The organism is Burkholderia sp. Ax-1719, from assembly GCF_011753055.1.
In the GTDB taxonomy this organism is placed as follows: domain Bacteria; phylum Pseudomonadota; class Gammaproteobacteria; order Burkholderiales; family Burkholderiaceae; genus Paraburkholderia.
In genome coordinates this window covers 1,091,750-1,149,420 of record NZ_VWWJ01000001.1, presented here as the reverse complement: position 1 = coordinate 1,149,420, position 57,671 = coordinate 1,091,750, and the positions used below count along the sequence as shown (strand labels likewise).

At 55.1% G+C, this 57,671-nt stretch carries 43 protein-coding genes and 2 pseudogenes; 24 read left to right on the top strand and 21 right to left on the bottom strand.

The window, feature by feature from the left end; all coding sequences use genetic code 11:
* Positions 1–31 precede the first annotated feature (31 nt).
* Positions 32–1,234, top strand: a complete 1,203-nt coding sequence (locus F3J17_RS04890; protein WP_167054269.1) for an MFS transporter — start codon at positions 32–34, stop codon at positions 1,232–1,234.
* 240 nt (positions 1,235–1,474) lie between these two features.
* Here the strand turns inward: F3J17_RS04890 and F3J17_RS04885 are convergent, their stop codons facing one another.
* Genes F3J17_RS04885 through F3J17_RS04875 form a run of 3 tightly spaced genes read right to left on the bottom strand, consistent with a single transcriptional unit; the run spans position 1,475 to position 5,151 of the window.
* Entirely contained in the window at positions 1,475–2,869 is a 1,395-nt protein-coding gene (locus F3J17_RS04885; RefSeq protein WP_167054267.1) for a hypothetical protein, read from the bottom strand.
* A 51-nt stretch (positions 2,870–2,920) separates the two neighbouring features.
* Positions 2,921–4,054: a hypothetical protein gene (locus F3J17_RS04880; RefSeq protein ID WP_167054265.1), complete on the bottom strand. Its 1,134-nt coding sequence runs from the start codon at positions 4,052–4,054 to the stop codon at positions 2,921–2,923.
* A complete protein-coding gene (locus tag F3J17_RS04875; RefSeq protein ID WP_205194610.1) occupies positions 4,051–5,151 on the bottom strand; it encodes a hypothetical protein in 1,101 nt (366 codons plus the stop codon). The genes F3J17_RS04880 and F3J17_RS04875 overlap by 4 nt, the downstream gene beginning before the upstream one ends.
* A gap of 707 nt (positions 5,152–5,858) precedes the next feature.
* Between F3J17_RS04875 and F3J17_RS04870 the strand changes: the two genes are divergently transcribed.
* Positions 5,859–6,449 carry a GNAT family N-acetyltransferase gene (locus F3J17_RS04870; protein WP_167054261.1) on the top strand — a complete coding sequence of 197 codons (591 nt, stop codon included), beginning with the start codon at positions 5,859–5,861 and terminating at the stop codon, positions 6,447–6,449.
* Between the two features lie 83 nt (positions 6,450–6,532).
* On the opposite strand, the gene F3J17_RS04865 is transcribed toward F3J17_RS04870, so the two are convergent.
* The 5 genes from F3J17_RS04865 to F3J17_RS04845 all read right to left on the bottom strand — a co-directional run bounded on the left by F3J17_RS04865 (position 6,533) and on the right by F3J17_RS04845 (position 14,352).
* Positions 6,533–7,087, bottom strand: a complete 555-nt coding sequence (locus F3J17_RS04865) for an NADPH-dependent FMN reductase (RefSeq protein WP_167054259.1) — start codon at positions 7,085–7,087, stop codon at positions 6,533–6,535.
* Positions 7,088–7,338: 251 nt separating this feature from the next.
* The gene (locus F3J17_RS04860) at positions 7,339–7,755 is read right to left on the bottom strand and encodes a hypothetical protein (protein WP_167054257.1); all 417 of its coding nucleotides are present in this window, start codon (positions 7,753–7,755) and stop codon (positions 7,339–7,341) included.
* Between the two features lie 718 nt (positions 7,756–8,473).
* The gene (locus tag F3J17_RS04855; RefSeq protein ID WP_167054255.1) at positions 8,474–8,815 is read right to left on the bottom strand and encodes a DUF2489 domain-containing protein; all 342 of its coding nucleotides are present in this window, start codon (positions 8,813–8,815) and stop codon (positions 8,474–8,476) included.
* Positions 8,816–9,741: 926 nt separating this feature from the next.
* Complete coding sequence (locus F3J17_RS04850) at positions 9,742–12,360, bottom strand: RNA-binding domain-containing protein (RefSeq protein WP_167054253.1); 2,619 nt, start codon at positions 12,358–12,360, stop codon at positions 9,742–9,744.
* 576 nt (positions 12,361–12,936) lie between these two features.
* Positions 12,937–14,352, bottom strand: coding sequence for an HNH endonuclease (locus F3J17_RS04845; protein WP_167054251.1), 1,416 nt, complete (start codon positions 14,350–14,352; stop codon positions 12,937–12,939).
* 1,605 nt (positions 14,353–15,957) lie between these two features.
* On the opposite strand from F3J17_RS04845, the pseudogene F3J17_RS04840 reads away from it, so the two are divergent.
* A pseudogene (locus F3J17_RS04840) lies at positions 15,958–16,398 on the top strand (DUF6650 family protein); the annotation flags it as partial.
* A gap of 18 nt (positions 16,399–16,416) precedes the next feature.
* On the opposite strand, the gene F3J17_RS04835 reads toward F3J17_RS04840, so the two are convergent.
* Both F3J17_RS04835 and F3J17_RS04830 read right to left on the bottom strand, forming a co-directional pair.
* Complete coding sequence (locus tag F3J17_RS04835) at positions 16,417–16,734, bottom strand: VF_A0006 family four-cysteine protein (protein ID WP_240160763.1); 318 nt, start codon at positions 16,732–16,734, stop codon at positions 16,417–16,419.
* 365 nt (positions 16,735–17,099) lie between these two features.
* Positions 17,100–18,002 carry a hypothetical protein gene (locus tag F3J17_RS04830; protein ID WP_167054249.1) on the bottom strand — a complete coding sequence of 301 codons (903 nt, stop codon included), beginning with the start codon at positions 18,000–18,002 and terminating at the stop codon, positions 17,100–17,102.
* Positions 18,003–19,131: 1,129 nt separating this feature from the next.
* Here F3J17_RS04830 and F3J17_RS04825 point away from each other — a divergent pair.
* Positions 19,132–20,097 (top strand): SIR2 family protein, encoded by a 966-nt coding sequence (locus F3J17_RS04825; RefSeq protein WP_167054247.1) that lies wholly within the window; start codon positions 19,132–19,134, stop codon positions 20,095–20,097.
* A 249-nt stretch (positions 20,098–20,346) separates the two neighbouring features.
* On the opposite strand, the gene F3J17_RS04820 is transcribed toward F3J17_RS04825, so the two are convergent.
* Positions 20,347–21,240, bottom strand: a complete 894-nt coding sequence (locus tag F3J17_RS04820) for a LysR family transcriptional regulator (RefSeq protein WP_167054245.1) — start codon at positions 21,238–21,240, stop codon at positions 20,347–20,349.
* A gap of 173 nt (positions 21,241–21,413) precedes the next feature.
* On the opposite strand from F3J17_RS04820, the gene F3J17_RS04815 reads away from it, so the two are divergent.
* Genes F3J17_RS04815 through F3J17_RS04800 form a run of 4 tightly spaced genes read left to right on the top strand, consistent with a single transcriptional unit; the run spans position 21,414 to position 25,717 of the window.
* A complete protein-coding gene (locus tag F3J17_RS04815; RefSeq protein ID WP_167054243.1) occupies positions 21,414–22,586 on the top strand; it encodes a CaiB/BaiF CoA-transferase family protein in 1,173 nt (390 codons plus the stop codon).
* Entirely contained in the window at positions 22,583–23,422 is an 840-nt protein-coding gene (locus F3J17_RS04810; RefSeq protein WP_167054241.1) for a MaoC family dehydratase N-terminal domain-containing protein, read from the top strand. Before F3J17_RS04815 ends, F3J17_RS04810 begins: the two co-directional genes overlap by 4 nt.
* Positions 23,423–23,474: 52 nt before the next feature.
* Positions 23,475–24,821 carry an MFS transporter gene (locus F3J17_RS04805; protein ID WP_345891131.1) on the top strand — a complete coding sequence of 449 codons (1,347 nt, stop codon included), beginning with the start codon at positions 23,475–23,477 and terminating at the stop codon, positions 24,819–24,821.
* Positions 24,822–24,835: 14 nt separating this feature from the next.
* Positions 24,836–25,717, top strand: coding sequence for a CoA ester lyase (locus tag F3J17_RS04800; protein ID WP_167054239.1), 882 nt, complete (start codon positions 24,836–24,838; stop codon positions 25,715–25,717).
* 499 nt (positions 25,718–26,216) lie between these two features.
* Here F3J17_RS04800 and F3J17_RS04795 read toward each other — a convergent pair whose 3' ends face one another.
* Complete coding sequence (locus tag F3J17_RS04795; protein WP_167054237.1) at positions 26,217–27,467, bottom strand: MFS transporter; 1,251 nt, start codon at positions 27,465–27,467, stop codon at positions 26,217–26,219.
* 143 nt (positions 27,468–27,610) lie between these two features.
* On the opposite strand from F3J17_RS04795, the gene F3J17_RS04790 reads away from it, so the two are divergent.
* The gene (locus F3J17_RS04790) at positions 27,611–28,483 is read left to right on the top strand and encodes a LysR family transcriptional regulator (RefSeq protein ID WP_167054235.1); all 873 of its coding nucleotides are present in this window, start codon (positions 27,611–27,613) and stop codon (positions 28,481–28,483) included.
* 387 nt (positions 28,484–28,870) lie between these two features.
* Here F3J17_RS04790 and F3J17_RS04785 read toward each other — a convergent pair whose 3' ends face one another.
* Together F3J17_RS04785 and F3J17_RS04780 are read right to left on the bottom strand one after the other, a co-directional pair.
* Entirely contained in the window at positions 28,871–29,860 is a 990-nt protein-coding gene (locus F3J17_RS04785) for a zinc-dependent alcohol dehydrogenase family protein (RefSeq protein WP_167054233.1), read from the bottom strand.
* A gap of 413 nt (positions 29,861–30,273) precedes the next feature.
* The gene (locus F3J17_RS04780; protein WP_167054231.1) at positions 30,274–31,821 is read right to left on the bottom strand and encodes an FAD-binding oxidoreductase; all 1,548 of its coding nucleotides are present in this window, start codon (positions 31,819–31,821) and stop codon (positions 30,274–30,276) included.
* A gap of 746 nt (positions 31,822–32,567) precedes the next feature.
* Here F3J17_RS04780 and F3J17_RS04775 point away from each other — a divergent pair.
* The gene (locus F3J17_RS04775) at positions 32,568–33,029 is read left to right on the top strand and encodes a lipocalin-like domain-containing protein (RefSeq protein WP_240160811.1); all 462 of its coding nucleotides are present in this window, start codon (positions 32,568–32,570) and stop codon (positions 33,027–33,029) included.
* An 88-nt stretch (positions 33,030–33,117) separates the two neighbouring features.
* Here the strand turns inward: F3J17_RS04775 and F3J17_RS36550 are convergent, their stop codons facing one another.
* Positions 33,118–34,215, bottom strand: coding sequence for a restriction endonuclease (locus F3J17_RS36550; RefSeq protein WP_345891130.1), 1,098 nt, complete (start codon positions 34,213–34,215; stop codon positions 33,118–33,120).
* Positions 34,216–34,640: 425 nt separating this feature from the next.
* Between F3J17_RS36550 and F3J17_RS04765 the strand changes: the two genes are divergently transcribed.
* On the top strand, positions 34,641–34,958 hold the full coding sequence (locus F3J17_RS04765; RefSeq protein ID WP_167054225.1) for an H-NS histone family protein: 318 nt from the start codon (positions 34,641–34,643) through the stop codon (positions 34,956–34,958).
* Positions 34,959–36,307: 1,349 nt separating this feature from the next.
* Here the strand turns inward: F3J17_RS04765 and F3J17_RS04760 are convergent.
* From F3J17_RS04760 to F3J17_RS04750, 3 genes are read right to left on the bottom strand one after another with little or no spacing between them, the layout of a single operon-like run.
* A complete protein-coding gene (locus F3J17_RS04760; RefSeq protein ID WP_167054223.1) occupies positions 36,308–38,257 on the bottom strand; it encodes a hypothetical protein in 1,950 nt (649 codons plus the stop codon).
* The gene (locus F3J17_RS04755; protein WP_345891136.1) at positions 38,241–38,996 is read right to left on the bottom strand and encodes a PP2C family serine/threonine-protein phosphatase; all 756 of its coding nucleotides are present in this window, start codon (positions 38,994–38,996) and stop codon (positions 38,241–38,243) included. Before F3J17_RS04755 ends, F3J17_RS04760 begins: the two co-directional genes overlap by 17 nt.
* 26 nt (positions 38,997–39,022) lie before the next feature.
* Positions 39,023–39,700 (bottom strand): VWA domain-containing protein, encoded by a 678-nt coding sequence (locus tag F3J17_RS04750; RefSeq protein WP_167054221.1) that lies wholly within the window; start codon positions 39,698–39,700, stop codon positions 39,023–39,025.
* An 82-nt stretch (positions 39,701–39,782) separates the two neighbouring features.
* On the opposite strand from F3J17_RS04750, the gene F3J17_RS04745 reads away from it, so the two are divergent.
* Together F3J17_RS04745 and F3J17_RS04740 are read left to right on the top strand one after the other, a co-directional pair.
* Entirely contained in the window at positions 39,783–40,703 is a 921-nt protein-coding gene (locus F3J17_RS04745) for a hypothetical protein (protein WP_167054219.1), read from the top strand.
* A 132-nt stretch (positions 40,704–40,835) separates the two neighbouring features.
* Positions 40,836–41,633 (top strand): hypothetical protein, encoded by a 798-nt coding sequence (locus tag F3J17_RS04740; RefSeq protein WP_167054217.1) that lies wholly within the window; start codon positions 40,836–40,838, stop codon positions 41,631–41,633.
* Positions 41,634–41,790: 157 nt separating this feature from the next.
* On the opposite strand, the gene F3J17_RS04735 is transcribed toward F3J17_RS04740, so the two are convergent.
* The gene (locus F3J17_RS04735) at positions 41,791–42,981 is read right to left on the bottom strand and encodes a hypothetical protein (protein ID WP_167054216.1); all 1,191 of its coding nucleotides are present in this window, start codon (positions 42,979–42,981) and stop codon (positions 41,791–41,793) included.
* A gap of 507 nt (positions 42,982–43,488) precedes the next feature.
* On the opposite strand from F3J17_RS04735, the gene F3J17_RS04730 reads away from it, so the two are divergent.
* The 4 genes from F3J17_RS04730 to F3J17_RS04715 all read left to right on the top strand — a co-directional run bounded on the left by F3J17_RS04730 (position 43,489) and on the right by F3J17_RS04715 (position 49,047).
* The gene (locus F3J17_RS04730) at positions 43,489–44,343 is read left to right on the top strand and encodes an H-NS family nucleoid-associated regulatory protein (RefSeq protein ID WP_167054214.1); all 855 of its coding nucleotides are present in this window, start codon (positions 43,489–43,491) and stop codon (positions 44,341–44,343) included.
* A 775-nt stretch (positions 44,344–45,118) separates the two neighbouring features.
* The gene (locus F3J17_RS04725) at positions 45,119–45,805 is read left to right on the top strand and encodes a hypothetical protein (protein ID WP_167054212.1); all 687 of its coding nucleotides are present in this window, start codon (positions 45,119–45,121) and stop codon (positions 45,803–45,805) included.
* A gap of 1,024 nt (positions 45,806–46,829) precedes the next feature.
* Positions 46,830–47,969, top strand: coding sequence for a branched-chain amino acid ABC transporter substrate-binding protein (locus F3J17_RS04720; RefSeq protein WP_167054210.1), 1,140 nt, complete (start codon positions 46,830–46,832; stop codon positions 47,967–47,969).
* Positions 47,970–48,639: 670 nt separating this feature from the next.
* Positions 48,640–49,047: a Wadjet anti-phage system protein JetD domain-containing protein gene (locus F3J17_RS04715; protein WP_167054208.1), complete on the top strand. Its 408-nt coding sequence runs from the start codon at positions 48,640–48,642 to the stop codon at positions 49,045–49,047.
* Positions 49,048–49,253: 206 nt separating this feature from the next.
* On the opposite strand, the gene F3J17_RS04710 is transcribed toward F3J17_RS04715, so the two are convergent.
* Positions 49,254–50,249, bottom strand: coding sequence for an asparaginase (locus F3J17_RS04710; protein ID WP_167054207.1), 996 nt, complete (start codon positions 50,247–50,249; stop codon positions 49,254–49,256).
* 94 nt (positions 50,250–50,343) lie between these two features.
* Here F3J17_RS04710 and F3J17_RS04705 point away from each other — a divergent pair, with 94 nt between their 5' ends.
* Positions 50,344–51,258 carry a LysR substrate-binding domain-containing protein gene (locus tag F3J17_RS04705; protein WP_167054205.1) on the top strand — a complete coding sequence of 305 codons (915 nt, stop codon included), beginning with the start codon at positions 50,344–50,346 and terminating at the stop codon, positions 51,256–51,258.
* A gap of 125 nt (positions 51,259–51,383) precedes the next feature.
* Positions 51,384–52,514, top strand: coding sequence for a DSD1 family PLP-dependent enzyme (locus tag F3J17_RS04700; RefSeq protein WP_167054203.1), 1,131 nt, complete (start codon positions 51,384–51,386; stop codon positions 52,512–52,514).
* A 49-nt stretch (positions 52,515–52,563) separates the two neighbouring features.
* On the opposite strand, the gene F3J17_RS04695 is transcribed toward F3J17_RS04700, so the two are convergent.
* A complete protein-coding gene (locus F3J17_RS04695) occupies positions 52,564–53,196 on the bottom strand; it encodes a PAS domain-containing protein (RefSeq protein ID WP_167054201.1) in 633 nt (210 codons plus the stop codon).
* 159 nt (positions 53,197–53,355) lie between these two features.
* Here F3J17_RS04695 and F3J17_RS04690 point away from each other — a divergent pair, with 159 nt between their 5' ends.
* The 5 genes and pseudogenes from F3J17_RS04690 to F3J17_RS04670 form a co-directional block, all read left to right on the top strand.
* Positions 53,356–54,483 carry an asparaginase gene (locus tag F3J17_RS04690; protein WP_240160761.1) on the top strand — a complete coding sequence of 376 codons (1,128 nt, stop codon included), beginning with the start codon at positions 53,356–53,358 and terminating at the stop codon, positions 54,481–54,483.
* Between the two features lie 82 nt (positions 54,484–54,565).
* Positions 54,566–55,000, top strand: coding sequence for a RidA family protein (locus F3J17_RS04685; RefSeq protein ID WP_167054200.1), 435 nt, complete (start codon positions 54,566–54,568; stop codon positions 54,998–55,000).
* Between the two features lie 23 nt (positions 55,001–55,023).
* Positions 55,024–56,343, top strand: a complete 1,320-nt coding sequence (locus F3J17_RS04680; RefSeq protein ID WP_167054198.1) for a dicarboxylate/amino acid:cation symporter — start codon at positions 55,024–55,026, stop codon at positions 56,341–56,343.
* 102 nt (positions 56,344–56,445) lie between these two features.
* Complete coding sequence (locus F3J17_RS04675; protein ID WP_167054196.1) at positions 56,446–57,417, top strand: ornithine cyclodeaminase family protein; 972 nt, start codon at positions 56,446–56,448, stop codon at positions 57,415–57,417.
* A 145-nt stretch (positions 57,418–57,562) separates the two neighbouring features.
* Positions 57,563–57,664 (top strand): annotated as a pseudogene (locus F3J17_RS04670) (histidine/lysine/arginine/ornithine ABC transporter ATP-binding protein); the annotation flags it as partial.
* Positions 57,665–57,671 lie beyond the last annotated feature (7 nt).

Genomic DNA, 57,671 nt, shown 5'->3' with positions numbered 1-57,671 from the left:
TACGGGCTTCCGGTCAAAAGGGAAATCGTGCGTGCGTGTTGATCGAACTGCCTTCCTTGCCTCAATTTTCCTGTCGCGCCTTGCGGACCAGTTGCTTTTCTTCCTGGTCCCGTTGGTCGTCTTCGCTATCACGAAAGAGGCTACATGGTCTGGGATAGCCTTCTTTGTCGAGGCGTTGCCACGCTTCCTTGCATTCCCTTTGTGCGGAGCACTCAGTGATCGCATGTCGCCCGTTCGTCTCTTGCGCATCAGTCAGGCGAGTCGTGCGATTGCCTGTCTTGTTGGTGTGGCTGGTTATCTCGTTTGGGGAGGGCTCCCATGGCTCATCGGCCTCTCCGCTGTCTGCGGTGCGCTTACTAGCCAAGGATTTGTCGCTCGTGAAGTGCTGCTGCCGCAGGTATTCGCCGGACAACGTTTCGAGAAGGTACTTTCTTACACGCAACTCGCAGACCAGTTGGGGATGGTTCTAGGGCCTGTGGCTGCTGCCGCGCTCTTGGGATGGAAGAGTTGGGAATGGGCCGTGGCGGGCGCCGCGCTCGTCTTTGTCGCTTCAGATGTATTCACCGTAGTGTGGCAACGCACGTCCTCTGCGCGGATAGCTCCGCCTGTGCACACCACTGGCCCGATTTACAGGCCTCTACTAACTGCGCTTATGCACGTTGTATCGCTGCCGGGCCTTGCACGCCTCGTGTTGCTAGCGGCTGCAGAGAACCTCGTAATAGGGATCACGCTGGCGACCGCTGCGGCGATGGTGACTGGCAAGTTCAAGCAAACGAGTGAATTTTATGCCGCGTTGCAAGTGGCAGGCGCCATTGCAACGATTCTGATTCTCGCGGTGGTCGCACATGTTGAGGTTTCCCGCGTCAAACTTGGCTGTATTGCATTCGTCGCCATTGCTGCGGGCGGTGTTGCCATGGGGATGTGTACTTCGATAGCTACGTATGTGATTGCGTTTCTGGTCGTGATCGGTTTTGACAAGATGTTCAACGTGTACATTCGCAGTGCACGACAGGCCATCATTCCTCCGCGAGACTATGGGAAAACGACGGGAGTCATTGTTCTGTTGAACAATGCGACACAACCGCTTGCCGGACTGTGCGTGGGAATATTTGGCGCTCGAAATCAGCTCCCCCTCGTCATTACGCTGGCAGCCGCAGGGATGGTAACGCTAGGTGGGATTGCTGCCGGGATCAGTTTCGCGCGGAACCATCTAGCAGTTCGCGCGATCAAGTAGCTATTGTGGGATAGGTCGTGCAATGCCACATCTACATGCGGAGTAGTTCGTTTTGGCATCTTGGCGAGTGTGGCTGGCGGTCGATTGTGTCATTGACGCTCTGCGTTCCAGAGGACGCAGAGCGTGCGACACAAAAGCGACTCTTCACCTGCTCAAGCGGAAATCGACGACCTGGCTGTTGATCATGCCTTGCGCCACGTCGCGCTTAGACGTCGCTTTGTGCTTCGTAGCCCGACGGCATTACGGCAGACGTCGCCGCAACGCAGACTTCTGTGTCTGTATTCCACACGCGGAAGGAATGTCAAAGTTCGACGGGTCAATCGGCTGGGTGAAGGCCTCGTAGTAATAGTAATCAGCGAGCGCGAGACTGGTGCCGACGTTGACACCAGACTGCGACTGCATAAATGTGACTGGCCGGCTTTCAGTACCCGTCGCGTTCTGCGGCGCATACCACGTCCAAAGGTAGGTGGCCTCGGGGTAGTTCGGCGGCGCAGGCGGGAACAGCACAGAAAAGATTGTTACCGTCGTATCGGGCGCAATGACCGGATTGCTGGAGATGGTCGCCTGGATTGTGCCTTCCACGGCCGGGATCTGAACCCAGTCGGGTGGTTCCTGCGCGAACGGGAACTGGCTGCCACCGATGCAACTTGAGGTGCCGTCCCAGTTGAAGTTAATAAGGAAGCCTGTGCCGCTCTCGGGCGGTGGCTGCACACCATTCGGTGCCGGCCCGGTCAGCAGCGCTTCTTGCGCGCCCATCTCTCCAGAGTTGTAGTTGTACTGCATCAACGTGTTTTGCGCGCGGTCGGAGTAGCTCTGGTAATCCGGGGCGTCTTTCCAAACGTAAAGTACACGCGTCGGCAACGGATTGTAGTTTTCGTTTACCGGGGTCATGAACGCGGTCATGCCGAAATTCGTGTTCCAGGTGAAATTCTGATAACCGTTTGGATTTCCAACCGAAAAGCCAGGAATCGTGGGAGTTGTGAAGTCTTGCGGCCGGGCAGGCGCCTTTTCCTCACTGTCATGTGCAGTGTAGGTGGGGAAATACGTGAAAGACCACATCTGAAAGAATGCAAGCTGGGTCGGATCTCCTTGCGTGGGCTTCGGAGGTCCTTCGCCAAACATCATGCGTACCGGTGCGTTCGAGTCCGAATCGAACCAGAGCCATGTCGCGGCTGGCGGTGAACCTGCGATTGGTACTGGAATCTTCCACCAGTTAACCGGCGCGGGCGCCATCCAGTTCAGAGGCGAGGAGCCGACGCATGAGGCGCTCGAGCGTTGTGCGCCGAACCAGTCACTCGGCAACGACCAGCCAAGATCGATGGCCGTCCACGTTCGGCCACCGTCCGTGGAGACCTTCGTGCCCTCAGGTGTCACTACATACCACCACCGGCCGTACGAACAGCCGGCTACTTGAGCGGAGAACCACTTGCCTGGGACGCAAGCGACGTTGGCGACGCAAAGTTGAAAGAACGGATTATCAGGCTTCGGGTCGGTCGACAAGGGCGGACTGAAGGGATGCAGCAGCACCGTGGCAGTCCACGCTGGCGGCATCGCAGGAGGAGGGCTACTCACCGTCTCGAAGGACGGATAGGCTGAAGGCGGTACTGGGTCGGAGACGGCAGTAGTGAAGGTCATGCGATCCTCTTACAGTGGAAGGGAAAGTCGGCAGCCGTGCCCTGATGGGCGTCAGTGCACAGAAGGCGGGCGGCCATTCGGCCACGTGGCCACCCATCGCTGCGGGGGAACTCCAGAGCCGAGCACGGCGAGCGTGACGTCCCATGTATCTGGATCCACTGTCAGCGCATGCAAAAGCGTCGTCGTTGTAGATGTGGGCAGCGGAACTTCGAAGCTAGCAAAAGGTGCGGACGCATTGATATGCGGGGCTGCGCAGTCCATCGGAACCATAAAAAGCGAGACGCGACCCGTGCCGCCGCCTGTGGAGGGACTCGCACCTACGAACAGCACCGCGCGCGACGGCGAAGCGTAGGTCTGACCGAAGGCGAGGGCATAAACGCCAAGGGAACCAAATGTTGCGATGTCTCCCAACGGAGTGCCGTCGTGCGCAAGAACCTGCACACGGTGATTGAGTGCGTCGGCAACCCAGATACGGTCACAGGCGTCGACGAGCAACGCATGCGGCAGATTAAATTGACCAGGGCCACTGCCGGTGTGGCCATCAGGAGCGCTCCAGTGTGCGAGCACTCGGCCTGATGGATTCAAAGTCAGGACCCGGTTATTGAGTCCACCTACGTCGCCGTCGGACACCAGGAGCTGGCCAGACGAATTCCATGCGATATCCGTTACTTCGTCGAACTGCACCGGGTCGAGCCCAGTTCCCTGCGAATTTGCACCGCAAGTGCCAATCGTCGACAGCGGCCTTCCAGATAGGTCGAAGGCCTTCAGACAATGCCCTTCTGCGGGACCGGCGGGATTTGGCGGCGCCATGTCGGTGATCCATGTCTGGGTCTTGCCGCTGGTGTCTGTGTGGAAGGAAATTGAATGCGGGTCGCCCAGCGCGCTCGTCGTCCACGAGGAGATGAGATTACCTTTAGGACTCCAAACACTAACCACCGGCTGAGAGCGCTGTAATACGTAGATATTGCCAGTACGCGGCTCACGGCGAACCCAACTTACAGTGCTGAATTTTACAGTGGACGGCTGCGGGAAGGCGGGGTCGCGCACGTATACCGGCACTGGCAAGTTTGCGTGCGGCGACGCCTCGACTCCAGTTTGACCAATGCATCCAACGAGAGCGAATACGGCTGCGAATGCAATCGCGATAAGGCCAGCGAACCTTTTGCTGGCATGGCTCGAGATCATGCTCTGTTGCCTTCGGCCGCAAGCTCTCTCTGGATGTCTTGAAGGATATTGAGACTGGGTTGGGTAGCCGCCAGCACGAAGTTCTGCGCGAGAACCTCGTCGGGTTGAAAGATTTCCTGGGTGAAGTTGGCAGTTACGAGCGAAAGGTACTGCTGCATCAGAGGCGCACTGGCGTAAAGCAGCGGCTGCCCTTGGTCATTCAGCTGCGGTTCCCAGCGCCCACTCGGCGTGGGTGCAATGGCCATGAACCACCATTCCAGATACTCGAAAAATACACCGCCGGCGTACGGCTCGCGCGCCAGCAATAGCGGCATCAGGCAACGCTGCGTAGTGGGACTGGACGGGTCGTCCGGATGGGCTGGCACGGACATCTCGATGTAGACATCTTGATCGGGTTCGTCCGGATTGGTGATCTTCAGGTCGCGCATGGTAGCGCGTGACGTCGGCGGCCCCCATGGTGCATCGGGCAACTCCACGACGTGACCCGTGCTGCGATAGTGGATGCGCTCGTACAGTGCCAGGCGCTTACTCGGATGGTTCTTGCTGAACAGGTGGAAGCACTCGTGCACCATCACGTCTTGCAGGTACGAAAGGTCGGTGTCTGGGTGCAGCGGGTCGCCGTAGCTTATGGAGGTCGCAACGCTCACTACCATGTTGGTCGGTAGCACGATCGTATCCTTGCGCCTCGTGTACGCAGCGTAACCTTCCTCCTGGCCACTGGTTTTGACTACGTAAATGATTGGCGGCAGATTCAGATCAAGCGGTGCGAAGAAGGTCGCTAACCCGATGACGATGTGTTTAAGTGCCGAGATCTCATCATCGGTCCAGCTCAGAACCTGGGAGGCGACGTAGTCGAGGTAGATCGGCTGTGTCACCTCGACCACCTCGCGCCGCAGCCCGAGACGAGCCTGGCGGTCGAAGTGAGTTTGTCGGAGGACATAGTCATCAATCGTTGAGAGCAGGTCCCGGCCCTTCGCCACAGAGACGGCAATGACCTTGGAACCACCGGGCAAAACGCCAACTTCCTGATCAGGAGGAACCGCCGTCAGGTCACGTCGAGCGAGTTGTCGAATTGCTGTCGTTCTGATGGTCATCATCTACCCCGTACATTTTTTTTTGAGTGTTAACGAGGATAGGTCTGATGATTGATGTCCGAGACTATGAAAAACCTGAATTGACCAGCGACTTTTTTTGTCTGATTATTCAAGGTTTTTCTCGGCAATGAACTTTCTCTATTGCGACGACGAGTTTAGATTCCTAATTTCACGTCGTAATCATGTATTGCGCATTAGAGTCATGAATATGTCACTCTATTCTCATTCGCGAGGGCAGTTGTAGGATCAAATCGACAACAGCGATGTACTCAAACCAGGTCAGCGCTGAGCGAGAATGGCGTCACGCATCGCGCATTTTTCGCGAGACTACTCACGTTCGATGATATGACCCGTAGGCCAGTGTTCCTTGCACAGTGCATCGCGACCAGCCTTACAAAACCTTCGATTACGATGTCGGCGCGTCCTGCTTCGCCAGGCTGATTGCCGTAAGTTAAAGGTGCAGTAAACGTGTGGATCAAGCTATGAAATTGCGCACAGTGTGCTGGCCGACTCCCAGTCGTGGCGAGTGGCTGCTCACCGCTCTGCATCCGTCACCTGAAGCAAGTGGGTGCGGCCGTCGGATGTGAGCCATATACTCGGCGGTGTCGAGTGGCCGGTACTGGCCGACTGCTGACTCGCGCAGTTTGCATGAACCACGGGGCCATCGAAGTAGGGCGACCGACCGAGTGCGACGGTTCGGGCAGTCAAGCATGCGCAATGCGGACGCTCACAACGACGTTGCGCTGCTTATGGCGACTTCGGCCAATGGCTCTAGAATTGTTGCTCTCATCTCGAAACTGCTCCTGATGCTTACAATCCGCCCACTCGCCAGCGAGTCCCACAGCGATTGCGCGAACGTGTTGCGCATCTTTCTGGAGGCACCTTCGTACACTGAACTCGTCGAAGGTCGGCCGTCCTCCGAGGAAGATGTTGACGATTTCTTCAATGGCAAGCCAGCCAGTAACGATGGGGCGGACAAATCAGTGTTCGGATTCTACGTTGGGTCGGACATGGTCGGATGTGCTGACGTGATTCGCTCATATCCGAACGATGACTGCGCATGGATCGGGTTGCTGCTTTTTTCAGGAGCGCATCAGAGTCGAGGCTACGGACAAACTGCGCTGGCTTTGATCAACGAGATGGCGCGTGAGTGGGGCTACCGGAGACTGCAGCTCGCCGCTATTTCGACGAATCCGCGCGCGCTAGCGTTCTGGCAACGCGAGGGCTTTGAGACTGCCTATAGCACGACCAATCCGAGATTCATCGGCGACGTCATCGTGATGGAGAGACCAATCAGATAGCGACGTGGAATGGGTCGAACTGGCCGAAGTTCACCCGAAGCAGCCAGTGGCCCCGGACGATAGCGGCCATTCGAAAGGAGACGCTACGTGTCGAGTAGCGCCTGTCCCTGCGTCAAGCGAATAGATGCCGCGAAGTCGGCTAGAAACGCGGATACCTCAGATTCATAGTAAGGTGATCGCAGCAGCGTCATGATTTCCGCTGGGGATTTTCCGATAAGGGGAGCGCGCAGAAAGGCGGATTCAAGGAAGCCGGTACTGATTGTGGAGAGAACGAGCCGCAGAGAAGCCAGCATATCGTCGCCACGATGAGACGCATGTGCTATTGCAATGGGTTTGCCGATGACTTCAAAACGAGAAACGAGCCAATCGATTGCATTCTTGAGGCCTCCGGGGATCGCTCTGACATATTCGGGGCTGGAAATGATGATTCCATCGGCGCTTGATACAAGCTCCAAGAATTCGGCTACCGGTAAAGGTGTATTTACTCCCTCAGCGTCGGGTGAGAAAACCGGCAGGGCATCCAGTCGGGCGAAGACAGATAGCTCAACGCCAGTTGGCAGGAAATCCCTCATCGCCATTAAAAACGCAGTATTTGTGGATTCGCGGCGCGCGCTACCCGAAATGGCCAACAACTTCATGTCAATGTGATTTCCCGGTCACGGCACCATTGCCGCTCAATCTCAGTCATCTTAGCGAAACACAGCGAGTTAAGTCACGGCACCCCGATGTGAGGGGCATGTTGATCCGCCGCATCTGTTTGTCGACGATTCAGGACCTTCAGTCGACAGTCTCTTTTTGGCCGCTCTGCGTCCCACGAAAGAAACGTCCGCTGTATCGCGATGATGGCCTTTCGGGGCATTTACATTCGACAATTCTCAACGCTTGCGATTCAGGTGAGCACAGAACGAGACCGAAGACGCCACGCATACGCACACACAAGAAATTCGGTTGCCAGACCAAATAGCCCCATGTACGTACCTTGGCTGCCGGCTCCTGAGAACGCGTACTCATTGTGTAGCATTGTCCACTGAAGGATGGTAACGAAGAGGCCTCCAGCAAACAGAGGGAGCGCGATACGTCGCAGTCTGAGCAATGCGATCGCTCCACCCAGTTGCAATGCCATGGTCAGCCCGAGAAGTGTCCAGAATAGCGGCGGCATCGAATTGATGACTGTGCGTGCCTGCGCAGAATAAGACGCCGAGTGCCAAACGAAAAGCAGTCCAACGGCGGCAGGCACGACGGTTATCAGATAGTAAAGAAATACAACCCAGACGAGAATTGGCCGTTTCGGCTTCATTGTATTCATACGGGGCTCGGACGATTAGTCACTTCGATGGCGACGTTGGCAACGATGCGTGGCGCATTTTTGTGTCGAAGAATAAAGTCTCTTGCACTTCTTATGTCCTCGCTGCTCGTCGACGACATCCTCGATTGTCGACGAAACAGCCAGCCGCGTACCCTGTCTCTTGTTGGCAGCACCACGCCGACCACGAACCAAAGGCCATGAACGGCTCGACGCGAGTGCAACGCAAGGAGGCACGTCTTCGCGTCATTGCTGAGCCGTATGCTTCCGGCTGGTAGTCTCTCGTAAAATGTAACCTCGTTTCCGGAGGCGAACGATGACAAAGAATACCCTACCGGCTTTTTTGTTTGTCCTTGCGGGGTGCACGACCGCTTCCATGCCGGTTTCCAATATAACGCCCAGCGCGGCGAAACAATCCGCTACGTCAACGGCTCCTGTTCCCGATCAAGCGGATCAGGGGCGTCCCAAGGTTCCTCACAGGAACCCTAAAATGGATGGTCCACCGGGTAATTGATGAAATTGGAGTTGCGTAGGTGTCGACGATTCGTGTCGCTGCGTCGAACGTCTCTTCCTGGCCGGCCACTGACTCATGCCTTTTGCATCGACGGGCGGGCGAGCGGCCACAGCTGTGTGGCCCAGAGCGAGCCGTCGCGGCCGGTCGTTTCTGGTGCACGTCCATGGTCTTTCGCAACCCCAAAACGGTCCTTCGCGAGATTTGTAGCTACTCGGCAAACCTCGCAATCAACGACCTACACGCATCGGCTCCTACGCTAGAAGCCCACAATTCAGCCTCTTTGATCTTCGGTTCAAGCTTTGCTAGAGCAAGCGGATCCCAGTGCTCTCGAACTGAACCAAGCGGGAATGCATCGGTTTCTGAATCGATAGCCACGAAAATCAAAAAATCTGCATCGTCGTCAGTGATATCGGTCTCATAGCGCAATCCGGCCAGTTGTCGTGAACCGATTAAGAAGCTCAACCGCTCGTCGAGCATCGCCTGCGCTACTAAAGCGGCCTGTTGGCGAACTGACCGCACATATTCCTCATGGGGTGTGTGTTTCTTCACCGTTGCGCCCTGTCAAAAGTACATAGATTTCGTGATATTTATCGCGGCTACGTCCTGATGCACATTGCACGAGCTAACGCGGCACTAGAGTAGGGTGACCGACAGAGCACGACCCGTACGGTTCTATCGGATTTCCGAAAAGCAGCCGTTCAAACGCAAACAAATGAACGGCCGATCTACAGTTCAGCATCATGCACCTCGCGACCGAGGGCGAGACTGAGCCTGGCACACAGAACGGTAAGCCACCCAATCCATATAGGTGTTTCGAGTTCACCGCAGAACTGTATGCCACCGGGCTCGACTGAGGCCCCAATGAATTTGGCGTCGCCCTTCCGCCCATACCAAGCCGGACCGTGCTTATCCTCGATCCACCCATCCATCGATCTATAGACGGCTTCAACCTTGGCCCACTCTTGCTCGGAAATATCGCACCGAACGTTAAGAGTGATTTCTTGTCGCATGAGCCTTCCCCCATGGTTGCGTTTGTGCGTCTGGATTGTCGACGAATTACGCCGACACGTCGAATGTCCCCAAGTGGCCGGCTAGCGCCCGACGACAAAGCGTGACGATCGCAGCGGGTATGGACTCTCATGCCGAGGGCATAAGGCGACCCGTTGCTGCCGGTCGAGCCGCTTAGGTTCCAAGGGCGCGTTCAGGAGCAGAACGGCCATTCCGTACCTTCAGTCACGGGAAGATTTAATTGGCCATACCCGACGTTCAGACATTGCAACCTGTAAGGCGACTGCGGATTCCCATCCCGACGTTCGCATCTCGTCAACTTTCAATGTCCGGTGTCACTGCGCGCGAATGCGTATTTACGCGACAAATACCTCGACCCAGTCCAAGGGAATTAGACGAAGGCGGCGATTGCATCCGAACATTTCGTCGATTCCCTTGTGATTACGCAACAAGTCTAAACTTCGTGCCTACTGATAGTACAAGGCTGCACGACGATCCAGGTCACTTGCGATGCTCTCCAATTCCTCCATCATGGTCGCATCCGTAGAATCCGCAGCGCGCAAACCGACGATAATATCCCTGAGCCTTTTGAGTTGAATCTCAAGTACGCGTTGAGACTTTGCCGACGATGAATCTCGTCTCTCGACCGCTGCCCACCATTCGGAGAGCCGACCCGCACCAAGGCGAATAATGCGCGGCGATCGAACGAAGCAGTCATAACACAAGACTGCCGCCAACCACACGTCCAAGTAGTCGTTGGCATCTGCTGTCGTACGTTCAATCAACTCGACATGCGAAATCAAAAACTCTCTTCTAAATTGCTTCAACTGGAGGGATTGGCGCGCGGCTCTGCTGCGCTTGAGGACATCGTCAATCTCTCGACCACCTTCAGCATACCGCTGTGCAGCGCTTCTCAGATTCCCGGCTCGTCTATCCATTTCGGCGAGTTGTTGGTATGCATCTGCACGGCCAAGCAGGATATCAGTGACAGGAATCTTGGACTCGGTGTACTTAGTAATTTCAAGAAGACCTATCCAATCTCCGAGTTCCGACTTCGCCGTGACCCAGAGCGGCAAGAGCTCCGCGCGCTGACAACCAAGCTCATGTGCTTTGCGAAGCGCGATCTCGCTCTTCTTGAAGTCAGGGGGCGCTGTCATTTGATATGCCCGACCTAACAGGCACTTGATGTCCCTGTTCTCGTATTTTCGGTCGAGGAGTTCCGCAACGTCGAGTGCGTCAGTTGACTGACCCTGATTCCATAAGTCTGTCACCCGGCGAATTTCGGGACCCAAATCAGATCGCACGACTGGCGCGGCTTTCCGGGCGCGGACACAGTCCGCCTCGATTTTTTTCGGATTTCGAACCTTAAGCCTCAATAAGTCCCGCATCATCCGAATACTTCCAGGGATGGTCACGAGCGCCCCGCCAGGAAGATTCACGTCGGCATGCGACAGCAGATGGTACTTTCGAAGCTCCGCGAAATCGTCGCGGACCTGTTGCACGCTACGTGATAGCACCGTGCTGAGTTCGGCAAGCGTGCTTTGGGTCAGTACGCACAAGGCAAAAAGCACATTCCGTGTGGAATCGGGAAGTTGATCGAGTTCCCGATCAAACGCAAAACGGCGGACGTCTTCGCCATCAGCACCTTTCCACTTGGTTAGCGCCTGGTCCAACGTCTCGCCCAGCGACACCAGCCGCAGAACAGACGACGCAAACGTGGGCGATCCCTCTGTGACTTCGTGGAACCGTTTGATCTGTTTGGAGTTCCGCTCAACCACCGCCGGAAGACTGAGGGCAGCACTCGTGATTTCGACGAAGTCGCAGAAATCGTCAAGATCGAGGCCCTTCACACGCAAAACTTGGCCCGGCGCCGCGCCAAGATCGAGTCGAGCGGTCAATACCGCCCGAGACCCAACAACCGATTTCCCTGCCGTATGAGCGAACACGGAAATAAGCGTATGAAAGAGATCTTGCTGCAGGTCAGGTTCAAGCGAGTCAATATCATCCACCACCACCAAGGCTGGCAAGATGCGGAGTGCTTCTATCGCGCGATCCATGAGCGCCTCGCGTCCTGCATCCAACGGCACATCTTCCTCCAAAGCGCCTAGCTCCAAACAAATGGTTCGCAGCACATCTTCGACGTCCGCGAAATCCACCCGACTTGATGGAACGTATTGACCGTTCACCGCAGTATAAAACTGGCGCTTCGCGCTGAGCCAAATTATTCGGTGAAACCCAAATGGAGAAGCGCTCGCGACTTGGTCACAAAACTCGTGCGCCAGCGTGGTTTTTCCTACTCCCCCGATGCCAGCCAGCAGTTTGACGGAGTTGTATTTGTCTAGGAACCATTTCCAAAGAGAGGCGAGATAGTCTTCACGACCAACAAATTCAATGAAGCCCGGGTCGCGATCTGCGAGGTTCGAGGCCATGACTGGTACAGGCGTTTGCGCGATGGCTATATGTTGAATAGCACGCTTACCCGGTGCAAACAGAAATGCAAAGTGTTCGGACGACTCCGCACGAATGCACTGATCCGCGAACCTGAAGTAGATGTCCCCTTTGCCATAAGGCCGTTTTCCGCTCGGCTTCTGGGGAGCATCCTTACCGAATTGAGCCGGAAGCTTCTCGTAGCCTCGCTGTGGTATAAATAAAATGCCGATTGCCTTATCAGCGGTCTCGCGTGTGGTGAAGGTTCTGAAGCAACATTCGACCTGTTGCCCCGTCACAGCAAGAAAACGCTTGTTCAGCTCATCGCAATCGAATCCGTCTGAGAAGCCCACAATATCACGCGGTGAGTTCCGGACGCCAGCGACGATGTAACCGCCGAACGAGTTGTAAAAGGCGGCGACGTCCTTCATAACTTCCGCCATTGCACCGTTAAATTCCGCAAGTTCTTCTGCGGTTGGCTTGCGTGATGATGGCAAGCTCGGAAGCTTCAGCTTGTAGTCCCAAAGTTGACGCTCGTATTCTAAGGGCTCGCCATTTGGAAGAAGAGCGCGGAGGACTTCCTCGTCCAACTGCCCGCACCGCACAAATCCATACAGTCGCGCTTTATGCGCGAAGACGCTCTCGTTTGCCGTAGCCATTTTTCTTTCAAGAGAAGTTCGACCTGAGACCGAGCAGCGCAATTCTGGCGTTCGCGCTCGGGGCGCTGCGTGTTTGTGCACAATTGTATGATATTTGTCGGCGTGGACGGACAGCTCCTGCGTTTCGTATCGAGAAACGTAAACACAGCCTTGCGCCACTGAAGAACGCGACTACCGAACGTGCGACAACGTCATTGTTCAGTGCGGCCGGAAGGCGTTGCGCCCGACCAACCATAGCTCGCCCTTGAGCGTCGGTTGAGGCCATTACTTCCGTCGCGCATCCGGCAGCTTTCGAAGTGAAGCAGCCCTTAGGACGGCGGCTTTAAGAGTTGCGCGAACGGCAACTATTGGCCGATTAGTGACTCATGTACTTCAAATCGGCGGCCGAGCTAGCATCTGCTGGCGAGCGGCTCAGTACGGACCTGAACGGACGCTCTTGTCAAGACAAAGCGGCCGTTCGATGCATACCTGACCATCTTGCCGCCGCGCGCAGTGCAGATGGATAGCGGCTACAGGCAACTCCATTAACCTGCCCAGCGACAGATCGAAGCGTGTGATCACGATCACGCGCCGATACTATTTCAAGCTGCTCAGCAGAAGTGGTTGTATCACCTGTTGGGTAATTACAGTAACGCCTTGAGTACCGCCTAGCAAGCCTGCGATTTTTCCAGCGTCGCATTTTTTCGAATCCAACTCCCGTTTTATCACGTCGGTGATCGCGCTCCTCGACAATTCGAGTAGTGCATTCGTGTGTTGGCTAAGTCCGTTCGATTGGTGGTCATCTGCTTCGATGAGTTTGTCCATCATCTCAGGAAGCGCCGTCGGTATATTCCCGTTTTTCTCGAATTCCACCTTCAGGCCGGATGCGACAAAAGAAACAACATTCAGCACACGTTGTCTATGCTTTTGCACAAGCGTCGCTGCGAACTGCGTCGAATCGGTCGAGTGACTTTTCGCCCAACCCTGCAATTCTTCATCCAGTTCGCTGACAAAACTCTCGAAGTGCCACGCACCAACTTCATGCAAGAATTTTTTGACCGCCAATTCAGCAGTACCGGATTGAATCATTTCCAACAAGTCGGACGCTGCAGGATCGACTTCGATAGAGAACGCATCCGAATCAACTGCGTCCAAATCGTCAGGGGCCTTCTCAGCTCTCGGATCGATGAAAACGCGTACCATTCGTTCGCGCGGGTCGTCGACGGGGCCGAGATCGACACCGAAGTTTAATGACGAGAAAAATGAGATGTACGCGTAGGCGCGCTTTTTTGTAGTGGAAACGCCGACTACGATGGTGTGCCCAAATCTAAACGGGCCTTTGCCAACCACATCATCCGCGTTTCGTCCGTCCCACCAGACCAGATTCGACTTCCACTTCGCCTCATCCTCCTCCTTCGAGAAATCTAGGGCCAGAAAATTTTTGAAGGGTTCCAAGCCCGCGCTCCGCGCTACATCGGGGAAATACTGCGCGAAAAACGTCAAGGCGAGATAGCCCACGGCTTGGAGGCCTGCGTGGCCTCCAAAGCGCAGCGACACCGAGACAGGAGCCGCAAAGAGACGTTGCTGAGGTTCCCCAAAATCACCAGATACCTGCACGTCCCAACCATTCTTTCGCTGCGTTTCCTTCCAGCCTTCGAATTGCTCTTTGCTGTTGAATTTTAAAGCTGCTGTCTCGCCACTTGAGAGGCCCAAATCATTGATTGACGGCGGTGCTGCAGTCTCGATGCTCGGGCCTAGCATCGAAAAATGATCTCCGTTCTTGTCCGAGAATGAAAATGCCCTGGGGGCGTCATGACGATCTGGGCGCACCTTCAAAATGGCGTTAAACATCAACAGTTGCTTCTGAAGCTCGGCAACGTGACGACCAAATCCATTGTTATGAGGGGTGCAGTAGATTCCTTTGTTTGTTCTGCGGCCGCCTAGCGCTGCGGGGAATACATGCTCGTGCGAGCCCGCTCCGCCTCCGCAAATGATGCAAGTCTTTGCTGTCATTAGTTTCCTTTATCACACAGCCTGTTTTGATTTCCACGCTTTGTCGAGCTTCCGATCCATTCTCTTTCAGAATGGTCCTACAAGAGAATTTGTTTTTCACCGCGAACGGTCGGCGAGTAGGCGTTTCCAACGCAGGCTCTAGGTTTGATGGACCTTGACTCGCGCTGCTTGGCCGAACTTACCTCGATTGTTGGCGATTTAGGCTGAAACTCCAACCGGTTGAATCCGCCGCCGAACGTCGACACATGTGTTCGCATGATTGCGCTGACGTGCGGCTGCAAGTCCACGACTCTGTGCGCCACGGATCGTGGTATAGCATAGGGGAGACCCGATACCGGCGAGCGGTCGGCGCGACGTAGAGGAAGCCTTCCTGCATGCTAGTGACGGGACTTGCCGCGACTAGAGCCGAGGGGCCGAAGATCATCTTCGCGGGGTAGTATAGCGGGCACGTCGCCAGAGAGGCCGTCGACCTCTATGCCACTGAGCTGACCCGCGCTCTCGAAAATGAATATTCCGGCCGGCGCATCGTCTGGACCGAAAATAAAGTCGCCGAGGATTTGTACCCCCTGCGGGGCAAGCTCTTGTCCCTTGATCTGGAAATTGATGGGTGCACAGCCGCAGGGGCAGCGCCATGACGTTACTTCCGCTAGCGCTAGCTGTTCAAGAAATTCTTGAGCCCTTGGCTCGCCGTGTTCGAGCATCCAACGACCGAGCGACATCTCCGATGCAGACAGCGGACGGTTTTGCTCGAGAGCGCTCATGGAAGGAGAGGACAAGGGGGAGGATTTCAGTGTAGCAGGCTGTACTCGGTCGAATTCCCTCTCTAATCGGGGCGCCGAAGCTGGACATTGCCGAACGACTCGTGAGGGCCGAATACTGACTCATGCAGTAGGCATCGAAGGGCGAGCGAGCATCCACAGGTGAGTGGCTCAGAGCGATTGCTCGAGTCGCTAGGGGGCAGCGGCAGGTATCAGAAGTTGAACAGTCGCTCGGCGCGGCTACTCACGGGTAACATCAGCCACTGTCGCGATTCGATCCTCGACGCTCTATAGTGTTGTCAACAGCCACGCAAAGGCGAACACGGGGATCAAAATGAGAAAGCTGGTTGTATGCTGCGCGGCAGTGCTGGCCTTGCAGGGGTGTGCCACCTACGACCTATCGTTGATGCCGCGCGGAGCGGGGCCGATGGCACATGGCACGGCCAAGCAGATAGACAAGTCTGTTTCAGTCACCTTGGACGGCGAAACCTACCTCGGCCACTATGTTTATGTGCAAGGAGGCGCTTTCTCCCTTGGGACAGCCTTTGGAGGCGGGCAGGTAGCGACCGGTGGTTCCATCGGCGTGAGCGTTGTTGGTAACGGCAATGTCCTCGCACAGTCCGCTGACGGCCAGCACAACCTACGATGCGTATTTAATTTCAGCGGGTGGACGCAACAGGGCACAGGCGCGTGCCTAACCGATAACGGCAGTACGTACGATTTGCAAATAACGCGGTAGGCGACGTCTTCGGGGGCGGCCATGCGGTTCATGGAAATCGTTTCGCGCATCACCGGGTTCAGCGTGTCGGCGTTTGGCATCCAGTGAAATCCCAGCGAGGCCGAGCGAGCGGTAGCTCGCTGCGTCCTGTCGCTCTTGGAAGATCGGCGCGTGTTGTACTCGCCATCGCAAATGGAAGTGCCATCGCACTGTGTGGAATCGGTGCTGCTTATTCGAGAGTCTCTGACTTCCGAACTGGGTAAGCTCGCCGCCGCCTCGGGCATTTGCGGTAGTCTCCGGGCGATGCGCGCGGCGCTCCGCAAGTTCCTAACTACAGTTGGTGCCGACGATCGGACGTCTATCATCTATGGCGCGCAACGCGGACACGACGCCAGTTGGATATTTAATGGCGCGGTGGGTGAGCTTCACGGGGTTTTCGGCATCCACATTGCGCTTCTTGCCAGCAAGCACGGTCTGGACGTTGCGGACGAACTGGCGACGATCATTCCTTCCGTCGCAGAGGATGACCGACGGGCCAGCGAGCCAGCACACGTGAAAACGTACGCGTAAGAAATCAGCACTTTGCCATCACATTTCACTGCGATGGGAACATACATTCTTGATCTGAGCAATGGCAAAGGGGTCCCGGGCACCAGGCAGATTCTGCAGCAGGCATACGTTGTATGCACGCTCCCGAGGCAGAAGCATCTCTCCATTCTCATAGAGCGCGTAACAGGCTCCTTTTATCATCTGAGTGACAGCCCCGTTACGACTATCGCGCAGACCGTAGAGCAAGCAGTCGTCGTAGGACGACTGGGAGTCGGCCAGCACACTGTGCGCGCCTAGCATGCCCGTCAACCCGATCAAGAGCGGTAACGCGATCGTCCATAGAAATACTTTTTTCATCGAGCAAATATCGCCTGCTTGAATACACCCGGGTGAGGGGACGTTCCTGAAAACCAACCAAGTTTATCAAATCACGGAAATTTTAATGCGAACCGTGCCGGACTCCTGGCGTTGTGGTGCGTTAACTTATCGCTATTGAAGACTGGAAAGGATTTTGACCTTCACGAATGTACGTTCGATTGATATCCGTTGCCTTCACAATATCAGAATTTATCTGTTCTATTTTCCGGGGGATCGCGCAGCATTTGTCTGGTTGAGTCTGACGTCTAGGTCAACCGATTTCCCTGGTGACGAACTGTGCGAAGGCCTCGCAGTCGCGGTCCGGACGGAAAGAGCACGCTTATTTCAATGATGATACGATGCTATCAGGAATTATTCTTTCGTCGCCACGCGAGGAACGCATCAAGCAATGTCGTCGCAAGTTTCAACTTCGTTGCTTTCAGGTCTACGGCTGCGTGACTGCCGGTATTTCCGGTTCGCTTGCTCTTCAGTTGCGCTTTCGACTCGGTGTTATCCGAACTTGACTTTGGGATAACGAGCGTGACTTCTGATGCGGTGGTCACGACAAAATTGTTTTGACCACTCGGCATGTAGGTTGAAAACTTTGATGCTAGAGACGAACCATCACTTGAACCAGAGCTCGAAAAATGCTCGACCATGCTTTGAAGGAATGAAAAACTGGCAGAATGGTTCGGAGTAAAGCCAGGATCAAGCTCGTACTTTAGAAAACCCTTGTCGAACTGCGTACTGCCGATTGCAGTACCGCCAGAGATTGCATTGGCCGTCTTGGTGTCAGCGGTGGTGAAACTATACGTTAATTGATGACCTTCAAGGTCATACATTCCGCCATTGTTTAGGTTGATTTCCGCTTTTCCGAATTTCCTGTACATACCCATATCGCTTGCGAGATCATCGACATAGCGCAAATCAGCACCTTGCGACTGAGCATATGAATAAATTTTTGAGAGAAAATCTCGATCATCCTGCGTCAAAAAGTCAACAGGATCAGCCGCCATCGTCGTCTTAGTCAATTCAGTTAAGTATGGCGCCGTACTTGAATTTGCGGTCATAAATAAGCGTGACAGCATGATTGCCTGACCACTGATCGCAACCGCGTCGTCCTCAGTGTTTGTTGATGCAGAAACGCTCGGCGTGGGCGTGGATAAAACTGTGTTGTTGGATGCCGTAGCATCCGACGAGGTAGTCTGGGAGGATGGGTTGAAAATCAATCCGGAGACATCATTCGTGCCAGTTACGTTTGGAATCATGTTGTCCTCGTGAGATGGCTAATCCCGCCGGTCACTCAGCGGGAGCGAATACTAAATACGAGTAGTTGAAGATCACTTTCTCTTGACCAGAAGGCTTCAAAGTTTGGCTCGGGATACCCATAATCTTATGGACAATGCTGACCTCTGCGCCCGTTCCGAACTTCAGCTTATTAAAGCCGATTGCAGTGAGGGTCGAGCTGGCCGTCACGTCGATACAGTTCGTTGAGGTGGACAAGTAGTAGCAAAGCTGAGGATTGCATCGATGGCGCCGATGTATGTAGCGACGGTGTACTGGATCGAGGTCAGTTTGACCGTAATGCCACTACTACTGCTCGTGCTGAATTGAGCGTCCGTCAGGCGAAATTATTCCCCTGATACAAGCCCCGAGCCGCTAGAGAGAATCAAGACGTTCGCAGGGCTCTCTGTGGCGGTGATGGAGGACGTGCCCGCCGCGAACGAGGTAGACGCGATCGCTGCGGCCATCAAACCTCCAACTAGCAACACCGACTTCTTGTTTGACTTCATTGTTCTTGCCTTCGTCGTTACCAGAGTGGAGTAGTTGGGATGAGCCAACCCGTTACCTCTGGCGCAAAATCTTACCAATTATTACCGATGGGTGTGAAGAATAACGACAAAACTTTCAAAAGTTTTAGCGCTCGATAAGCATAAGTTTGCGAAATTTTAGTTAGATATTTGATTAACTTAATTTTTTTGATGCGACGTGGAGTTCACTTTATGCTCAGCGAGTATTTATGATGCATTTCTGCAATTGATTCGCGCGACCAATGTCCGAATTGCCGGATCGACGGGAGCTATTGGCTTATACGATTCGCACGAGCCAAGATGCTGGCGAGGTTGTGCGGTCGTCGGAGTGCGAGCTTTACTGCAGTTCGTTGCGGCGCCAGTGCAATGACCGTTCGCAGTAGCAGGGCGTTCGTTCCAACGGTAGGTTTGTCCCTTGGCACGGGTTAGGGCCGGCAGCCGAAGCCGTCCGTCACGCAATCTGCGATGAGCCAATTTCTCTTTCGTTCGCCCTTCACAAGGTGAATCATCGGCGATTGAGTTCGCGTTGGAACTGAATCCAGCGGCATAGGTAGAATGAGAGATCACGAATCGTGGGGCGAAATCGATGGCACATCTACTTCTGCTCGGAGCCGGATTCACCCGCAACTGGGATGGCTGGCTTGCTGGCGAACTAGCCGACGACCTGATTAGCCGCCTTGCAGACAACCGGGATCTGTGCAAAAGACTTATCGACAATCCGAACTTCGAAGAGGTACTTGGCGACCTGCAAAGCGAGTGGCGTCATCACCGGCAACCTGCGCACCACGAGCGTCTAAACCTGATGGAGCGCGCGGTCAGGGCATCATTCGATGACATGAACTCGATGCTCGCGGGTCAACCAGGGCTGGAGTTTCAGGGCAACGGCCCAAACTTTGTCCAGCGCGGCATCACCAGCTTTCTAACCCGCTTCGACGCCATCTTCACGCTCAACCAGGATCTGCTCCTTGAGTTGTTTTACGTGCCCCAAGATCCACGCATAAGCGTGCAATACCCCGGCATGGCACTGCCGCCGAACTTCTGGAATTTTCGCCCGGAGGAAAAGCTCGCGGCGGAATGGCGACCTCGACCGGACGCCGAGTACCGAGTGGAACCCCAAGGTCAGCCGGTTTTCAAGCTGCACGGCTCGGTCAACTGGCGCAGCGAGGACGGCAATGACCTGCTCGTGATGGGTGCACGGAAGGTCGAGGCAATTGCAGGCTCGGCGCTTCTCACGCGATACGACGACGAGTTTCGCGCCCGTCTGCGCGAACGCGGTTCGCGTCTGATGACCATCGGCTATGGCTTTGGCGACGAGCACGTCAATCAGGCAATCGTCGACGCTTCTGAGGCCGACGAGACCTTCGGGATGTTCGTGGTCAATCCGAGCGGACGCAAGGCACTGCGACCACGCAATGACGCCGGCCAGATCCCGCAACCGCGTCGAGCGATCGAGGACGTCCGCTATATTGGCGGGTCAACACGATCACTACGCATGACCTTCACAAACGACGACCTCGAACGCGCGAAGCTGGTGCGCTTCTTCGACGCTTGATTGAGACACCTACGTGTCCATCATTTCCCATTCGTCCCCGAGTGGTCTCTAATGCTAATTAAGTGATCTTGGGCGCACTTAATTTCCCTCGAGCGTCGAAGCGACCTTAGGCTGCATGTACGACACGACGAATGCCCTAATTGAATAGAGGATATAAAAAAACAGACCGGTTGGTCCGAGTAGTTACGCTCTCGATCACCAGTAGAGGGCGTCGTTCGCTTTTCGCCCATCGGCCTGTGTCCCCCTGGCTTAGTCTTTGTGTGCGCTGCACAAAATATCGACAAGTGCGTCCCGATAGAAATTTTTTTCGGTCTGCTGCCTAGGAATGCAAACACGAAGATCGCGTTGCGACCAAGGCTCTTCGAGTTCAATAACCGCCAATTGTCCTTGATCATCGTCCTCTATGGCAGTCCGAGGAACAATACCGATGCCGGCGCCGGATGCGACCAGTCGTGCGATGGCACGATATCCTGAAACCTGAACTCGAACGTCCAGCCGCCCACCTAAGGCTGTGGCGTGATTCATGAGAAATGTGTGTAGCGCTGCTCCCGACTGCAGGCTGAGAAACGGATGCCCCAGGCATTTACCGAAGCTAGCCTTCTTCCTGTCGGCCAACGGATGTTTCATAGGCGCCAACAGTACCAACTCATCCTTCCGGTAAGGCAAAAATTCAAGCATCGGATGCTCATGCTCCAGCGCGACGACACCGACTTCCGCGCGCCCTGCGGCGACTGCTGCAACAATATCGTGGCTCGTACGTTCTTCCAGCGTAATCCTGACACTCGGATATTCAGCGAAGAATCGGGCAAGGTCGCCGGGGAGATGGGTGCTAATTGCGTTGTTGTTAGCGAACACTGTTACATGCCCGGTCATCCCAAGTGTGTAAGGCCGCAAGTCAGCATGCATTTGTTCGAGTTGGGCAAGACATCGGCCTGCGTGCTCCCTGAAGACCCTGCCAGCAGCCGTCAAGGCGACTCCGCGTGCCAGCCGCGTGAACAGCGTAACGCCAACCGCCTCCTCAAGATTCTTCATCCGCAGACTTGCTGACGATGCCGCTAGATGGCAAAGCTCGCCCCCCCGAGAAACGTTGCCTACTTCGGCAATCGCAAGGAAGAGCTTTAGATCGGTCAGGTCGTAGGTCATACCGTTAGAAGAATCCGAAATTGATCGGCATTTTAGGATAGCACGCGCCCAATTATCGGGGTTGCACTACGGAAGGTTTCGTTTTTGTCGAACGATGCGTTTGAAAATGCTCACTGTACGACAGGCGGAGACTGTTCAATACTTGATCGCACAATTGCAAGGAGGAGTCGCGAATGAGCGCATTTGGAGGCGGTGCCAAAGCTGGCAAGCCGCTTGAAGGTTTGGTAGTGGTCGCTATTGAGCAGGCTTTGGCCGCACCACTGTGCACCGGCCGTCTGGCAGAGATGGGGGCGCGCGTTATCAAGGTGGAGCGTGCAGAAGGAGATTTCGCACGCGGTTATGACGATGCTGCCAACGGAGAGGCTTCGTACTTCGTCTGGACCAATCGGGGCAAGGAGTCGATTGTTCTCGATTTCAAGAACGAAGATGATGCAGCCCTTTTGCATCGCATGATTTCTGAAGCCGACGTGTTTGTTCAGAATCTTGCGCCAGGCGCCCTCACGCGAGCCGGTTTCGACAGTGAGGCACTCCGTGAGCGCAATCCCCGCCTAATTACCTGCGATATTAGTGGCTATGGTACGAACAATGGTGCCAGCGAACTGAAGGCGTACGATTTGCTGGTGCAGTGCGAAAGTGGCTTGGCCGGTATCAGTGGTGCCCCTGAGGCATGCGGCCGCATCGGCGTGTCGATATGCGACATCGGTGCGGGTATGAATGCAACTATTGCTGTGCTTTCCGCATTGGCGCTGCGCAACAGCACCGGTAAGGGCTCCGGAGTTGCCGTGTCGCTCTTTGACGGCGCAGCTGACTGGATGTCAATACCTTACATCCATGAAGTCTACGGCCGTGGAGCGCCGAAGCGGCTCGGACTCAAGCATCCGTCTATTGCACCGTACGGTGCATTCACGACTCGTGACTTAAACGAGGTTGTCATTAGCATCCAGAACGAACGCGAATGGCGGAATTTTTGCGAGCGTTTCTTGCGACAGCCGGATGTTGCGACTGAAGCGCGTTTTTCGTCAAACACACAACGAGTTCAAAACCGCGATGCGCTCGATGCCGTCATTGGTGACGTCTTTGCGAGCCTGAGTCTTGAGGAAACACTCGCGCGTTTGAAAGATGCGAAAACTGCCTACGGGCAAGTGCGATCGGTAGCGCAAATGGCGGAACACCCCGCGCTCCGGAAGTGGCCCATGACGGTCAATGGTCGCGAACTCCAGATGGTTGCGCCCGCAGTACGCGCGCCCTGGGACGAGCAGCATTTTTCTGACGCGCCTGCGTTGGGTGAGCACAGCGCAAGTCTTCGTGCCGAATTCTCGGCAATTCAGATTGGAGAACCTGCATGAGTGCAGTCGACATTGCCCATCTTCGCGAATGGGTTGGCAAAACCCAGACTGACAGCGACGTGCTCTCGTCACGACACGCGCGCCTAATGGCAGCGACACTCGGCCAATCGCAGGATGACCTTGTGAAGGGTGCTTCGCTGCCGCCGCTGTGGCATTGGTTGTATTTCCTGAGTGGAGAGTCGCCGTCGGCGCTGGGACGCGACGGTCATTCCGCGCGTGGTGGTTTTCTGCCGCCGGTCACGTTGCCAAACCGGATGTGGGCGGGAGGTCAACTTGAATTCAACGCTTCGGTTCCGTTGGACGTAGAGGTGCAAAAGCGCTCAACCGTTGTGGCGGTTGATCATAAGCAGGGGCGTAGCGGTGAGCTTGTCTTCGTCAAGGTGCAACATGAACTTTTGCACAACGGTGAAGTAGTGGTGAACGAGTATCACGACATCGTTTACAAGGGCGCTACGGCTACAGGTTCGGCTGCTGCGGCCGAGCCGATGCCCACTGCAGCGCATAGCCGTCGAATCAAGCCAGACTCCACGATGCTTTTTCGCTATTCGGCACTGACGTTCAATGGGCACCGTATCCATTACGACGTCGATTACTGCCGTGAAGTGGAGGGCTATGAAAACCTCGTTATTCATGGGCCGCTTAACGCAACCCTGCTCGCAGGGTTCGCCCAGCAAGTCGCGGGGCGCCCATTGCGACAGTTTCGATACCGTGGGTTGAAGCCGTCGATCTTGGGTAACGAGCTCACGATCAATGCCGTTCCGGATGGTGAACAGCTAATGCTGTGGGTGGCACTGCCGGATGGCAGCGTGTCTATGCGGGCCGAGGCAATGTTCTAACTTGTGCCCCGGTCAACGGGGCCTCGATTACAAATAAATCAGGAGACAAAAAGTGCAACGCAAATCTAGCCACTTCGTGCCGATTGCGCACGAAGCGGGGAATAGCCGCCGGCGCGTCGAACGACGTGCCGCGCTCGCCAGTGTTATCGGAACCACCATCGAGTGGTACGACTTCTTCATCTACGGAACCGCAGCGGCGCTCATATTTCCGAAGTTGTTTTTCGCGCACGGAAACGCCGAGGGGTTAATGGCTTCATTTGCGACCATTTTTGTGGGTTTTTTGTCGCGACCGCTGGGCGGGGCACTGTTTGGTCATATGGGTGATCGAGTTGGTCGCAAGTCGACTTTGATGGCTACGTTGACGCTGATGGGCGTGGCAACTCTGCTGGTTGGGCTGTTGCCTACGGCAGCAACGCTAGGGCCAGCTGCCGGGTGGTTACTTGTCGGTTTGCGTTTCCTCCAAGGGATCGGTGTCGGAGGAGAATGGGGCGGTGCGGTGCTCCTGTCAATGGAATCGCACACGGGAAACCGGCGTGGTCTCATGGCGTCGCTGCCGAATATCGGCGTACCTCTCGGTCTTGTGGTTTCGGTTTTGGTGTGGAGTGCATGCAGCCACTGGTCGGGAGCGGCACTTCTTGATTACGGTTGGCGCATTCCATTTCTTGCCAGCGGTGTGCTGCTTGTCTTTGGGTTGCTCATTCGCCTTGGCGTGCCGGAAACGCATGACTTCATTGAAGCGAACAAGACAGCAAAGCGAACGAAAGGTCCGATTGTCGAAGCTATAAAGACTGAATGGCGTGCGATCCTTCTTTCCGCGTTGATCAGACCGAGCGAGCAGGCTGCGTTCTATATGCTCACAACGTTCGCGGTGCTCTATGGCACGAAAAGCCTTGGGCTTGGCAAGGATCTTATCCTGAACGCGCTGTTGATCGCTGCGGTAGTAGCGTGCTTTGCTCTGCCTTTTTTCGGCTACCTTGCTGATCGCATTGGCCGTTGCCGCACGTACACGCTCGGCGCTTTCGCCATGGCTCTCTTTGCATTCCCATACTTTACGTTACTTAACACCCGGCTCCCTGTTGCTGTAATTGGCGCAACCATCGTGATTATGGTGATCCACGCGTCGATGTACGGCTCACAAGCATCGTTTATTGCAGAGTCGTTCCCCGCACATATCCGCTATAGCGGTGCATCGCTCGGCTATCAAGGCGCTTCGATCATTGCCGGTGGTCCTGCGCCGATGATCTCACTGTGGCTATTCGAAACCTTCCACTCAGCGTACGCAGTCGCCGGATACCTGACGATTGCATCGATTGTGAGTGCGGCAGCATCACTCTACCTCGGACGCAATAAAGACGTGTTTCAGGAAGGGGGACTATCTCAAGCCGTTGGATCACATTGAGGTCAAAGCAAATCATGAAATCGCAGAACACATTCATTCCGCAGTCTTATCTGTTTGTCCCAGGAAGCCGTCCGGAGCGATTCCAGAGCGCACTAAATAGTGGGGCCGATGCGGTGATTATTGATCTTGAAGATGCCGTCGAATCAAGTGCAAAGGATGCCGCTCGCGCGACGCTGGCGCAGTGGCTGTCACCGGAGCGCCCGGTTCTCGTTCGGATCAACGGGCGCGGTACTGAGTGGTTTGAGAAGGACGCTCAACTCGCCTCTCATCGTGGCGTGGCTGGTATTGTCTTACCGAAAGCTGAGGCACTGCAGGACGTATCAGACGTCGTCGCTCGCGCCAGACGCCGGGTGCCAGTTTACCCCCTGATCGAAACGGCAAAAGGGATGTGGTCAGCGTTAGAGATTGCGAAGGCACCATTTGTGCAGCGGTTGATGTTTGGCACGCTGGACTTCATTGCAGAGATGGAAATGAGCGATCCAACCGACTCGCTAGATACGTTTCGCACGCGGTTGTCTCTTATATCTCGTGTCGCAGGAATCGAGTCTCCTGTCGATGGGGTGACCGCTGATATCCATAACAGCGTATGCCTCGAAGAGGAAGCGCGGAATGGCAAGCGGCTCGGTTTCGGCGCAAAGTTATGCATCCACCCACGGCAAATTGCTACTGTTCACGCTTGTTACGGGCCGAGCGAACCAGAGGTAAAGTGGGCGACACGAGTTATTGAAGCATTCGATAACTCGAATGGAGGCGTCACGACTGTGGACGGCAAGATGATTGATCGCCCGGTTTTGTTGCGTGCGCGTAAGCTGCTCGCTATCGCAGCATGGCGGCAAATCGGGAATGCGCAGCCAGAAGTGACACCGCAGACCACGCTAGCCACGTCGGTCGGTTGAGAGTCCCAATCGGGCAAACCGAAGTCATTCTCCCCAGAATCATGACGCCTTGTCACACTGGTTCTGTGGAGCGCCGAGCACCGAGCGGATGGCGCAGCAACCTTTCGGGTAATAGCATTGGAAAAAATGTATCTTGCAGGCTACGCGCTAGGGCGTACGACCTATCAGTTCCATTTGCCTCAATGTGGCCCAGATGCTCGACTTTTCGACGGTATTCTTGCCATAGGCGACTCCGAAAGGGGCAGGCGCTTGCTGCTGCCGCTCTCTGCCGTGTGGCGCAACTTAAAACCTGGGCAGTTGGGCGCTGTGCTCTCTGAACTCAGAATGTAACGGCTGCGTAGATCCTCTGAGTGTCAGCAGAAGAGCCAGGAGTGTAAGTGGTGTCAACGTCGCTCCCGAGCTCACCGGAGGCGATGTTCGGAGTGCTGAGGGCCCGACTTGTAGGCCTTCAGCACGGCACCATCGTGTCAGATTTTGTCGAAGTAGTGACGACATATCTCTAAGCGTGCTTTTCGTTCTCGGTTGCACTGACCGCCACGACTAGACAGATGACGAGCAGTCCACTGACGTATCCCGCTACAGCGAGCCACGCGCCATGCTGCCAGAACGAACCGCCTAGTGAACCGAGAACGCTTGAACCGACGTAGTAGGCGAGCAGATAGAGCGAGGCCGCGTGTCCTTTGGCTCCGCCTGCCAAGCTGCCAACCCAGCTGCTGGCAACAGAGTGTGTAACGAAGAAGCCGATCGTGACTAGCACGATACCGACGATGACTAGGACGAGCGAAGTAGAAAGCGTGATTACTACGCCCGCACCGGAGAGTACGATTCCACTGATCAGCACTGGAGCGCGCCCGAATTTATCCGAGAGAGCACCAGCGCCAGACGATGAGACCATGCCGAACAGATACGCGGCAAAGATGAAACCGCAAGCGGTTGAGCTCAGACTGAAGGGCGGCGCCGTGAGCCGAAAACCTGCATAGTTGTACACCGTCACGAATGCTCCCATCGCAAAAAAGCCTATTGCGAAAACAAACGGGAGACTTCTGTGTTTCAGATGCCCACGCCAAAGTTGCAAGTGGTGACGAACAGTCATGTCCGTACGATTTACAAAGCGTCGTGACGCCGGAAGGAGTGCAACGAACGCGACAGCTGCGAGCAGATCGACCACCCCGATCACCTCCATCGCTGTCCGCCAGGAGAAGTACTGTTCCAGTGCGCTCATCCCTATCCGACCAACCATGCCGCCGAAGGCTGTACCCCCGACGTAAAGCCCCATGGAAAACCCCAAACCTTCCGGTGCAATTTCTTCCGCGAGGTATGCCATAGCTACTGCCGGAACGCCACCCAATGCAAAACCTTCAAGGGCGCGCCACAGAAGCAACGTGGACCAGTTCGGTGACCACGCCGCCAACAGATTGCATAAGGCTGCTGCGGTCATTGAGGCGAACATGAGTCCGCGTCGGCCTACACGCTCTGACACTGCGCCCGCGCAAAGGATTGAGATGGCGAGCAAGCCGGTTGATAGCGACAAAGAAAGGGAACTGCTCGCTGCGCCAACACCAAATTCTCTCGTAAAAGCGGGAAGAAGTGGCTGAACGCAATAAAGCAAAGAAAAGGTCGAAAAGCCCGCGAGAAATAGGGCGAATACGATGCGCCAATAGGCGACAGTTCTGGGAAGAATGCCATCAGACCGTGACGCGGAATTTGGTGTTAGAGGACACGCTGATGGGGGCATTGATGGGGAAGACATGTTCAGCTCTGTTCGTCAAAAAACATTGACATTTTTGTGTGTTTTCCGACATATGTCCAATATATGAAACATCGCGTAGCGATATGTTTTAGCACTGGACGTCGCGAATTTACGACTCCGGTTCAAGACGGGCCACTTTCAAAATGGAACTTAGACACCTACGCTACTTCCTGGCCGTCGCTCAGGCGGCCAACTTCACAAAGGCAGCTGAATCTCTCGGTATTGGACAGCCGCCGCTCAGTCAACAGATTAAGGCGCTTGAGACCGAGCTCGGCGCCGATTTGTTCAGGCGCACTGCTAAGGGTGCAGAATTGACCGCAGCAGGAAAGGCATTTGAAGTGGAAGTTCTGCGCATACTCGGCGGGGCCGAGCGTGCAGTTCGGGCCGCGAAGCGTGCGGCGCGCGGTGAGACTGGTCAACTGCGTGTCGGCTTCACCGCTACGGCAGCGTTCAATGAGAATGTTTCGGGATTGATTCGGCGATTTCGAGAATCATATCCCGATGCCGAGTTGACCCTTCAAGAAGGAACGTCGGGCATCCTGCTGGGTGGCCTTGAAGAAGACAGGCTTGATGTAGTGATTGTCAGGCCACAAACACGAACGTCGGAGTCGATCAAGCAGCACGACTGGCAAGACGAGCCGATGTTGGTCGCTCTACCTGCTGCACACTATCTGGCGTCACGGCGCCAGATCGCTTTGGCTGAACTTGCCAAAGAGTCGTTCATTCAGGTACCGCGTGAAGCCGGTAGTTCTCTGATCGACAATATTATCGAGGCATGCGCGGCAGCAGGCTTCATGCCGATTCTAACGCAGCCCGCACCGCAGATCGCTTCGGCAGTCACGCTTGTTGCCGCCGGTTTGGGTGTCTCAATTGTTCCGAAAGCAATCACACAAGTACGGGTGGCGGGCGTGGTTTATCGGCCGCTGATGGCTAGCGGGTTACGCGCTAGACTGGTGATTGCGTCACGACTCGAAGACGCTTCTGCGATGGTGCAGAACTTCCTGATGCTTGCGTAACGCTGATTGAGGCAAGTTGGGCCTAATCGCGCGAGCAGTCCAAGTGGTAACGCATATGAGATACCTCGGGGCCGCCACTTCGTTTGCCGGCACCTTCCATGCGGTTAAGTTGTGGCGGCGGTTGTCCTCGGCAGGACAACGGCGATGTTCCTCGCCGGCATAGCGAATTACGAAGCTAGGAACGTGAGTGTCCAGGATCTCCTGCAGAAGCACCTGCATATGTGATGCACTTGATAAGTCCCAGTAGTGGTAGCTGATAACTGTACGGTGTCGCCGCGTTTGAGCGACACAAGATGACGTCAACACGCGAAAGCCCATTGAACCGCCTGTTGCTTGCAGTGCAATGGACTTTAGACAGACTGGCGGCTTGAATAGCCGGCCTTGGCTTTACAGTTTTACGACAATCTTGCCGAACTGAGTGTTCGACTCAAGGAAGCGTGTCGCTTCGACGATCGATTCGAATGGGAAGACCTTGGCAATCTGCGGGCTGAACTTGCCCTTGCGCAGACCTTCGGTGATGAATTCTTTCGCCCGGCCGAGCTTTTCGTCGTCGGAAGTGACTTCAATGAATTCGTATCCACGGATGGTGGTGTGCTTGCCCAGCACGTGCAAGACTGGCACCGGCGTCACATCGTGGCTAAGCGCGCCGTAAATGAAGACGATTGCGTCTTTGGCGGTTGCCTTAACAATGTTTTCAAAATCGGGACCGCCGACCGGGTCAAAGACCACGCGAGCGCCGACACCACCCGAAATTCGCATAATCTCAGCCGTAATATCGTCCAGACCCGTTTGGAGAATATGGGCAAACCCCGCTTCATTGAGTTCTTCCACCTTTTCGCCTTTTCGAGTAATGGCGATGACTATAGCGCCTACTGACTGCGCGATCTGCATTGCAGCCAAACCGACACTGCTTGATGCCGCAGAGAGAACCACGAAATCATCTTTGCGCAGGTTGGCAAGGTCAATCAATGCGCCCCACGCCGTTGTGAATGGCATCCAGGTGGCGGCGGCAGCCTCCCAACTCACACCCTCGGGGTTTCTGACCACGGCACGCGCGGGGGCAATCACCAAATCTCCGTAAAGAGCGTATTGGTCGAACATAAACGCAGGAATAACTGCAACTGAGTCGCCAACTGCAAAGTCCTTGACGTTAGGACCGACTGCGTCGATTACACCCGAAGCTTCATAACCCATAGTAGCCGGGAATACTGGCTCAATAACGTAGCGGCCAGTGCGATACATGCTTTCCGCACGATTCAGGCCCAGTGCGCGAACGCTAATGCGGACCTCACCAGCCTTTGGTTCGGGGGTGGGAACTTCTTCGATTTTCAGAACTTCAGGGCCACCGGTTTCGTGGAAGCGAACGTGACGTGCCATTAAATATCTCCTGCTAACTTTGCGTCTAAAAAATGCGTTTAATTTAAATTTGCGCAGATAAAATTTAGTGTGCGTAATAATCGCCGATTGGAGTGATATGCGCAAAGCACGTAGGAGACTATAAAGGTCTATTTTTAGTAGAAAAAGATGGGGTCTACAGAATTGACTGTTCGATCAATTCGTAACTATCGATATCGTTTTGTTGAGTTTGAACAAATGTCGCAATGAATCGACGGACTGACTGTGTCCAAGCAGGCAAGCGCTGCAGGAACTTCGATGCATTGTTTCGAGTCTCAAAATCGAGATTGACAGTCGTTATTTACCTGTAGCGGTATTTATTGCGAAGGACGAAGGTCGTTGAGTGTCTGCCGGGCTATGAAACACTGAATGTCTTCATAGCCCGTTACTAACAATCAAGCCGGTTGGATGCTCTGCTCATAGTGGAAGAAGTTCGTCGGATCCCAGTGAGCCTTAATCTGTTGGAGCCGCTGATAGTTGATTCCGAAGTATCCGTTCTGCCAATTCTTGTACTCCGAATTCGGATAGTTCTGGTAGTAGTGGTTAGACCAGAGCTCCTTCGTCTCAGGTGATTCGAAGTAGTCATGTAGCCATTTGAACGCTTCGGGCTTGTCAGCCTCGTCCATCCAGAAAGAATCGACGAAGATGTCAAAATAGGCATTGCGATGGACAAAGGCCGTGGCGTCCGGGGCGACGTTGTTGATTGCACCGCCGTACGGCTCCATCGAGACGATGTTGTACAGACTTGGACTTGTCTTAAAGTAGTCGACCATTTTCTGATAGTCGGCTTCGTTCAGTGGCCGCTCAACGTACGCGCAACGCTTGGTTTCCTTGATCGCGTCAGGGATGACACCCTCAACATTGTCGAGCAGATGCTCGTTCGCCTGAGAATAGGGTATGCGGCCTTTCCACAGCGGCGACGGAAATTCTGGCTTGCCGATTGCCAGCAACGGGGCGAGCGCTTTTTCGCCTTCCGCCGCAACGTCACCGGAGTAGATCCCTCGGATGCAGAAGTACGGGACGTTGTGGATCACACGTTCGCCGTCAGGCTGGACGACGGTGTTCTGGCGGGTTGCAAGAAATCCAAGCAGCCCGAGTTTCGTGTCCTGGAGCGTCTTGGTCATCTGGTCTTGCCAGGTGACGAGCACTTTGGCCGCGTCTTCAATCGGCCAATTGATCTCAAGCGGCCAAACTTCGGCCAAGGACTCCAGTTTGTATTTGAGAGATACAACGATGCCGAAGTTGCCGCCTGTACCCCCTCGATGCGCCCACAACAACTCAGCATTTTCCTGTTCGTTCGCCGTGACGATCTTGCCATCTGCCGTTACTAGCGTGACCTCGATGAGATGGTCGCAGGCGATGCCCCAGCGCATGCTTGTGTATCCATATCCTCCACCCAGGGTATAGCCAGTCACACCCACGGTCGAGCAGCTTCCTCCCGGGGTATGCAAACCGTACGCGTTCAGGACGTGGTTGAAGGTGCCCCACGTGACACCCGCACCTACGGTCGCGACCTTTGCTACCGGATCAACGAACACACTGTTGATTTGGGAAACGTCGATGACAATCCGGTTGTCTAGTACCGAGTAGCCGGCCGTGCTGTGGCCGCCTGCCCGTCCAACGACGCTCAGGTGTTGGGAACGCGCGAATTGAATCGTTGACACGACGTCGGCTACGTTCGTGCAGTAAGTGACGAAGAGCGGATACTTGTTGAACGCATTGTCGCTTTCCTGCCGGGCGGTATCGTAACGCCCGGAAAACGGCGTGACGACGTCGCTCAAGAGCGACGCTTGATACGCGAGAAACGCCGGATAGGAAACTTCGTGCTGACGTAGCCACGCTTCGAGCGGTGGGTCGACGACGTCCTGGTTCGGTGTAAGGCTATTGGGATTGCCGCCGTTGATCAGTTTGCGAAGAGGATGGAATGCGGTGTGGTTAGGCATCTTTGGCTCCTGCTCAGCCTTGTCGTCTGCCGCATGCTATCGAGCGTGTATGCGATCGAGGACTTCAAGAGAAGAGTCTGTAGGTCATGCTCGATTAATATTTCTCGTGTAAAGCATCAGTATTGGACGTGTCTACGAAGCATCAATGCACTTTAATCTTGCCCCCGGCTTCTTCGTCCGCTTCGCAGAATACTCAAACTTATCTGGATAAACAACTTATCCACGTGGTCGAACAATTTTGTATGCCCTGTGAATGGTTTGACACGATCAGAAGTCTGCGAGTGCGGTATGAATTGTGGATCAATCTCATTGGACGTTAGCGACCGCGTGGATGGTAGTGGCAATTCGGATGATAGGGCTGGCGTACTCTGGGTGCGTGTGAGGTAGTGGCTGGCGAACGTGCGGCAAGCAACGACGTAGTATTTCCGTTGCATCGCGCGAAGCTAACGCGTTACTGCACGACGAGAAATGCGCGTATTGTGAAGTTGGGGAAGCCACTCTCTGAGCGACTGAGGCGTTCTGAGCCTGATGCGTTTCAAGCAACACCGTACAAACCGGGTGGGCTTTCAGATATGTAATTTATGCGTGTGGGACGGATAGGCCTCGCAGCATGTCGAGGAGGCTTTGTAGGTTTTCCTGGTCCGCCACCAAACTACGATTGACTTGTCGCACCTACTCCAGGAGAGAGCATGAACAGTCGGTCCGCTCTTAGACAGAGCATCTTCAAGACCATATTCTTCGCGTATATGTTGTCGTCCACTGCAGCACATGCCGACGCAAACACAATTGACGCTTCGCTTGTAGGTACGTGGACATTGGTGGCGGCGGATGTACTGCATCCCGATGGTTCACGAGGGCGAGACTACGGAGCCGATCCCAAGGGACTTCTGGTTATCGATGAGCGTGGATACTATTCGCTACAGATTTTCAAAGCCGAGAGACCGAAGTTCGCATCTGGAGATAAAGCCAGAGGCACGTCCGATGAGTATAGGGAAGCCGTCATGGGATCGAGCACCCACTACGGCACGGTCAGCGCTGATACGGTCGACAGAATCTTGACGTTTCACATACAAAATGCGTCCTTTCCCAATTGGCAGGGAGAGGAGCAGAGGCGAAGCTACGAAATCAAGGGAGGGGAATTGAGTTACCGCGTATCTCCTCGACCGAATGGCGATGTGCCTATTTCCGTCTGGAAGCGATTAAATTAACTGCTACCTTGAGGAGTGCCCTCAATCGAGTCTAGGCCGCCAGCGTCATAGCAACGATGAGCGGCCTAGTTGAAGAGCGCGGTGTGTATCAGTTGGCCAACACTGCGCTTTCCTGGTTTGACGCGCCGCTTCCATCCGAGGCGCGAAAGCGCTCGATGATTTGTTGGTTGTAGTCATCCAGATAGGATTGCAGTTCCCTGCGACTTACCAGCCGAACACCCGCTGTATTGGCCAGCTCAATCGCTGATCTTGTGAAATGAGAGTTTGTAACCACCATGGCCTCGTCGCAGCCGTAGAAGCTCTTCGCCGCGATTGCTTCCTGGACGGCTGCATTCCCAACGTTTCCAGAATAGTTCTTCGCTTGGATCACGATTTTCTTGCCAAGTCGGGTGACGAAGAGGTCGGCGCCCTGGTCACCGCTCAATTTGGTTTCTTCGACTTCAAAGCCTGCGGTCTGAAATAGTTGTGCGAGAAATTTCTCAAAGGCGTACCCGTCCATCGCATCGACGTGATACATCGTTACGAAGAGGCTTGGGTCGAAATGTTCTAGTTTCACCGCGAGTCTTTCGACCAGGATGTCGAAGTAAATCTGCTCACACGTATGTAGCCACGACTGGATCGTATCCCACGGGAGTAGCGGAGTACCAAAGGTTGTTGCAGCAGGTTCGGAGAATGTCACCTGGGGGATCTGAACGCCGTGATTCCACATGAAGTAGAAGAAAAGGCATAGATCATCTCTAAAGCTCGTGCCGGCCTCTTGAATCCAGGATTTCAGGATGTCCGAAATTGAGCCGCTTACGTGTCTGGAAATTTCTGATGAAAAGCCGACGTATGCTCCATTGAACGCGGTGGTCATTAGAAGCTTGTCGAGCAGGTGGGGAGCTTCTTCGAGCTCTGTAAATCCCTTTCGAATCAATACTTCGCGAAACAATTCCCGGTTTGAGTAAGATCCATTGACTCGAGCGCCAGGTGTGTCCGCTTCGCTCGTTTCGGATTCGCCAGGCCTGACGGTGTAGATGTAGTTGGCGAAGTACGGTTGCTTTAATGCAGCGTACTTAGTCAGGACATTGTGCAGCAAGTCGTTGAGCTGAGCCTGCTCCTTCTTTTTCCCGAAGAGGTCTTTGATGAATCCCTTCGATTGGTATTGAAAATCAGGGTAGAACGACGGATCGAGAGGGACCTGCACGCCCGGTGACTGCGTTTGGCCTGTAGCTTGAATCTTCCCGCACCAAAGACACTGCGTTTCGAATGACGTTTTCCTGCAGGCGCTGCAACGATATATCACTTGTATTCTCCCGTTATTTTTTGCTTTGTGGCTAGACGCAACTGCTCTTAATGGGCTGCGCTATCCGGGCCTCCCTCGAGGCCCGGGGTGGCGTGCCGGCTGGATTCACGATACGACAGGCCAGACGGCGAACTCGCGCAGATTTTCTGGCTTGGAGCCCGTGTGGCGCCGCTTCTTCTAGTAACGGCCGAAAGAGTGCAGCATTTAGCAAAAAATTTCCAGTGATACGAGGCCCGGCCGAATTGCTACTTCCGGATAGCCTGACGGTGTTCGGAGGGCGCTAGAATCTCAGCGATGCCGCGTCGTCGGATTTCTTTCTTTAGACAATGTCAGATATCAAGAACCTGCGCGCCGAACTCGGCCGCGTGAACGACCTGTTGGCGGATGCCCGCGCAAGGGAAGTTGCCGCTGCGCTTGCACGCTTCAAGGAGGAAGTCGAGTTGCTAGGCATCTCCGAGCAGGAAGTGCGTCGGGCGCTGGGCTACGACCGCCCCGCGCGGGCCCCCGCCAAGTATTACGATCCCGCTACTGGAAAGAAGTGGTCAGGCAAGGGGGCGCGCCCGAAGTGGCTTGTCGGCAAACGTCTCGAGGATTACTCGATTGACGCACCTCAGCCTCAACCTTGGTGGCCAGACGAAAAGTGACGCAGTTCGCGCGGTCGCCACAATAGGCACCGGTGCACTGATGTAGCCATTTGCTGAGGTGGTGCAGTTCCACAGAGTTGGCACTGTACGCGATGCTGTAACAGCCTTTGCTGCGCTGCGATCGCCAGTAGGACGAATCGCCTTTCCATAAAAAAGCCACCGAAAGGTGGCGAGGGCGCAGGTCGTAAGCAATCTGCGTTCATCCTGATCGTTCACCTACTCACTTTTTCTTGGGTTCGTGAACGGGGAGGGAGGGGTGCTTTTTCTCATTCGGGGGATTAACGTGATGGCGACGGTCGTCTTTACCATCCTCGCGTTTGGGCTTCGGTCCCGGATTAATATCCGTCATGGTTTGGCTTCCTTTGTGCTTAGGTGTGGCAACAATTGACTGGCACCCCTAGAACTTAGGGAGTGCGCTTGGATAAAAAAGCCTACGGCACGCTGGCGATCTTGCCGTGGTGCCGACGACAGTGTGCCCCAATGTAATAGAGTCGTGTCGACCTGTAAGTAAGTTATGCCATTTGCATAAACCATTACTGTTTAGGCGATTCTTCCGCAAGCAGGGAAATGATTGCGCGCGTATGGATATCTCGATTCACGACAAAGCACTCTGCTAGTTTCGCTTGGCTATCGGAGCTTCCGCAGTTCTGGAAGGTCTACATCCCAGGAAGAACCTAAAGTCAGCAGTCTTTTTTAGGGCGTTCACCGTAGGTCTCGGTGCAGTGCGTGTCAGTTGCCTTAGGCGCAGATTGTTGCCTACGATCTCTGTTCAGCCAAGGCACACTGGTGTGCCTGGCGAGCTCAGATGGCGTCTGATGAGGCGCGTCGATTGGACTTTGTCGCGTCGTTGGTACGTTTCTAGTGCGAGGAAGACTGGAGTGGGATGCAGACTGCCCCATAGCGCAAATAGCCATCATCGCATTGCCACTGGCCGTCTTCCGAGACACGATGAGCGTTCGCTGGCATGGCCGTTGGTACGCATCCGGTAGGACCGAAGGTCGTGCCAGCTGGACAAGACGAAGGGTAGCGCTGCTGCGATGAACCGGGGCAGCCTAGCCGATCGACACCGGGGGGGCAGGCTGATGCGTTTGCGACCGAGTCCTGGCGCGGCGATGGCAGCGTTGCCTGCGCGGGGCTCGCCGGATTGCCCTGGGTCGAAGTGTTTTGAGGCGCCGGCACTTGCGCTGGCGCGGATGCTACTGGACCAACGGGCTTGCCACGGAACGCATTGAGAAATTGCTCGATCTGGCCAGAAGCATCCTGTGCGCAGGCCGAGAAGGGAAACGCAGCGCAGATGGACAGAGCGAGCGGGCGCAGATATTTAAACAGTCGGCAGGTTCGCGCGCCCATCATGGCTTCCTCAATGCGACGTCCCGGTCGGCTTTAGCCTGTGTCAGCGCATGGTGTGCTGATTCCAGGGCGCCTCTCGCGCTGTTTTGTCGGGCGACAATTTCATTGCGCACATTCTGGAGATGAGCTGCGCCGTCACGAAGCTGTTGCTCAAGTCGTGCTCGCAGACTCGCAACCTTCGAGTTCACGGAGCTGACGTCTTGAGGGCTGGGGGTGATGCTGCCGGACGGCACAAAACGCTGCTCGATAGTATGCCGCCACGCCATGAGGTTGGCGGTTAGTCCTGCCCCGAAACCGGGGACCGCGCCGATTGCGGCAGGCGTGAGATCTGCCGCAGTCTCAATACCAAAGGATGCAAGCGTCAGTTTTCGTTGTTCGCCGACTCCGGAAATCTTTGCCGCACGAATGAAATGCCGGTCCAGATAGTCATGCCGTTGTCGAGCCAGCAGTGTCGTGTGCAGTTGCTTCATTTCCCGCGACAGCACTTGAGGCAGGTCATCAATCTGGGCCTTGAACTGACTGAGCTCCCGCATGATGTCTGCTATACGACGGTCGGAGCGCAAGCGGTCGTATTCCTGCAGTAGGCCGTCGTACGTTCGTTGAGTGGCGTCCACTCTGGCTTTGCGCGTGTTCAGTTCCACAGGCGAGGGTGGGTTGACGCTTTTGATAGCGAATCCACCAGCCAAAAGCCAAAGCCACCAAAGTTTGGGCGCGACGATCGCCAGTGCAAACGCAGCGAAACAGATGAATCCGAACGCCAGGTTCACGTTCACCACCCCTTTGCTGGCGGATGCCGGCATGGGCGCGCCAGTCACGTTAAGGGCGGGCGGATTGAATACGGGGAGGGGCGGTAGTGCGCCCAGTGTCTGGATCTGTGACCATAGAGCGGCAATATTCGCGCCAATGGTCTGGAAGTTGATGTTCGGACCGGTAGCTGCCGCATGCGTGAAGTACGGCGTTCCAGCCTTGTCCTTCTCACACCAGATACATGTGCTCAGGTGGCTTGGATACTTGTGTTTCGGCTCAACGCTGCATGTCCGCAAGGAATGCAGCAGGCCATCGAGTGCTGTGACCCACTCCCTGGCTTTTGGCCGTGCCTGTTTGACACCGAATTCTGTGAACGCACGCCAGAACAGCTCGCCGATGTTTGCCGGCAAGTAATCCAGGCTCAATGCCTTTGGTGGCATATCGTTCTGTCGGGCGGCTCGATCAGCACCATACGCGAAACGAAATTCCTTGATGGACCGATCGAGAGGCAAATCGTGGCCCGTCTTCGGAACCCCCGAGAATGGGTGCCGAGCCATGAAGAGCAACTGGAATATGAGGACAGCAAGCCCGAAATTGTCGTGGTTTGCGGTTCGCGTCACGCCGTGGAACGAACTACGCCCCTGTAGCTCTGGCGGTGTGTAGTGCGGGACGCCGACAGTGCAGGGATAGCTCGCAGTCGATGTATTGACGTGGAAAGAGTCACAGTCCAGCAGTTTGACGGTGCCCTGGTCACTGACAATGATGTTGTTTTCGTTGACGTCGCCAATGGCGTGACCGTGCGCATGAATGGCGTCGAAGGCAGCGGCAACATTGCGCGCGGTTCCCACCAGGAAGGCAAAGTCCGCCTTCGGAAACTGCTGCCTGCGACTTCCAACGCCGTAGAGTTCGTGTACCGGATGGTAGCCGGAGAACTTCGGCATCGTGAAGCCGCTTACAGGTCCCGGTCGCTTCGATAGCAGGACGCGGATTGGCCATGCAGATATCTCTTTGAGATACGAGTCGCCGACCTGAGCCATTGCGCGCAGCTTGTCCTGGCGCTCACTGGGAAGGGCGTGCAGGTAGAGCTTCGCGGCTACGTTTTCGCCATTGTGCATGGCGTCGAACACCGCCCCTTCGCCGCCTTCCCCGAGCTTCTTGCCGAGTTGAAGCTGGTTTCCTTGCTCATCAAACGCTACCGACACTGCCCGCTCCTGACTTCCGCGTAGCAAGGATCAACGTCTTGTCGTCGTCCGTGCGTTCGTTGATTGCGTCACTGCCGAGGAAACGCTCGAGTGCCGAGCAAAGCTCATCGGTTTGCTCGTCCGACGAGGCCCTAAGCACTTTGAACATCGGCTCAAAAAACGGCTCGTGAGCGGTTTCGGTGGCGAATACAAGTGCTAGCCGCTGTAGCCCATCGGTAAAGAGGGCGACTTCATCCGTTGCGTCCTGCGTTGCGCAGCGCAGATGCTCCGCTGCGCTTGTGTCGGTCACGAAATACGTCATGTTCGCGTATTCACCCGACTCAGGCCAAAAGACGGGCGCGAGGGCGCCATCATGGCGCACGACGATCGCACCATCACCGACCTGGAAGTACGTTGCCTTGGTAGGTCCGATAACGGCGCCCAGTAGCGTACACGCGAGTTCGCGCGTAGGAACTTCGTGAGCCCTTGCCGCCTTTTCGATCCCATCCTGCACTGCGTCCAGGACACTCGAAGCAAGCGACGCCGAGAGCGCCTCTTCACCCGATTGCTCGACGGCGGCGAGCAGGGTCCGCCCTCCGGCCTCGCATGCAATCTCGGAGCCAATCTCTCCGTACTTTGCGCTACCGGCTCCGTCGGCGGCCAACGCTATCAGATAACGGTTGCCGTCGACATCACTCGTCACATGGTAGAAGCAGCTGTCCTGGCACAGGGACGCGCTCTGGCTGTGGGAGCTCCCCACAACCGAGGAACCAATGACCGCCCAGCTCACACGGATGCCCAGCCAGTAGGTGCCGCAAGCGGAACTTCGGTCCCAGGCGTTGAGCGCGAAACTGCACCCATGGACGACGACAGCCACTTGAAGAGTTCGCGGAATTTGAGACCTTGCAGTGAAACGGGCTGTCGCGTGGAAATTTGCGCCAGCACGTCCATATTCGCGCCCTGAATGCCGACGGCGAAGAATGCAAACTTTTTCGACGCTTCTCCCTCACGGACACGGGCCGCAGCTGCCTGCCACGAATCAGTCGGACCACCGTCGGTGATCAGAAAAACCCACGGGCGATAGTAAGAAATGCCGTTTGCCTTGTATTCAGCCTTGCGCGCTTCAAGCGTATCAAGTGCAAGGTTGATTGCCGAACCCATCGGCGTGTCTCCACCTGCCGTCAACGTCGGCGGGAAGAAATTCGGCGCGGTGTGGAAGGGCATTTCCAGGGTCGCCGGACCAAAGCTGACGATCGCAGTATCGACGCGCTTCATTGCCAGCGAGTCCGCCGCGAGTTCGTCCTTGAACGTTACCAATCCAGCGTTCAGCTGGGCAATCGCGTCACCCGCCATCGAACCGGAACGATCAAGCACCAGGACACAGGGGCATCGTTGTTCAGGATTTTCGGCAAAGTTATCCGTACCGAATGCTACTTGTGTAGCGAAATCATTGTGTTCGTTCATGGTCTTCTCGCTGCGCGGTGCTGGCTATCCTCGGAACCGCGCGTTAGTATTCAATTTTTGAGGTCATAATAATCCAGGAAACATGTCCACAAGTAAAGCGCCGGCGTATTTTAGTTTGCTGGTTGCTGTCGCTGCCGGCGTGCTTATATCCGGGGCAAACAGAAATACGACGACAAGCGTCACTTCTTCTCCGGAAATTGCTAGTGCGCCGACTATCGCGGCTCAGCAGCCTCAAGCAAACGTTATCAAACCTGTCGCCTGGAAGACTCAAACTTTGAGTCTCGGGTCGTTGCGGCTGCACGTAACATTGCCTGCCTTGTCCGGTAATGCGAAATGCATCAAGCCGGGACCGACTGAAGACGAGGTCAGTATTTGCCAGCCTTCAGAGGCAGGGGCGGATGATCCGCATTGGCAGATACGGGTGGTAACGCAGAGGGATCGTTTCGTGCCAGCGACGTGGTTCGAAGAAAATATCCAATCTCTTCGCGCGTTGCCCGCAGATGTGCTGACCCGCCAGCTCGGTAATGAGGCAAACCGTGTGACTCAGGCTGCCTTCACCGATGCGGCGCTCGTCTCCACGGCGGATACGCCCGGCGCGATAGCCATTCAGGGTGCTGCGTCCGGACCTCCGGCCTTTGCATCCTCGGTGCAACAGTCTTGCATCTACGCATACGTGCTTGCCGCCAATCGCCCGTCAACGCTGCTTTACTGCACTGGAAGTCCTGATGACACGCGTGTCGGGGCGGGGAAGATCATTGCGTCCATGACGGCAGCAAATCCTTCGCTTGAATACAAGCGCGCGAGCGCACAGGCCGCAGAGCATGGGCTGTATCTGAAGCGCCTGAAGGCTGCGGGTGGCGCGGGCAGTGCGCCGGAGCTTGTGTCATCGGAGCAGGAATATGAGCAGACGGCGCAAACAGAATGTCAGAAGTACCCGCCCATCTCACAGGAGCGGTTCCAGTGCTTTGAGGGCTTCGCTGCTAATCGCTTGCAAACACTTTAATTGGCGATGAAACCTGCGGGCCCACACTGATTGCGATGCACAGACGGTCTGCTGGGCGCAGCAATAAGACGTATCAAATTCATAGAAAAATCAAGACCAAACATTAGCGCATGAGCGCGCTACGGGGAAAATATGGCGGACCTGGGAAGTGGGATGTTGATAGTTGGCGCATTGACTACGCTGGCGGGGATCGGAGGATTCATCGATACCCGTAAGGTCGATCGACGATTCAGGACCGGGTACAAGAACAACGCGCCGGACAACAGGAATTTCGCTCGATCCGGCAAGGTTTTGCTGTGCGGCATCGGTATCTGCGTAATCGGAAGCGCTATAAATAGTCGCTTCGACTCAAGCGACACGTCAGGCTCATCAAATCCTGTTCAAACTCAGGTGGCCCCGGCTTCTGATGCGGTTCCGGCAATGGCTAGTGATGCTGGCGCATCAGCACCGATCGTGGTCAAGCTTGACCCGAACGCCGCACAGGATGCACAGCAGTACTCAAGTGCAGTGCCATCGAATGAGCGCGTCCTGAACTCAGACGCCACTCCTGCTGATGGTGGTAACACGCAGCAGTCTTCGCAGGACAGCGCAGTATCACCGGATACGGCGTCAGCTAGTCCGTCCCAAACGTTTGCGACAAGTTTTGATTGCAAACGTGCGAGTCACGACGACGAGGTCGCAATCTGTGGTGATGCCGGCCTGGCAGCAATGGACCGTCAACTTGGCCAGTTGTACAGCACAACGATGAAGACCATCTCAGATCCTCAAGCTTTGCGGCAATCTGAGTCTGATTGGGTCATTACGCGTCGAATGTGTAACAGCGATGTCGATTGTCTGCGTCACGCCTACGGTGCACGCATTGGGCAGTTTTTGGGATCGTTAGGCTCGAAGCCGCTGCTTGCAACCGACTCCAGCTCTGATCAACAGTGAGTAAGAGCGGCGAGCTCACCTGCCCGGGCGGTGTCCATTGCGATTTAAGCCCAGAATTGAGATATGAGCATCCTGAAATGGCACCAAGGCACACCCGTCCACGCTGGCCCAGGAACTGCTCGCCGCTTGCTTTTAGCCACTCGGCTAGCTCATTGAACTAGCCTGCAGTAGCCGATTGGATGTGCTCATTAATGAGCGGTGGGATCTCGCTCAAACGCGAGACTACTCTAACTCCTAGCCGGTTAACCTGCCGCTGGATATGTGGTGCCATGTACCGGTCTGCGCGAAATAGGTCGCAATATGGAGCGTAGATTGCATGCATCGCGTCCACGGCGTCACTGTGCTTTAGCGACCTTGGCGTAGTGGCGACGGCGTCCCATAGAACAGAATGGAGCGTGCGGGTCATGCAGGCTAGTCCCGGACACTTGAGGTCTACGTCGTCGGCGGAAAATGAATGTGCCTCGCGCGAGACACCGGCTAGGCGTACTGCAAGATTTGTTAAAAGCTTGTCCTGTTCACCTTTCCACCACTTCTGCTTCAAGAACTCGCCCACTACCTCCGGGTGCAGTTGTCTCTGTTTTTCAGCGAATTTGACGATATCGCCCATTTTCGCAACAAGTTCGGCCGAAGCTGAACGCAACCACTGCATCACTGGTGACAGCTCATCGTGATGCTCCGCAAACCATTTCATTATCCAGCTCGGATCTCGCAAGCTTGCCAGAAAGGCGGCCTCCGCAGCCTCAGCACTTGCCGTCCCATGAATGTATGCCTGAAGTGTCAGAGCGTCCTCACGTCGCATCGGGTACTGCTGCATGATTGCGGTGAGTGCTTCGTGCGACGACGTAGACATGAGTCGATGAAATTTGGAGGATGGCGCCCCGTTCCCGAGCTTGCGTTGGAGCTTTCGTCGCTGCGCGCGATTTACCGCTTGATCTTGCACGCTCGTGAGCATCGTGCGTACCGTCTCTGCCCAGTTCACGGGCGTCATGAAACCAGTAAGCTCGGGAAACCACGTCGCATCGGTCGTCAACGGGCAAATGAAGCCAGAATCGGATTTGTATAGCCGCGCGATTTCTGCATCCAGCAACCGGTCGATTGATATGAAAGCATTGCGCTGACATAGCTCGACCAGGAGGTTCGTTCTTCCTACTGCCGATGGCGTGAAGGTGGCCCCCATCGGTGACATTTCACTAAGGTGAACACCTGAAAACGCGAAAACGACCTTACCCGACCTGGATTGTTCAAGTAAGGTTTCTCGGATTGCGAGGATTTCAGGTGTTTGACGAGCGACATCAGACAAGGTCGAAAAATCGCTGCTGTCGAGATACACGATCAACGGTCTTTTCATGTGGCAGTAGGTTTCCTGTCCAGGGTGCCATTTTAACTTTAATTGATTCGAAAGCTTTGGTCGCGCGAGAGTTGCGAGGTTCGACGGACTGGACAGGGTTTGAGTCCCGGAGTGAACAATCCGACGAATGGATCAAACTCCCTGGCTGCGACGCAGTGAAATCGGCAAGCTCGCAGCTATCGAGCCAAGAAGGCTCAGCGGCTGCGCCGACCGTGCGCAGCCTTCGTGCGCGAACTGATGGGTTGGCGATCTGCTGGCACGTTCGTCCCATTCCTCTATAACGCGGGAGCGACGCAGAAATTGACTTGCTTTCGGAAACTGATAAAAGAAGTCAGATCTCAAGAAATGAGAAAGCAGAACTCAATTTCTTTGCGTTACTGGACTTCAGGGATTCGGGTCATCCACTAGAGCCTCAGAAAGATTTGGTATTCGTGCACGCAATATGTTTCGTAGCTCTGCGATGTGGCATAGTGCGGTAGCACAACTCAAAAAGGGAAAGGTACAAGAATGGCTACGCTCGATTCCATTAAGGCAAAGATATCCAAGCTCCAGGCACAGGCGGAGGCACTCTCTGCGACAAAGTCCACGGCAGGGCTCACGAAGATTCGTGACCTGATGGAAAAGCATGCGGTGACGGTTGCAGATATTGAGGCCTTTGTCGGCAAGCGTCGTGGACGCAAGCCAGGATCGCCTGTTGCAACGCAAGGTAAAGTGGCCGCAAAGTACCTGGATCCGAAGAGCGGAGCATCGTGGACCGGGCGCGGTCGTGCTCCTGCCTGGATTGCGAATGTGAAAGATCGTTCGAAGTTTCTTATCGATGGTGCGGAAGCTCCTGCGGCTGTGGCCCAGAAAGCACCGAAGGCAGGAAACTATGCGCGAGGTCCGCAACCTGCCTTGTACAGAAATCCGAAAACGGATGAGACGTGGAGTGGGCGTGGTCGTGCGCCGGCGTGGATTGCGAGCGCAAAAGATCGCACGAAATTCCTGATTGCCGAAAACGATGGAGCCGTTGCTGAGCCGACAAAGGCTAACGCAAAGTCTGCACCGGCAAAGAAAGCTGCTGCATCCAAAAGTGCTGTCAAGCAGACCGCCGCACGGACTGCCGGGAAAACCGCCGCTAAAAAGGCAGCAGCGAAGAAAGCAGTAGTGAAGAAAGGTGCGGCTAAGAAGGTGGCAAAGCCTGCGGGCGATGTCGCGGCAACGGAGAATGTGGCCGGAGTGAAGAAGGCGGTAGGGGCAAAAAAAGTGGCTCGCAAGGTCACCGCGCGGAAAGTTTCGGCCTCGAAGGCTGAGCGCGCACCTGCTGTCGCGGAAGTCCCGGCAGCTGTTGAACAAGCACCTGCGGCGGATGTAGCGGAGTAAGGGCTGGTGCGCCATCCAACATGGCGAGCGATTGTCAATCGGCCTCGTTCATGCAGATGCCATTTTCAGTTCTGTGTTGGAGAGCATCCCGACGTCGCTATTTGCCTTTAACGCATGAGTTCGGGCACTGAGTGTCTGAACTCATGCGGCTATATGCGTACTTCAAACTCGGGTTCCCGAGTGTTCAATGGGTAAGTGAGTGGTGGCCTTCACCGAAGGTACTACTCTAAACACCAAATATCGGGCTTTTGCTCCCGCGAACAGCCTCTTGCGCATCAATTCCGCGCCGAAAATCCAGCACCTTTGTAGTACGCGCAGCTTTCCCTGACACAGCTCTTTCGGGTGCTACCACTCACCCTATCTTTGCGCATCATCTTCGATCGTCGCGCAACTAACCGTCATTTGTCGCTGACGACTTGATCGACGTATCGCTACCCGAAATGCAATCTGAGATGGTTCAGCAAGTAACCATTCCCAATTGAGCTCGCGGAGCGTCGCTTGGTAGACGCAGCGACCAATCCACAGTCCACAGATCCTTGAAGGATATTTGACTACGTATGCTGGCGGATGCAGGACGACGACGTTCGTTGATTTGTTGTCTGAGCGCCCGCTGGTATCATCAAAGTCGCAACCGAATTCCACAACTCTTGAATAATGACCTTTAGTGGAGCAAGTGCCTGGTCCTCAGCGAACGCCAGCTGACGCCCACAACAAGTCTCTTGCATTGGTAAGTGCTGTAACGAACGAGTGGATAAATTGAGGAGTTTGCGGTTCGATGGACGCTGCATTGCAAACGGGGGAGCGGTACCTCTATCACGGGACATCTTCGACGGCGTGGGCCGCGATCATGCATGCGGGGAAGCTTCAGGCTCGAGGCGCACTCCCTGGTAATTGGACACATACCGCCGAATCGCATGCCGGAGTGGTTTACCTCACGACAGCCTATGCTGCGTATTTTGCCGCGTGCGCGACGCGACAAGGCGATTGCGGAGTTGTGTTGGAAATCGACGTTGAAGCCTTGCATGCCGACATCCTGTGTTGCGACGAGGATGCGTACGCGTTGCTTGACCTGAAGAATTTGTATCCAGAGAAAAGCGTGTATGAATTAGCCGCGATGGCTAAGGAGGCGTTGCCGACTGGTCCGGAGGTAGCGGCTGCCAGCCTGCAACTGATGGGGAATTGCGGGTACCTTGCGGATATCCCACTATCAGCGGTCACAAGAGTGGTTCAGATTGAATGGCAGGCCAATCCCGAACTAGCTCATGCGGCGCTTGAACCAGTAATCTCCCCGCAAAATTATCGGCTGTTTGGGCCGGCATATCGGAAACTGACTCGGTGGCTATTTGAGGAGGTCATCGAAGGGCTGACTGAGACTGAGTTATGGAGTCAAATGCAGCCGCTACCGTCACGCCGCGATGGCCTCACGTTGCTTCCAACCAAAGTGTGGCAAGAGTTGGGCTAAACAAGGTAGCTATTCCATATCAAAAACTCTTCCTTTCAGAAAGTTCACGGTATGGCTTTGCTACGGCTTTTTGCGGAAGAAGTTTTTTGGGGGAGGGCGCACCGCCTCACGGCGGTGCGATGCGCCTTTGGCGCCGTTGGCCAGCCAGATGAGATGGCGTGTTGCAGTGAAAAGCCATAGGCAAGATGCTGCGCACGGTGCGAGGTCGATAAAAGCACTGTGCTGCTTTTACCGGCAACGTTGAGGCTATCAGTCACGACCGTCATTGAAGTGCACAGTGCGGTATGGGAAGCGAGGGCTGGCTTGCTACTCGAAACACTCTCTTAGAGAAAAGTGCGCGTAGCGGCCGCGCTAATATCGAACTGTTCAGCAGGAGCGGCCGTCTGCAAGAAAGCAAGTTGTGAGATTGCACTTGTGTGTCCTGGAATATCCAGCGAGAGCTATACGTTCGTCTAGACGTCTGTGCTTTCGTTCGGCTCTCGCCGGCCATCGAAGTTATTGCTCCAGAGGATAAGAATGCCGAGTGTCGGATTTCGACGACTCATTTGATAGGCAGCCTCTCGGATGCGTTGCTCATTTGCAAGGAAGAGCACGCCTTTGTCCTCTAAATCGCCCATTAGCGCGAGTGCAGTCCACTTATGCGTGTCGAGTGTTGACGTTCACTGAATCCTGCTCTCCGGAGCAATGTCATTTGAGTTTTCCGTTACGCAGCCCGGTGTTGGATCAGCGGGAGTGTGCAGGAACCATGTTGCAGCTGCACTTTTGATCTTGTCCCGAAAAGCAGCGCGACTTCTATGCTCCGTTAAACCCTGCTTAACACCAGATTAATCAAGCGTTAAACACAGTATTTTTATGGCTTTCTATATTGATTTCGCCAACAGATGCTGTGAGGAATCTCAAACTCCTTACGCGATGCCAAAAGCTGGTCGCCCGCGTATTTATTGTGCAGATGAAATCGCGCGACGCTCATGGTGGCGATGCCCATCCTCAAAACGCTGACACTATCTCGCAAGGAGATCGCACTATGCAGCACTCAGCAACAGTTCTACGCCTTTGCACTATCGCGTTTGCCGTAGCAGGCGTACAAGCATCCCGGGCTGATGAGATCGTGAAGATCGGTCATGCGGCGCCTTTGACAGGTGAAGTCGCGCATCTTGGAAAAGATGAGGAGAACGGGGCTCGGCTTGCGATTGAGGATTTCAACAAACAGGGGCTAGTTATTGGTGGCAAAAAGGTCAGGCTAGAGTTGGACGCGCAAGACGATGCCGCCGATCCCCGCACAGCGACCCAGGTGGCGCAGAAGTTGGTCGATGATCGAGTTGTCGGCGTTGTTGGTCACCTGAACTCCGGATGTTCGATCCCTGCGTCCCGCATTTATAGTGAGGCAGGTGTCCTCCAGATCTCGCCTGCGTCTACCAATCCGACCTACACAATGCAAGGGTTCAAATCGACATACCGGCTTGTAGCAACTGACGCCCAACAAGGTCCCGCGTTGGCGCAGTATGCAAAGCAGGTGTTGCACGTCAAATCTGTGGCCATCGTGGACGATTCCACTGCCTATGGTCAAGGGTTGGCAAACGAGTTTGAAAAGACCGCAAAGGTCGGTGGCATGAACATCGTCAGTCACGATGCAACGAACGACAAGGCGACCGATTTCCGCGCGATTCTTACGAAAATCAAAGGCGAGCATCCCGATGCCATCATGTATGGTGGTGAGGACGCGACGGGAGGCCCTTTTGCCAAGCAGGCCATGCAGTTAGGCTTAGGCATGAAGATCCTTGCAGGCGATGGCGTTTGCACAAACAAGCTGCAGGATCTCGCCGGTAACGCGGCAAAGAACGTGATCTGTTCGCAGCCAGGAATGCCAGTTGACCAAATGGAGGGTGGGGCGGGTTTCGAGAAAGCCTATGAGGTGCGCTTCAATCAGCCAATTGAACTATATGCGCCGTTCGCTTACGACGCAGTGGGTATTATCGTCACAGCCATGAAGCGGGCTGACTCCACTGATCCAGCAAAAGTGCTGGCTGCGATGCCGGGCATCAAATACAAAGGTGTGATCGGTGAAGTACAATTTGATGCGAAGGGTGACCTCAAAGAGCCTATTATTACGCTCTACGATTATAAGGGTGGGAAGAAATCGACACTCGTAGTTCAAAAGATGTGAAGGGTGGACAGCTAGATTTACGCTTTGGTCATCACATCTTTTTCAATTGAGCCAAAGCGTGAACTTTGCTGCGGACAGCGATGAAGCGACGGAATGCTTTTTCGCTGTCACTCAAGCGTGCTCATCGCGAGTTTTTTTGCTTGAACGTCGTATGTTAATTATTTGTGACTTAAATTACTTCGTAGCCGCGAGGGACTATCCTGCACCTGCGCCGACGCTCTTCGCGGAGACGTGAGCGTTGTTCAACTTCGACGAGTTCGATGTCCGAGCGTCCCCGTTAAAACCTGCACATAGTCCGCGCTTCGCCAAAGCGACATTCCGTCGGGCGTTCGGGAAACTTGTTGCGCTCCGAGCTTCGTGAGCATGGGATTGACTCAACACCTGTATGCGATGTTGTAGAGGTTGCGGCCCCAAAGTGGGAAGCCGTGGTGGAGTCGTATCTCGGGCTGCTGTAGCGCTTGATGTGCTTCTGTCCGTCAATTCTGAGGCGGAGCCGAGAACTGCATCGGACGTTTAGACCGAGATCGGACTACGTCGGGAAGATCAGCCGGTTCGGTTGGCCGGTGCCGTCACCGTGCGACGTGAGCGCGTTACTGCACATCCTTGATGTTCCATAAAGTGCGATGGCGGCAGCGATGGTCTCGGTATTGAGAGCTTGCCGGAATTTGTGTTGACGATTGAGAATTTGACGACGTTCCACTGCGAGTCTAAACGACGCTGCAATGACAATGTGTTGTTGATTTATACGGGATGGATGCCAACTCTTGCATGGCGAGCCATGTTTGCACGGATCCTCAGTCAATTGTCACCCAAAGTATCGGTGTTCCACTGGGGAGATGCTGATGAAGGCGGGTTTCGCATTGCGGCTAACATCACTCGCGTTGCCAGTGACGCAAGGCACTGGTCGCGTTATTTCCGGATGAGCCCGTCGGATATACCAGAGGATCGCAGGCGCCCGGCTACCGAAAGGCAGTCAGAGCGCATGCGCTACTTCGCACTGGCGGACGGTTGGGCTGATTTGGCACAGTTATTGGAGCACTCCAGATTCACCGCAGAACAGGAAGTGCTTGATGGGTGAGTTTGGCTAACCGATAGTGATGGCTTGAACGCAAACTCTTTTATTTCGAGATTGCATAAAGCCCCTTGCCGTATTGGTGCACTTGGAGCGTAGCAGAACTTTACCGGCAGGCGCCACGTGCGCGATTTCCCCCCGTATCAAGACGATCGGCCAGCTTGTGGAGGGGTCAACCACCAAGCGGTTGGCGTGGTCGCTGAGATGTTGGCTCAGACTGCAGCCCGTTGCTTTAGCAGCTCGAGTAGTAGTTCGATGCGTGCTTTGACCGGAGAGAGCGCGCCGGCATCGGGTATCTGATCTCTCGAGGTCTTGACGATTGTTCCGTTGAGACAACGACTGGCCCGTACGACCATGATTCCATTCTCAGCCGCACGCAAGGCTGCTGCCTCCAACGACGCGTGGATTGAGCCGTTTCCGGTCGCTGCGAGAACCAAGCCATCTACAGCGTCGAAGCAAGCATTCCTGCGCTCTTCAATGAGCATATCAACCAGTCGGCCACTTGCTCCCGCATGACTGGAAATGATTTCCACGCGCGGCCATGCTCCAGCGATGAGGCTTAACACAGCGTCATGTTCGAATTCCAGAGTTGAAGGGATTGTCCGTGGGTGGACATAACGCACTTCACCTGCTTCGATGAAGCCGATCGGACCAGCTTCACCGGACTCAAATGCATTGAGTTTGTAGGGATGTGCTTTTCTCACGAACGCGGGATCATGAATCTCGCCAGCGCAGACAACGAGAACGCCGCTTGACTTTGTTGTCGACGCGACGAGGATCGCATCCTGCAGGTTTTGTGGCCCATCCGCGTTCGGTGCAGTTGCAGGGCGCATGGCGCATGTCAGCACAACGGGTTTGCGTTGAGACTTGAGCACGGAATGCAGGAAAAATGCCGTTTCCTCAATGGTGTCCGTTCCGTGGGTGATGACGATTGCTGCCACGTCCGGTTCGTTAAGCCGGGCATGACACCGGGACGCAAGTGTGGCCCACACGTCGAACTCCATGTCCTTGCTATCGAGTTGAGCGATCTGCTCGCATTCGAAAATATGTCCGGCCGGCGCCACAATGCCATGAGTGAGTTGTTCGATGGAAATCGATCCCGCGACATACTCCAGGGTCTGTCCCGGCTTCGTATCCCCGGTTCCTGCAATCGTGCCTCCGGTTCCAAGCAAAATGATCCGCCGTGCGGTGTCGAAATCTGCGTCCATCTGCTCACTCCTGCCGAATTAACTGAGACGAATATAAAGCTTGGGCGTAAGATTGCGCTTAATGCTAGATAAATCCAACGTTAAGAAGGTTTAAATGGTCGATCTGGAAGATCTACGCTTGATCCGGGCGGTTGGTGCATCCCGTTCGCTGGCAGCAGCAGCACAGTTGCTTAATCTCACGCCCCCAGCGGTCACAGTTAGGTTGCAGCGGATGGAGGATCGACTCGGAGTGCGTTTGGCAGTGCGCAAGGCGAGGGGCATTTCGCTAACAGAAGAGGGCGACAGAATGCTGCAGGAGGCGATTCTGATACTCGAGCAGATCGAGGCTTTGCCGGCGCATATTACCGGTGGGCAAGGCCAGGTTGCGGGTTCGCTCCGAGTCGTTGCTCCATTCGGATTCGGGCGGATGTACGTCGCGCAGATGGTACGTGAAGTTCATTGCGCACATCCCGAACTGGAGGTTTCCCTGCACCTGTCAGAAAGTCCTCTAGCGAACGCATCGAGCGCAGATCTAGTCATTCATGTGGGTAGCCTCAAGTCATCATCGTGGGTGGGATACCCACTGGCGCCGAATGAACGTCTGCTATGCGCCAGTCCCGCATACGTACGACGAATGCGGGCTATCACGCAGCCTTCCGACCTGGCCGACTATGACTGCATCGGTTTGAGAGAAAACGATGAAGACTTGCCTCGCTGGCGATTTTCACTTGCGAGCGATCCCCGCCGAACGACAGTATTCCGGGTGGCGGGGGCCTTATCGACGAATGATGGGACCGTGATTACCGAATGGGCACTCGCCGGGTTAGGTATCGTCGAGCGCTCTGAATGGGATGTCGCGCATTTGCTGGCCAGCGGCAAATTGGTACGGCTCTTGCCGGACTGGAGTCTGCCGGCCGCTCCGGTGACCGCCTTGCTCCCATCACGCACGGGAATGTCGGTGAGGCAACGGGTATTTCTGGAAGCTGCTAAAGCGTTTCTTGATCCCGCGCCTTGGCGGTCTCGCAAATGAGAATACATTTAGGAAAGCGCGAAGAATTTAATACAGTTTAATGCAGGATTATCGGTTGGTTAAACGCAGGGTAATCATGTTGCTTTATAGTTCCCGCACGAAAAAGCACCTTGGAGGCATATCGCATGAATGTTCATACCCTGAATACGCCGGCCGCGCTGATTGATCGCGAGCGCATGAATCGCAACATCGACCGGATGCAGACACACCTCGATCGTCTCGGCGTCAATTTCCGCCCGCACGTCAAAACGACGAAGTGCCGCGAGGTCGTTGAGGCCCAGATCGCTGCTGGCGCGAAAGGAATCACGGTGTCTACTCTCAAGGAGGCTGAGCAATTTTTTGCCAGTGGTGTCCGCGACATCGTCTACGCCGTCGGCATGGTCCCAACGAAGTTACCGCAAGCGCTCCTGCTCCGCCGCCAGGGATGCGACCTCAAGATTGTCGTCGACAACCTGCAGGCTGCATATGCTGTCTCAGCATTCGGACGAGAGCATGACGAGCGTTTCGAAGTCTTGATTGAAGTTGACGTTGATGGGCATCGTTCAGGGATCGAGCCGGACGATGATCTGCTCATTAACGTGGGCCAGGCACTCGTAGACGGAGGGATGACCTTGTCAGGTGTACTGGCTCATGCAGGTTCAAGCTATGAATACAACACGCATGAAGCTCTGCTGAAGATTGCAGAACAGGAGCGCAGCAGGACCGTGCGTGCTGCTGAGCGACTGCGAGCGTCAGGATTGCCGTGCCCAGTTGTAAGTATTGGCTCGACACCTACGGCATTGACCGCTGAGCATCTCGAAGGCGTGACGGAGGTTCGTGCTGGTGTCTACGTGATGTTTGATCTCGTCATGCATAACGTTGGTGTCTGCGAACTTTCCGACATTGCGCTTTCTGTATTGACAACTGTCATCGGTCATCAGGAAGACAAGGGCTGGGCGATTGTCGACGCAGGGTGGATGGCGATGAGCCGGGACCGTGGAACACAACGACAGTTGCGTGACTTTGGCTACGGTCAGGTCTGTACTGAGGATGGCATGGTGCTCGACGATTACGTGGTGAGCAGCGCCAATCAAGAGCACGGTATCGTGTCGTGTGTGAACGGGGTGACCACCGATATCGCGAGCGCTTTTCCGATCGGCACGCGTTTGCGGATTCTTCCGAATCATGCGTGCGCGACAGGTGCCCAGCATCCTGAGTACCAAGCCGTAGGCACAGACGGTTCAACGGCAGCATGGCCCCGCTTCTACGGCTGGTGAGTCACTAGAAAATCTTGAGATCAGGTGCCGCGTGCTGGCGGCGCTCTGCTTATCTTGAGTCGTTGTAGACCGTCGCACGCGATACACCTAGATATTGGGCGACGGTTTCCATCGATCTGCGTATATCCAGATAGCCCTCATCCCGAAGCGCTTTCATCAACGTTTTGCGCTCTTCCGTCCGTAGCGCCTGTGGCGTCGTCGCGAGACCGATTGCGAAGCGGTCGATGCGCTCTCGGAGCGCTTCTGCACTCGATGGGTCGAGCGACTCCTTGGTCACCTCGCTCTTCGGCACTGAAAACTGTTCCAGCAACGTCGATAGGTTGCGAAACAAGGTGACGTCAACGTTCAGGCAGAGCGCTGCGAAGTAGTGTCCAGAGGAATCCTTGATTCCAATTGACGTGCTTTTTGCACGACGCCCATCTTTTAGCTGGTTCGCGTAATTCGCAATAACCTGCGGATACTCGTCGTCTGCAAGGCGAGCGAGCCCGAGCTCTGTTGCCGGATCGCCCACCTTCCGGCCGGAAAGGTTGTTGTGAATGGCGAGAATCGCATGTTTCGGGGAGCGCAGATCGTGCACCACAACCTCTGTGAACGGAGCCAGGGTTTCGCCCAGCCCAGCTGCGATCTGCTCGACCTGGTCAAGGATTACCTGCTGTTCGTCGGTTAGCTTACTTTTTGGCATTTGGACGCTTCATCTAGATTTGGTCACATTGTATAGGCTTTTTTTTTGTCGACTAGATGAACCTGGCAACTTCCCTTATTGTACTAAACGTATAGAAATAGATAATTCGTCTAGCTCTTTAGCAAGGTTAGTCCACTTTTCCAACAAGGAGCAATCGCTATGAAATTAGAGAATGCACGTCGGGTTGTAGCGCTGCGAGTCATGGCAGCCGCACTCATTGCCGCCTCAGCAGGAAGTCAACTCGCTGAAGCCGTCGAACCGCAACTGGCAGCTTCTATCCCGTCGAACGAAACGGCAAAGCATTTGCCGCGTATTCTGGTGCTTGCAACTGGTGGCACCATCGCGAGCACGCCTGATCCGCGCTCAGCAATCGGCTACAACGCAGGCGGTATCACTGGCGAGCAACTTGTCGCGAATGTCTCAGGTCTCGGTAAGATCGCGTCCATCAACGCGGAGCAGATTTCGAATATTGGCTCCCAGGATATGACCAGCAAGATTTGGTATCGGCTGGCAAGTCGGATCAAGCAAGCCTTCGATCGGAATGAAGCCGACGCTGTCGTTATTACCCACGGTACTGACACGATGGAGGAAACGGCGTTCTTCCTCGATAACGTGCTGCCTGCAGGAAAGCCTGTAGTCCTCGTTGGATCAATGCGATCCGGCGGTGCGAATAGCGCAGATGGTCCGGGCAACTTGTATGAAGCCGTTGAAGTCGCCGCCAGTCCACAGTCGAAGAATCGAGGCGTCCTCATCGTGATGAATGACGTGATTCACGGCGCACGTTGGGCAACCAAAACCAATAGCACGACTGTCGAGACGTTCCGGGATCCAAACGGCGCGCCGCTTGGCTTCGTCGACCCGGCTTCCGTGCGCTACCTGAATCCGACGCCCGCACCCGATAAGACTGTGCTCCGGGTCCCAGACGGTGGACTTCCGCGTGTCGAAGTTGTCTACAGTCACGCCGATATGGACGCCCAGCAGATCGATGACGCAGTGCGCGATGGCGCGAAGGGAATCGTCGTGGCAGGAATGGGAGACGGAAACGCTTCAAAGGCAGCACTCGCAGCGATGGAGGCAGCGGTAGGGAAAGGGGTTGTCGTTGTTCGTTCGACCCGCGTGGGATCGGGCTTCGTCAATCGTAACGTTGAAGTCACGGACGATAAGAGTGGCTTCGTAGCCTCATATGATCTGAATCCGCAGAAGTCGCGCCTGCTCACGCAACTGCTTATCGGCAATGGAATTACGTCACCGGATGCAGTGCAGAAAGCCTTCAATGCGACTTACTAACCTTCGTTAGCGAGCGGGGTACCTAGGAACGGCTTTCCGCAGCAAGTCCATTGCGCTGTATATCGTCCTCCTTGGTACTTTTATGATACTTAATTTGGAGTGCGAAGTGATAGATCACAACCAATCCGTTGCGATATCGTGTACGAATGTCGGCGACAGTACGCCACCAGCTGGTCACTATTCGCATGTTTGTATCGCAAACGGACTTGCATTCGTGTCAGGGCAGTTACCCATCGATAAGAACGGAAAAGCATTGAGCGAAAGTTCGTTTGAGACCCAGGCTGAGCAGGTTCTACGGAACGTCGATGCGTGCTTGAATGAAGTCGGAGTTACGAGAGAGAGTCTTGTTCAAGTCCGCGTCTTTGTGTCGGATATGGCGTACTGGCCTGCGTTCAACAAGGTCTACGCAGATTGGTTAGGCAATCATAGGCCCGCTAGAGCCGTTGCACAGTCGTCGTCGTTGCACTATGGCGCGGCGGTAGAAGTGGAAGCCATCGCATTGGCTCCGAAGGCGTGAAGGGAAGAACTGGAGAGTAAGTCATGAAAAGGCTCAAGCTTTCTCACTGGATTATGCTCGGCATGGTCTTGGGGGTGATTGTTGGCTATCTGTGCAATCAGTATTCGAGGGATGATGCTACTGCGAAAGCAATTGCTTCGAATTTCAATGTCGTCACAGGAATTTTCCTCAGACTGATCAAGATGATCATTGCACCGCTTGTGTTTGCGACCTTGGTCTCAGGGGTTTCGAGCATGGATGGCGCAAAAACAATTGGTCGAATTGGCGGAAAAACGATCAGTTGGTTCGTCATTGCGTCGCTTATCTCGCTCGCAATCGGCTTGGTGTTTGTGAATCTGGCGGAACCTGGCGCGCATCTGCACATGCCGTTGCCGCCGGCTGACGCGACGACGAACCTGCAGACTAGCGCGCTGAATTTCAAGGAATTTTTGACACACATGTTCCCGAGTAGTGTGATCGAAGCCATGGCGGGCAATCAGATCATGCAGATCCTGGTGTTTTCACTCTTCTTTGGGATGGCGCTTGGCAAGGTGCCGGGAGCACCTGGCGAATTCCTCAAGCAGGCAGTCGACGGACTCATGGACGTCATGCTTCGCGCAACGAACGCTGTGATGCTGTTCGCTCCGGTCGGGATCTTTACTGCGATCGCCGCAGCAGTAACCGCGCAGGGCCCAGGCATCGTCATCACATATGGGAAGCTGATAGGTTGGTTCTATGTGGCATTGTTTGCGCTCTGGGCGGCACTATATGTAGCTGGACGCCTAGTTCTGGGCCGCCGGATGAACGAATTGCTGAAATACATCCGTGAGCCCATGATGATCGCGTTCTCGACTGCCAGCAGCGAAGCGGCCTATCCAAAGCTCACTGAAGTGCTTCAGCAATTTGGCGTGCGCAAGCGACTCGTCGGTTTTGTCCTGCCTCTTGGCTATTCGTTCAACCTCGACGGCTCGATGGTGTACCAGGCGTTCGCTGCAATCTTCATTGCACAGGCGTTCGGTGTTCACATGCCCATTGGTACGCAGATCACGATGCTTCTGATCTTGATGGTGAGCAGCAAAGGTATGGCGGCCGTGCCGCGCGGTTCGCTCGTGGTCGTCGCGGCAATCCTGCCAATGTTTCACCTACCTGAAGCCGGATTGCTGCTTGTCATGGGTATCGATCAGGTGCTCGACATGGGGCGTACCGCCACAAATGTTGTCGGCAATAGCATTGCCACCGCAGTCGTCGCAAAATGGGAAGGTGAGTTGGCGCCCGCCGGGACGAAGGAGGGGGAAGAGTTTGCTCTTGCCCTAGGAGACGGCGCCGAGCCAGACTCGGACTATAGCTCCGCCCGATCGGCGTGAGTTCGCCAGATTACTTGACGTTATATCTAAAAATAGACAAAATGTTTTGCCATTAAATCCAATCCGGCGCCGATAGCCTGCTATCGGCACTCTTTGTTTCCTATGCCTACAGACGCCAAACTCCTTCTTCTCAATCGGGATGTCATTGATCCTGCTCTTCGCGGCGAGCAAGTGCTGAACGCAGTTCGCGAAGCCTTCGTTCTCCATAGCCAACGGGCAGGCCGTGTATTTCCCGTCGTCCGAGAAAAGCTTCACACGGGTGCCGTTTTCGGAATCAAGTCCGGGGACATCGCCAGTCAGGATTTGCTTGGTTTCAAAGCTGCGGGTTTTTGGCCCAGCAATAGGACTAAGGGTGGCGAGCCTCATCAGGCGACCGTTGCACTTTTCGATCCCAACACTGGCCGGCCTTTGTGCATTATGGATGGCAACGCTATCACGACTGCTCGCACGGGTGCCGCCGGTGGATTGGGCCTCCAACAGTTCGCGCGTCCAGATAGTTCGCGCATCTGCGTTTTCGGAACTGGCGTGCAGGCGAAAGTGCAGTTGCACTATGCATTGACCATGTTGCAACGCCGATGTGTCGTTCAATATGTCAGTGTAACGGGCGATACAGATGAAGATTTCGAAAGGGCGTTTGCCAAGCGCTGTTCAATCAGCGTTGCCTGGGACCGAAACGACGCAGTCGCCAGCAGCGACGTTGTGATTACTGCGACTCCCGGAGGCGGCGCACTTTTTGATGCAGACGCGGTCCAATCCGGCACGCATCTGACGTGCGTAGGTGCCGATACGGCAGGAAAGCGTGAGCTTCCTGAAGGGATTCTGGAGCGATCACTCATCTTCGTCGACGACCGGGAGCAGGCGCGTAGCATCGGCGAATGTCAGTGGGCGCCAGAATTGCCATGTACAGAGATCGGTGATGTTCTGTCTGGCAAGGTTAAGGTCGAACGCTCGAATGCGGACATTACTGTGTTCGACATGACCGGACTCGCACTCCAAGATTTGACTGTAGCGCGCTATCTCTATGAGCATGCACTTCACACGGGTGCAGGAACGTCCATTGACTGGCCATGGTAGTGGCCCAATAAAGGATCGTTTTTCCAATGACTGTATTCGAACTTCCTACCTATGCCGATGTAGAGGCTGCTGCCCAGCGTATCGCGGGCGTCGCGCATCGGACCGTCGAAGTTTCGTGAGGTGCTTAATGCGCTAGCGAGTTCTCGCGCTTGCGACAGATCCGGAAGTGATGCTGTTCGATGAGCCGGCATCAGCGCTTGACCCGGAACTCGTCGGAGAAGTTCTGAAAGCTATGCGTTCACTCGCTGGCGCTC

What these genes read in the sequence shown, in the direction of transcription:
- F3J17_RS04885 (WP_167054267.1), bottom strand. Translation starts at nt 2,869, where the DNA reads ATGACCTTCACTACTGCCGTCTCCGACCCAGTACCGCCTTCAGCCTAT.
- F3J17_RS04880 (WP_167054265.1), bottom strand. Translation starts at nt 4,054, where the DNA reads ATGATCTCGAGCCATGCCAGCAAAAGGTTCGCTGGCCTTATCGCGATT.
- F3J17_RS04875 (WP_205194610.1), bottom strand. Translation starts at nt 5,151, where the DNA reads ATGATGACCATCAGAACGACAGCAATTCGACAACTCGCTCGACGTGAC.
- F3J17_RS04870 (WP_167054261.1), top strand. Translation starts at nt 5,859, where the DNA reads ATGCGCAATGCGGACGCTCACAACGACGTTGCGCTGCTTATGGCGACT.
- F3J17_RS04865 (WP_167054259.1), bottom strand. Translation starts at nt 7,087, where the DNA reads ATGAAGTTGTTGGCCATTTCGGGTAGCGCGCGCCGCGAATCCACAAAT.
- F3J17_RS04860 (WP_167054257.1), bottom strand. Translation starts at nt 7,755, where the DNA reads ATGAATACAATGAAGCCGAAACGGCCAATTCTCGTCTGGGTTGTATTT.
- F3J17_RS04850 (WP_167054253.1), bottom strand. Translation starts at nt 12,360, where the DNA reads ATGGCTACGGCAAACGAGAGCGTCTTCGCGCATAAAGCGCGACTGTAT.
- F3J17_RS04845 (WP_167054251.1), bottom strand. Translation starts at nt 14,352, where the DNA reads ATGACAGCAAAGACTTGCATCATTTGCGGAGGCGGAGCGGGCTCGCAC.
- F3J17_RS04835 (WP_240160763.1), bottom strand. Translation starts at nt 16,734, where the DNA reads ATGAAAAAAGTATTTCTATGGACGATCGCGTTACCGCTCTTGATCGGG.
- F3J17_RS04830 (WP_167054249.1), bottom strand. Translation starts at nt 18,002, where the DNA reads ATGATTCCAAACGTAACTGGCACGAATGATGTCTCCGGATTGATTTTC.
- F3J17_RS04825 (WP_167054247.1), top strand. Translation starts at nt 19,132, where the DNA reads ATGGCACATCTACTTCTGCTCGGAGCCGGATTCACCCGCAACTGGGAT.
- F3J17_RS04820 (WP_167054245.1), bottom strand. Translation starts at nt 21,240, where the DNA reads ATGACCTACGACCTGACCGATCTAAAGCTCTTCCTTGCGATTGCCGAA.
- F3J17_RS04815 (WP_167054243.1), top strand. Translation starts at nt 21,414, where the DNA reads ATGAGCGCATTTGGAGGCGGTGCCAAAGCTGGCAAGCCGCTTGAAGGT.
- F3J17_RS04810 (WP_167054241.1), top strand. Translation starts at nt 22,583, where the DNA reads ATGAGTGCAGTCGACATTGCCCATCTTCGCGAATGGGTTGGCAAAACC.
- F3J17_RS04800 (WP_167054239.1), top strand. Translation starts at nt 24,836, where the DNA reads ATGAAATCGCAGAACACATTCATTCCGCAGTCTTATCTGTTTGTCCCA.
- F3J17_RS04795 (WP_167054237.1), bottom strand. Translation starts at nt 27,467, where the DNA reads ATGTCTTCCCCATCAATGCCCCCATCAGCGTGTCCTCTAACACCAAAT.
- F3J17_RS04790 (WP_167054235.1), top strand. Translation starts at nt 27,611, where the DNA reads ATGGAACTTAGACACCTACGCTACTTCCTGGCCGTCGCTCAGGCGGCC.
- F3J17_RS04785 (WP_167054233.1), bottom strand. Translation starts at nt 29,860, where the DNA reads ATGGCACGTCACGTTCGCTTCCACGAAACCGGTGGCCCTGAAGTTCTG.
- F3J17_RS04780 (WP_167054231.1), bottom strand. Translation starts at nt 31,821, where the DNA reads ATGCCTAACCACACCGCATTCCATCCTCTTCGCAAACTGATCAACGGC.
- F3J17_RS04775 (WP_240160811.1), top strand. Translation starts at nt 32,568, where the DNA reads ATGTTGTCGTCCACTGCAGCACATGCCGACGCAAACACAATTGACGCT.
- F3J17_RS04765 (WP_167054225.1), top strand. Translation starts at nt 34,641, where the DNA reads ATGTCAGATATCAAGAACCTGCGCGCCGAACTCGGCCGCGTGAACGAC.
- F3J17_RS04750 (WP_167054221.1), bottom strand. Translation starts at nt 39,700, where the DNA reads ATGAACGAACACAATGATTTCGCTACACAAGTAGCATTCGGTACGGAT.
- F3J17_RS04745 (WP_167054219.1), top strand. Translation starts at nt 39,783, where the DNA reads ATGTCCACAAGTAAAGCGCCGGCGTATTTTAGTTTGCTGGTTGCTGTC.
- F3J17_RS04740 (WP_167054217.1), top strand. Translation starts at nt 40,836, where the DNA reads ATGGCGGACCTGGGAAGTGGGATGTTGATAGTTGGCGCATTGACTACG.
- F3J17_RS04735 (WP_167054216.1), bottom strand. Translation starts at nt 42,981, where the DNA reads ATGAAAAGACCGTTGATCGTGTATCTCGACAGCAGCGATTTTTCGACC.
- F3J17_RS04730 (WP_167054214.1), top strand. Translation starts at nt 43,489, where the DNA reads ATGGCTACGCTCGATTCCATTAAGGCAAAGATATCCAAGCTCCAGGCA.
- F3J17_RS04725 (WP_167054212.1), top strand. Translation starts at nt 45,119, where the DNA reads ATGGACGCTGCATTGCAAACGGGGGAGCGGTACCTCTATCACGGGACA.
- F3J17_RS04720 (WP_167054210.1), top strand. Translation starts at nt 46,830, where the DNA reads ATGCAGCACTCAGCAACAGTTCTACGCCTTTGCACTATCGCGTTTGCC.
- F3J17_RS04710 (WP_167054207.1), bottom strand. Translation starts at nt 50,249, where the DNA reads ATGGACGCAGATTTCGACACCGCACGGCGGATCATTTTGCTTGGAACC.
- F3J17_RS04705 (WP_167054205.1), top strand. Translation starts at nt 50,344, where the DNA reads ATGGTCGATCTGGAAGATCTACGCTTGATCCGGGCGGTTGGTGCATCC.
- F3J17_RS04700 (WP_167054203.1), top strand. Translation starts at nt 51,384, where the DNA reads ATGAATGTTCATACCCTGAATACGCCGGCCGCGCTGATTGATCGCGAG.
- F3J17_RS04695 (WP_167054201.1), bottom strand. Translation starts at nt 53,196, where the DNA reads ATGCCAAAAAGTAAGCTAACCGACGAACAGCAGGTAATCCTTGACCAG.
- F3J17_RS04690 (WP_240160761.1), top strand. Translation starts at nt 53,356, where the DNA reads ATGAAATTAGAGAATGCACGTCGGGTTGTAGCGCTGCGAGTCATGGCA.
- F3J17_RS04685 (WP_167054200.1), top strand. Translation starts at nt 54,566, where the DNA reads ATGATACTTAATTTGGAGTGCGAAGTGATAGATCACAACCAATCCGTT.
- F3J17_RS04680 (WP_167054198.1), top strand. Translation starts at nt 55,024, where the DNA reads ATGAAAAGGCTCAAGCTTTCTCACTGGATTATGCTCGGCATGGTCTTG.
- F3J17_RS04675 (WP_167054196.1), top strand. Translation starts at nt 56,446, where the DNA reads ATGCCTACAGACGCCAAACTCCTTCTTCTCAATCGGGATGTCATTGAT.